Source organism: Enterobacter cloacae complex sp. 2022EL-00981 (genome assembly GCF_028737495.1).
Taxonomy (GTDB): domain Bacteria; phylum Pseudomonadota; class Gammaproteobacteria; order Enterobacterales; family Enterobacteriaceae; genus Enterobacter; species Enterobacter cloacae.
The window spans coordinates 1-56675 of sequence record NZ_JAQZRK010000015.1 but is presented as its reverse complement, the minus strand read 5'-3'; the positions used below and the strand labels follow the sequence as shown (position 1 = coordinate 56675).

At 47.3% G+C, this 56675-nt stretch carries 56 protein-coding genes, 2 tRNA genes and 2 pseudogenes (1 of these 60 running past the window's edge); 28 read left to right on the top strand and 32 right to left on the bottom strand.

The window, feature by feature from the left end; translation table 11 throughout:
* A protein-coding gene (gene nqrF, locus PUZ33_RS14350; protein ID WP_013095735.1) for an NADH:ubiquinone reductase (Na(+)-transporting) subunit F crosses the window boundary here: on the top strand, nt 1–263 show its final stretch. The gene continues 961 nt to the left of window position 1, outside the view; 263 of the gene's 1224 nt are visible here — the last part of the coding sequence; the start codon falls outside the window, past its left edge; the stop codon is at nt 261–263.
* Nucleotides 263–469, top strand: coding sequence for a (Na+)-NQR maturation NqrM (gene nqrM / locus PUZ33_RS14345; RefSeq protein WP_058681076.1), 207 nt, complete (start codon nt 263–265; stop codon nt 467–469). The genes nqrF and nqrM overlap by 1 nt, the downstream gene beginning before the upstream one ends.
* Nucleotides 470–517: 48 nt before the next feature.
* On the opposite strand, the gene PUZ33_RS14340 is transcribed toward nqrM, so the two are convergent.
* A complete protein-coding gene (locus PUZ33_RS14340; protein WP_020686316.1) occupies nt 518–1381 on the bottom strand; it encodes a glycerophosphodiester phosphodiesterase family protein in 864 nt (287 codons plus the stop codon).
* Between the two features lie 157 nt (nt 1382–1538).
* Between PUZ33_RS14340 and dinB the strand changes: the two genes are divergently transcribed.
* Entirely contained in the window at nt 1539–2597 is a 1059-nt protein-coding gene (gene dinB / locus PUZ33_RS14335; protein WP_013095738.1) for a DNA polymerase IV, read from the top strand.
* Between the two features lie 61 nt (nt 2598–2658).
* Here dinB and pepD read toward each other — a convergent pair whose 3' ends face one another.
* On the bottom strand, nt 2659–4116 hold the full coding sequence (gene pepD / locus PUZ33_RS14330) for a cytosol nonspecific dipeptidase (protein WP_058681077.1): 1458 nt from the start codon (nt 4114–4116) through the stop codon (nt 2659–2661).
* A gap of 260 nt (nt 4117–4376) precedes the next feature.
* Between pepD and gpt the strand changes: the two genes are divergently transcribed.
* The 3 genes from gpt to crl all read left to right on the top strand — a co-directional run bounded on the left by gpt (nt 4377) and on the right by crl (nt 6643).
* Nucleotides 4377–4835: a xanthine phosphoribosyltransferase gene (gene gpt, locus PUZ33_RS14325; protein ID WP_003863205.1), complete on the top strand. Its 459-nt coding sequence runs from the start codon at nt 4377–4379 to the stop codon at nt 4833–4835.
* Nucleotides 4836–4939: 104 nt separating this feature from the next.
* Nucleotides 4940–6184 (top strand): esterase FrsA, encoded by a 1245-nt coding sequence (gene frsA, locus PUZ33_RS14320; RefSeq protein WP_023620942.1) that lies wholly within the window; start codon nt 4940–4942, stop codon nt 6182–6184.
* Nucleotides 6185–6241: 57 nt separating this feature from the next.
* Entirely contained in the window at nt 6242–6643 is a 402-nt protein-coding gene (crl, locus tag PUZ33_RS14315; RefSeq protein WP_023620943.1) for a sigma factor-binding protein Crl, read from the top strand.
* A 101-nt stretch (nt 6644–6744) separates the two neighbouring features.
* Here the strand turns inward: crl and phoE are convergent, their stop codons facing one another.
* The gene (gene phoE, locus PUZ33_RS14310) at nt 6745–7797 is read right to left on the bottom strand and encodes a phosphoporin PhoE (protein ID WP_013095744.1); all 1053 of its coding nucleotides are present in this window, start codon (nt 7795–7797) and stop codon (nt 6745–6747) included.
* A 304-nt stretch (nt 7798–8101) separates the two neighbouring features.
* Here phoE and proB point away from each other — a divergent pair, with 304 nt between their 5' ends.
* The 4 genes from proB (at nt 8102) to PUZ33_RS14290 (ending at nt 12685) form a co-directional block, all read left to right on the top strand.
* Complete coding sequence (gene proB / locus PUZ33_RS14305; protein WP_058681078.1) at nt 8102–9205, top strand: glutamate 5-kinase; 1104 nt, start codon at nt 8102–8104, stop codon at nt 9203–9205.
* A gap of 11 nt (nt 9206–9216) precedes the next feature.
* Nucleotides 9217–10470, top strand: a complete 1254-nt coding sequence (gene proA, locus PUZ33_RS14300) for a glutamate-5-semialdehyde dehydrogenase (protein WP_058681079.1) — start codon at nt 9217–9219, stop codon at nt 10468–10470.
* Between the two features lie 111 nt (nt 10471–10581).
* Nucleotides 10582–10657 (top strand) — tRNA-Thr (locus PUZ33_RS14295).
* 87 nt (nt 10658–10744) lie between these two features.
* On the top strand, nt 10745–12685 hold the full coding sequence (locus tag PUZ33_RS14290; RefSeq protein ID WP_274205339.1) for a site-specific integrase: 1941 nt from the start codon (nt 10745–10747) through the stop codon (nt 12683–12685).
* Between the two features lie 123 nt (nt 12686–12808).
* Here the strand turns inward: PUZ33_RS14290 and PUZ33_RS14285 are convergent, their stop codons facing one another.
* The 3 genes from PUZ33_RS14285 to PUZ33_RS14275 form a co-directional block, all read right to left on the bottom strand.
* Nucleotides 12809–13141: an NIPSNAP family protein gene (locus PUZ33_RS14285; protein ID WP_127729694.1), complete on the bottom strand. Its 333-nt coding sequence runs from the start codon at nt 13139–13141 to the stop codon at nt 12809–12811.
* Between the two features lie 163 nt (nt 13142–13304).
* A complete protein-coding gene (locus PUZ33_RS14280; RefSeq protein WP_072657364.1) occupies nt 13305–15143 on the bottom strand; it encodes a UvrD-helicase domain-containing protein in 1839 nt (612 codons plus the stop codon).
* A complete protein-coding gene (locus PUZ33_RS14275; RefSeq protein ID WP_072657363.1) occupies nt 15140–17404 on the bottom strand; it encodes an AAA family ATPase in 2265 nt (754 codons plus the stop codon). Before PUZ33_RS14275 ends, PUZ33_RS14280 begins: the two co-directional genes overlap by 4 nt.
* A gap of 236 nt (nt 17405–17640) precedes the next feature.
* Here PUZ33_RS14275 and PUZ33_RS14270 point away from each other — a divergent pair, with 236 nt between their 5' ends.
* A complete protein-coding gene (locus PUZ33_RS14270; RefSeq protein WP_047718027.1) occupies nt 17641–18198 on the top strand; it encodes a recombinase family protein in 558 nt (185 codons plus the stop codon).
* A gap of 157 nt (nt 18199–18355) precedes the next feature.
* On the opposite strand, the gene PUZ33_RS14265 is transcribed toward PUZ33_RS14270, so the two are convergent.
* Nucleotides 18356–18853 (bottom strand): hypothetical protein, encoded by a 498-nt coding sequence (locus PUZ33_RS14265; protein ID WP_227443239.1) that lies wholly within the window; start codon nt 18851–18853, stop codon nt 18356–18358.
* 239 nt (nt 18854–19092) lie between these two features.
* Between PUZ33_RS14265 and PUZ33_RS14260 the strand changes: the two genes are divergently transcribed.
* Nucleotides 19093–19557 carry a helix-turn-helix domain-containing protein gene (locus tag PUZ33_RS14260; protein WP_047718045.1) on the top strand — a complete coding sequence of 155 codons (465 nt, stop codon included), beginning with the start codon at nt 19093–19095 and terminating at the stop codon, nt 19555–19557.
* 507 nt (nt 19558–20064) lie between these two features.
* On the opposite strand, the gene PUZ33_RS14255 is transcribed toward PUZ33_RS14260, so the two are convergent.
* On the bottom strand, nt 20065–20979 hold the full coding sequence (locus PUZ33_RS14255; protein ID WP_047718025.1) for a hypothetical protein: 915 nt from the start codon (nt 20977–20979) through the stop codon (nt 20065–20067).
* A gap of 239 nt (nt 20980–21218) precedes the next feature.
* Here PUZ33_RS14255 and PUZ33_RS14250 point away from each other — a divergent pair.
* From PUZ33_RS14250 to PUZ33_RS14240, 3 genes are all read left to right on the top strand, one after another.
* Nucleotides 21219–21294: transfer RNA gene (locus PUZ33_RS14250), tRNA-Thr, on the top strand.
* A 163-nt stretch (nt 21295–21457) separates the two neighbouring features.
* The gene (locus PUZ33_RS14245) at nt 21458–22663 is read left to right on the top strand and encodes a tyrosine-type recombinase/integrase (RefSeq protein ID WP_023303126.1); all 1206 of its coding nucleotides are present in this window, start codon (nt 21458–21460) and stop codon (nt 22661–22663) included.
* 225 nt (nt 22664–22888) lie between these two features.
* Nucleotides 22889–23824, top strand: coding sequence for a hypothetical protein (locus tag PUZ33_RS14240; protein WP_023303127.1), 936 nt, complete (start codon nt 22889–22891; stop codon nt 23822–23824).
* Nucleotides 23825–23899: 75 nt separating this feature from the next.
* Here PUZ33_RS14240 and PUZ33_RS14235 read toward each other — a convergent pair whose 3' ends face one another.
* The 3 genes from PUZ33_RS14235 to PUZ33_RS14230 are packed head-to-tail and all read right to left on the bottom strand — an operon-like array spanning nt 23900 to nt 26807.
* Entirely contained in the window at nt 23900–25603 is a 1704-nt protein-coding gene (locus PUZ33_RS14235; RefSeq protein ID WP_023303128.1) for a DUF2326 domain-containing protein, read from the bottom strand.
* Complete coding sequence (locus PUZ33_RS25250) at nt 25604–25876, bottom strand: ABC-three component system middle component 6 (protein WP_350029641.1); 273 nt, start codon at nt 25874–25876, stop codon at nt 25604–25606.
* A complete protein-coding gene (locus PUZ33_RS14230; RefSeq protein ID WP_032649950.1) occupies nt 25860–26807 on the bottom strand; it encodes an ABC-three component system protein in 948 nt (315 codons plus the stop codon). Before PUZ33_RS14230 ends, PUZ33_RS25250 begins: the two co-directional genes overlap by 17 nt.
* 85 nt (nt 26808–26892) lie before the next feature.
* On the opposite strand from PUZ33_RS14230, the pseudogene arsR reads away from it, so the two are divergent.
* Nucleotides 26893–27147 (top strand): annotated as a pseudogene (gene arsR, locus PUZ33_RS14225) (As(III)-sensing metalloregulatory transcriptional repressor ArsR); the annotation flags it as partial.
* 140 nt (nt 27148–27287) lie between these two features.
* On the opposite strand, the gene PUZ33_RS14220 reads toward arsR, so the two are convergent.
* The 13 genes from PUZ33_RS14220 to PUZ33_RS14160 all read right to left on the bottom strand — a co-directional run bounded on the left by PUZ33_RS14220 (nt 27288) and on the right by PUZ33_RS14160 (nt 36980).
* On the bottom strand, nt 27288–27728 hold the full coding sequence (locus PUZ33_RS14220) for a YgiW/YdeI family stress tolerance OB fold protein (RefSeq protein ID WP_135702047.1): 441 nt from the start codon (nt 27726–27728) through the stop codon (nt 27288–27290).
* A gap of 162 nt (nt 27729–27890) precedes the next feature.
* Nucleotides 27891–29027 (bottom strand): nickel/cobalt efflux protein RcnA, encoded by a 1137-nt coding sequence (locus tag PUZ33_RS14215; RefSeq protein ID WP_023303132.1) that lies wholly within the window; start codon nt 29025–29027, stop codon nt 27891–27893.
* A gap of 12 nt (nt 29028–29039) precedes the next feature.
* Complete coding sequence (locus PUZ33_RS14210; protein ID WP_023303133.1) at nt 29040–29309, bottom strand: metal-sensing transcriptional repressor; 270 nt, start codon at nt 29307–29309, stop codon at nt 29040–29042.
* A 104-nt stretch (nt 29310–29413) separates the two neighbouring features.
* A complete protein-coding gene (gene nirA / locus PUZ33_RS14205) occupies nt 29414–30700 on the bottom strand; it encodes an MFS transporter (protein ID WP_023303134.1) in 1287 nt (428 codons plus the stop codon).
* A 235-nt stretch (nt 30701–30935) separates the two neighbouring features.
* Entirely contained in the window at nt 30936–31694 is a 759-nt protein-coding gene (locus tag PUZ33_RS14200; protein WP_023303135.1) for a hypothetical protein, read from the bottom strand.
* 53 nt (nt 31695–31747) lie between these two features.
* Entirely contained in the window at nt 31748–32668 is a 921-nt protein-coding gene (locus PUZ33_RS14195) for a hypothetical protein (protein WP_023303136.1), read from the bottom strand.
* Nucleotides 32669–32731: 63 nt separating this feature from the next.
* Nucleotides 32732–33094: a hypothetical protein gene (locus PUZ33_RS14190; RefSeq protein WP_223826472.1), complete on the bottom strand. Its 363-nt coding sequence runs from the start codon at nt 33092–33094 to the stop codon at nt 32732–32734.
* Between the two features lie 149 nt (nt 33095–33243).
* A complete protein-coding gene (locus tag PUZ33_RS14185; protein WP_023303138.1) occupies nt 33244–33933 on the bottom strand; it encodes a hypothetical protein in 690 nt (229 codons plus the stop codon).
* Between the two features lie 13 nt (nt 33934–33946).
* Nucleotides 33947–34684 carry a HupE/UreJ family protein gene (locus tag PUZ33_RS14180; RefSeq protein WP_023303139.1) on the bottom strand — a complete coding sequence of 246 codons (738 nt, stop codon included), beginning with the start codon at nt 34682–34684 and terminating at the stop codon, nt 33947–33949.
* A gap of 44 nt (nt 34685–34728) precedes the next feature.
* On the bottom strand, nt 34729–35106 hold the full coding sequence (locus PUZ33_RS14175) for a hypothetical protein (protein ID WP_223259293.1): 378 nt from the start codon (nt 35104–35106) through the stop codon (nt 34729–34731).
* Nucleotides 35107–35246: 140 nt separating this feature from the next.
* The gene (locus tag PUZ33_RS14170) at nt 35247–35642 is read right to left on the bottom strand and encodes a putative zinc ribbon protein (RefSeq protein ID WP_080297790.1); all 396 of its coding nucleotides are present in this window, start codon (nt 35640–35642) and stop codon (nt 35247–35249) included.
* 99 nt (nt 35643–35741) lie between these two features.
* A complete protein-coding gene (locus tag PUZ33_RS14165; protein WP_023303141.1) occupies nt 35742–36386 on the bottom strand; it encodes an inovirus Gp2 family protein in 645 nt (214 codons plus the stop codon).
* 357 nt (nt 36387–36743) lie between these two features.
* A complete protein-coding gene (locus PUZ33_RS14160; RefSeq protein WP_023303142.1) occupies nt 36744–36980 on the bottom strand; it encodes a helix-turn-helix transcriptional regulator in 237 nt (78 codons plus the stop codon).
* A gap of 429 nt (nt 36981–37409) precedes the next feature.
* On the opposite strand from PUZ33_RS14160, the gene PUZ33_RS14155 reads away from it, so the two are divergent.
* The 7 genes from PUZ33_RS14155 to PUZ33_RS14125 all read left to right on the top strand — a co-directional run bounded on the left by PUZ33_RS14155 (nt 37410) and on the right by PUZ33_RS14125 (nt 43091).
* On the top strand, nt 37410–38675 hold the full coding sequence (locus PUZ33_RS14155; protein WP_023303143.1) for a hypothetical protein: 1266 nt from the start codon (nt 37410–37412) through the stop codon (nt 38673–38675).
* A gap of 308 nt (nt 38676–38983) precedes the next feature.
* On the top strand, nt 38984–39418 hold the full coding sequence (locus PUZ33_RS14150; RefSeq protein WP_023303144.1) for a hypothetical protein: 435 nt from the start codon (nt 38984–38986) through the stop codon (nt 39416–39418).
* 58 nt (nt 39419–39476) lie between these two features.
* A complete protein-coding gene (locus tag PUZ33_RS14145) occupies nt 39477–40316 on the top strand; it encodes a hypothetical protein (RefSeq protein WP_023303145.1) in 840 nt (279 codons plus the stop codon).
* Nucleotides 40317–41005: 689 nt separating this feature from the next.
* Entirely contained in the window at nt 41006–41827 is an 822-nt protein-coding gene (locus PUZ33_RS14140; RefSeq protein WP_023303146.1) for a DUF932 domain-containing protein, read from the top strand.
* A 65-nt stretch (nt 41828–41892) separates the two neighbouring features.
* Nucleotides 41893–42363, top strand: coding sequence for a RadC family protein (radC, locus tag PUZ33_RS14135; RefSeq protein ID WP_023303147.1), 471 nt, complete (start codon nt 41893–41895; stop codon nt 42361–42363).
* Between the two features lie 12 nt (nt 42364–42375).
* Nucleotides 42376–42702, top strand: a complete 327-nt coding sequence (locus PUZ33_RS14130; RefSeq protein ID WP_023303148.1) for a type IV toxin-antitoxin system YeeU family antitoxin — start codon at nt 42376–42378, stop codon at nt 42700–42702.
* A 20-nt stretch (nt 42703–42722) separates the two neighbouring features.
* Entirely contained in the window at nt 42723–43091 is a 369-nt protein-coding gene (locus PUZ33_RS14125; protein ID WP_023303149.1) for a TA system toxin CbtA family protein, read from the top strand.
* 550 nt (nt 43092–43641) lie between these two features.
* Here the strand turns inward: PUZ33_RS14125 and PUZ33_RS14120 are convergent.
* The 7 genes from PUZ33_RS14120 to PUZ33_RS14090 form a co-directional block, all read right to left on the bottom strand.
* Nucleotides 43642–44025, bottom strand: coding sequence for a TA system toxin CbtA family protein (locus tag PUZ33_RS14120; protein ID WP_252107812.1), 384 nt, complete (start codon nt 44023–44025; stop codon nt 43642–43644).
* A 35-nt stretch (nt 44026–44060) separates the two neighbouring features.
* On the bottom strand, nt 44061–44399 hold the full coding sequence (locus PUZ33_RS14115) for a type IV toxin-antitoxin system YeeU family antitoxin (RefSeq protein WP_252107814.1): 339 nt from the start codon (nt 44397–44399) through the stop codon (nt 44061–44063).
* A gap of 15 nt (nt 44400–44414) precedes the next feature.
* Nucleotides 44415–44636, bottom strand: a complete 222-nt coding sequence (locus PUZ33_RS14110) for a DUF987 family protein (RefSeq protein WP_252107816.1) — start codon at nt 44634–44636, stop codon at nt 44415–44417.
* Nucleotides 44633–45133, bottom strand: a complete 501-nt coding sequence (radC, locus tag PUZ33_RS14105) for a RadC family protein (RefSeq protein ID WP_252107818.1) — start codon at nt 45131–45133, stop codon at nt 44633–44635. Before radC (PUZ33_RS14105) ends, PUZ33_RS14110 begins: the two co-directional genes overlap by 4 nt.
* Nucleotides 45134–45162: 29 nt before the next feature.
* On the bottom strand, nt 45163–45981 hold the full coding sequence (locus PUZ33_RS14100) for a DUF932 domain-containing protein (RefSeq protein WP_252107825.1): 819 nt from the start codon (nt 45979–45981) through the stop codon (nt 45163–45165).
* A 100-nt stretch (nt 45982–46081) separates the two neighbouring features.
* On the bottom strand, nt 46082–46759 hold the full coding sequence (locus PUZ33_RS14095) for a hypothetical protein (RefSeq protein WP_252107819.1): 678 nt from the start codon (nt 46757–46759) through the stop codon (nt 46082–46084).
* A gap of 276 nt (nt 46760–47035) precedes the next feature.
* Nucleotides 47036–47929 carry a GTPase family protein gene (locus PUZ33_RS14090; RefSeq protein WP_252107820.1) on the bottom strand — a complete coding sequence of 298 codons (894 nt, stop codon included), beginning with the start codon at nt 47927–47929 and terminating at the stop codon, nt 47036–47038.
* Between the two features lie 550 nt (nt 47930–48479).
* Here PUZ33_RS14090 and PUZ33_RS14085 point away from each other — a divergent pair.
* The 5 genes from PUZ33_RS14085 (at nt 48480) to PUZ33_RS14065 (ending at nt 56081) form a co-directional block, all read left to right on the top strand.
* Nucleotides 48480–50264: an ATP-dependent nuclease gene (locus tag PUZ33_RS14085; RefSeq protein WP_252107821.1), complete on the top strand. Its 1785-nt coding sequence runs from the start codon at nt 48480–48482 to the stop codon at nt 50262–50264.
* A complete protein-coding gene (locus PUZ33_RS14080; RefSeq protein ID WP_252107822.1) occupies nt 50251–52068 on the top strand; it encodes an ATP-dependent helicase in 1818 nt (605 codons plus the stop codon). Before PUZ33_RS14085 ends, PUZ33_RS14080 begins: the two co-directional genes overlap by 14 nt.
* A 1026-nt stretch (nt 52069–53094) precedes the next feature.
* Complete coding sequence (locus PUZ33_RS14075; RefSeq protein ID WP_252107823.1) at nt 53095–53523, top strand: hypothetical protein; 429 nt, start codon at nt 53095–53097, stop codon at nt 53521–53523.
* A 496-nt stretch (nt 53524–54019) separates the two neighbouring features.
* Nucleotides 54020–55150 carry a DNA cytosine methyltransferase gene (locus PUZ33_RS14070; RefSeq protein ID WP_252107824.1) on the top strand — a complete coding sequence of 377 codons (1131 nt, stop codon included), beginning with the start codon at nt 54020–54022 and terminating at the stop codon, nt 55148–55150.
* A complete protein-coding gene (locus PUZ33_RS14065; RefSeq protein ID WP_096878215.1) occupies nt 55107–56081 on the top strand; it encodes an HNH endonuclease in 975 nt (324 codons plus the stop codon). The genes PUZ33_RS14070 and PUZ33_RS14065 overlap by 44 nt, the downstream gene beginning before the upstream one ends.
* Before the next feature lie 53 nt (nt 56082–56134).
* On the opposite strand, the pseudogene PUZ33_RS14060 reads toward PUZ33_RS14065, so the two are convergent.
* Nucleotides 56135–56551: pseudogene (locus tag PUZ33_RS14060) on the bottom strand (inovirus Gp2 family protein); the annotation flags it as partial.
* Nucleotides 56552–56675 lie beyond the last annotated feature (124 nt).

Genomic DNA, 56675 nt, shown 5'->3' with positions numbered 1-56675 from the left:
AGTTCGAACAGCTGGCGCGTGAAAACCCTAACTTCACCTTCCATGTGGCGCTCTCCGATCCGCAGCCGGAAGATAACTGGACCGGCCATACGGGCTTCATCCACAACGTGCTGTATGAAAACTACCTCAAACAGCATCCTGCGCCGGAAGACTGCGAGTTTTATATGTGTGGTCCGCCAGTGATGAACGCCGCAGTGATCAAAATGCTTAAAGATCTGGGCGTGGAAGATGAGAACATCCTGCTGGATGATTTTGGAGGCTGATGATGCTGACGTTTCTGGCAACCTTCGCGGTCTTTGTACTGGCCATATTCGGCATGTCGTTAGGCTGGATCATCAAGCGCAAAAGCATTCAGGGCAGCTGCGGTGGGATCTCGTCCATTGGCATGGAAAAAGTCTGCGACTGCCCGGAACCGTGCGATGCCCGTAAAAAAAGGATGGCGCGGGAGCAGCAGCGCCGAATTTTGTAAATCGCGACGTAACGATAACAGCAGGCCGCATTATTGCGGCCTGCTGGCTTATTTAGCCCACGCTTTTGCGGCGGCGGGCGAGTCGACCATCACCGCATCCGCCTGCAGCGCCTCTGCCTTTTTATAATCTTCGGCGGTGTTCACGCCCAGCAAGATAACGTGACTGTTGCCCTGCGAGCGGAAACAGTCCATGGATTCTTTATCCCAGGTGAGGGTTGAGCGGGACACCCCTTCACCAAGGGTAAATTTCTCAACCACGTCAACGGTTCTGTTCAGCTCTAGCGCGTACCAGTACTCCTGCATCGTCTGCTCTGGTGGCAGGCACTGATGGCTCAGCGATACCGTTACCAGCCTGGAGCGCGTTTCACTGCGGGTAACAAAGCGTGGGATTGCTGCCGGAAGCGAGGCAAGATAACGGTCCTCAGTAGAATAAACCCTCACCCGCCCCAGACTCTGGGTCTCATTAAGCACCGCAAGAAGCGCTTTTCCCATCGTGGCCGGATCGGCGTCAGGTGATTTGATATCTATATAAAACCGGGTTTGTGGCCAGGTTTCCAGCACGCTTTTCAGGGTGGGGATCGTCACCCCTTTGCCACGCCACGGATGGGTTTCACCGCCCCAGCTCCAGCCAGCGTCAACCGCTGATAACTCCGCAAGCGTGTAGTCCGAGATTTTGCCTGTTTTGTTCGTCAGCGCTTTTAAATCAGAAGGACGATACAGGACCGGAACGCCATCTTTACTGAGCTGCACGGTTATCCAGACTGCCTGAGCCTGATTCTCTAAGGCCAGTTTGATCGCTTGTACTGTGTTTTCTGGTGCGTCGGCTGTTCCGCCCCGGTGGGCAACGATCTGTGGGCCAGCGAAGCTCGTTCCCGTCACGAGCAGCAGAGAAAGCGCGAGTATTTTTCTCATGAATTTATATCCTTATTCACATAAAAATTTAATATATACAACAAGTTACGTGTTGTTTTTTGTATCATATTTTTATGACAAATAAGAGAAGGTAAATCTGCTGTCGCATTTTTTAGACTTTGATATACTGTATATAAATACATGTGTGGTGGTCGTAATGCGCAAAATAATCCATGTCGATATGGACTGTTTTTTTGCCGCAGTGGAGATGCGTGACAACCCGGCGCTGCGGGATATTCCTATTGCCATTGGCGGTAGCCGTGTCCAGCGCGGTGTAATCAGCACCGCCAACTATCCTGCGCGCAAATTTGGCGTGCGCAGCGCCATGCCTACCGCCATGGCGCTTAAGCTTTGTCCTCATCTCACGCTTTTACCCGGTCGCTTTGAGGCGTACAAAGAAGCGTCCCTGCATATCCGCGAAATCTTCTCTCGCTATACCTCACTGATTGAACCTCTGTCGCTGGACGAAGCTTATCTTGATGTCACCGACAGCGTGCACTGTCACGGCTCCGCGACGCTGATGGCGCAGGAGATCCGCCGCACTATCTTCCAGGAACTGAATCTGACCGCGTCGGCAGGTGTCGCACCGGTGAAGTTCCTCGCCAAAATAGCGTCCGATCTCAACAAGCCCGACGGCCAGTACGTTATCACCCCGGAAGAGGTCCCGGCGTTTTTAAAAACGCTGCCGCTCGGCAAAATCCCGGGCGTAGGCAAAGTCTCTGCGGCAAAGCTGGAAAGCATGGGGCTGCGAACCTGCGAAGATGTACAGCGCAGCGATTTAGCCATGCTGCTTAAACGCTTCGGAAAATTTGGCCGCGTGCTGTGGGAGCGCAGTCAGGGGATAGACGAGCGCAGTGTCAGCAGCGAGCGGCTGCGAAAGTCGGTCGGGGTTGAACGCACACTGATTGAAGATATTCATGACTGGTCTGAATGCGAAACCATCATTACGGAGCAGCTCTATCCTGAGCTGGAACGGCGCTTAATCAAGGTTAAACCGGACCTGCTGATTGCCCGTCAGGGCGTGAAGCTTAAGTTCAATGATTTTCAGCAGACGACTCAGGAGCACGTCTGGCCGCGCCTGAATAAAGAGGATCTCATCGCGACGGCGAAAAAGGCCTGGGATGAACGTCGGGGCGGGCGAGGGGTCAGGCTGGTGGGGTTACACGTTACCTTGCTGGATCCGCAGCTGGAACGTCAGCTGGTATTGGGATTGTAAAAAGGCCAGTGGCGCGACGTTGTTCACCCTCTCCCTTTGGGAGAGGGCTGGGGTGAGGGTATTACTTAGCAGGAATCGCTTTCAGCAGTTCAGTCAGCAGGGTCCAGTAATGGCCCACGCTTTCAATGTGAACCTGCTCATCCGGCGAGTGTGGTCCGGTAATGGTTGGCCCAATGGAGACCATATCCATGTTCGGGTACGGCTTCTTGAACAGACCACATTCCAGACCCGCGTGGATCACCTGAATGTTTGGGGTGCTGTTGAACAGACGCTGGTATGTTTCACGCACCAGTGCCATCACCGGAGAGCTTGCGTCCGGCTGCCAGCCTGGGTAGCTGCCTTTGGCAGAGGTTTTCGCACCGGCCAGCGTGCCCAGAGATTCCAGCATGCTCACTACGTACTCTTTACCGGTGTCGATAAGCGATCGGATCAGGCAGATGATCTCTGCGCTGTCGTCGCCCATGGTGACCACGCCCACGTTCAGAGAGGTTTCAACCACGCCTTTCGCGACGTCTGAGTTGCGGATCACGCCGTTTGGCGTCGCGTTTAACAGCTGAATAAAGGTGTCACGAGACTGGGTGGTCAGCGCGGCTTTATCCGTGGACACGGACTCCAGCACCACGGTCAGGTTCTTCTCTTTCGCGGACAGTTCGTTTTTCAGGATATCCAGATAGACGCTGGAGAGCTTTTTCAGCTCGTCCGCTTTGGCAGCTGGAACGGCTACCGTCGCGAACGCTTCACGTGGGATTGCGTTGCGCAGCGTACCGCCGTTGAAATCGACCAGACGCAGGTCCAGCTCAGCCGCGTGGCCCGCCAGGAAGCGTGCCAGCAGTTTGTTGGCGTTGCCCAGGCCTAAGTGAATATCACCGCCGGAGTGGCCGCCTTTCAGCCCTTTCAGCGTCAGCTTGAAGGTCTGGAAGTCAGCTGGCACGGCTTCACGGGAGAGCGGCAGGGTAGAGATAAAATCAATCCCGCCCGCGCAGCCCATGTAGATCTCGCCTTCTTCTTCGGAGTCGGTGTTGATCAGAATATCCGCCTGCAGCCAGTTCGCCTGCAGACCGAACGCACCGTCCATGCCCGCTTCTTCGGTCATGGTCAGCAGCACTTCCAGTGGACCGTGCTGAACGCTGTCGTCCGCCAGTACCGCCAGTGCAGAGGCCATACCGATACCGTTATCTGCACCCAGCGTGGTGCCGCGCGCTTTCACCCAGTCGCCGTCGATGTACGGCTGGATCGGGTCTTTCGTGAAGTCGTGAACGGTGTCGTTGTTTTTCTGTGGCACCATGTCCAGGTGCGCCTGCAGCACAACCGGTTTACGGTTTTCCATGCCTGCGGTCGCCGGTTTGCGGATCAGAATGTTGCCAACCTGGTCGCGTTCAGCGTGCAGACCCTTTTCCTTCGCCCAACCCATAATATGTTCGGCAAGCTGTTCTTCATGGTAAGACGGGTGTGGAATGGAGCAGATTTTGGCAAAAATATCCCACAGCGGCTGGGGAGATAATTGAGACAGTTCAGACACGATAAGTCTCCTTGTCGATGCCCTGCAAAGCGAGTTGCAGGTCACAGGGTTAGCAGGTTAATAGTTACCACAAGTCAGGCTTGCGAGATGCAACTGAGAATACCACTTTCTCCGATGGCTGGTAGCATAAAGCATGTAAAAACTCAGGCAGAGGGCGCTAAACACTGGTTTTTAGTGCGTCAGATCTCTATAATCTCGCGCAACCTATTTCCCCCTCGAACACTTTTTAAGCCGTATAAAAACAGGCTGGGACACTTCACATGAGCGAAAAATACGTCGTCACCTGGGACATGTTGCAGATCCACGCACGCAAACTGGCCGCGCGTCTGATGCCTTCTGAACAGTGGAAAGGCATTATTGCCGTTAGCCGTGGCGGTCTGGTACCGGGGGCGCTGCTGGCGCGTGAGCTGGGTATTCGTCATGTCGATACCGTCTGCATCTCCAGCTATGACCACGACAACCAGCGTGAACTGAAAGTGCTGAAACGCGCGGAAGGCGACGGTGAAGGTTTCATCGTTATTGATGACCTGGTGGATACCGGCGGTACCGCGGTGGCTATCCGCGAAATGTACCCAAAAGCACACTTCGTCACCATCTTCGCGAAACCGGCGGGCCGCCCACTGGTGGATGATTACGTGATTGATATCCCACAGGATACCTGGATTGAACAGCCATGGGACATGGGCGTGGTCTTTGTACCGCCTATTTCCGGCCGTTAATTTCCGTACGTAACTTTACACGCCCGGCTATGCCGGGCGTTGTTCTTTTTATCCTGCCACGCGTTACAATGGACACTATATGACGTATCCATGGAGGCAACGCAATGACGCAGGCGAATCTCACCGAGACACTCTTCAAACCCCGTTTCAAGCACCCTGAAACCTCGACGCTGGTGCGTCGCTTCAATCCGGGGAACCAGCCTGCCGTCCAGTCTGCATTAGACGGTAAAAACGTGCCTCACTGGTATCGCATGATTAACCGCCTGATGTGGATCTGGCGTGGTATTGATCCGCGTGAAATCCTCGATGTGCAGGCGCGTATCGTCATGAGTGAAGCCGAGCGTACCGACAGCGAACTCTACGATACGGTGGTGGGTTACCGCGGCGGCAACTGGATCTACGAATGGTCGAAACAGGCGATGCTCTGGCAGCAAAAAGCCAGCCAGGAAGAGGACGCCACCCTCAGCGGCAAGCACTGGCTGCACGCAGCCAACCTTTACGCCATTGCCGCCTATCCGCACTTAAAAGGGGATGAGCTGGCGGAGCAGGCGCAGGCGCTGGCAAACCGTGCCTATGAAGAGGCTGCCCAACGCTTGCCGGGCCGGATGCGCGAGCTTGAGTTCACCATCCCCGGCGGCGCGCCCGTGACCGGGTTCCTGCATATGCCTGAAGGCGACGGCCCGTTTCCGACCGTGCTGATGTGCGGTGGGCTGGATTCGCTGCAAATCGACTATTACAGCCTGTATGAGCGTTACTTCGCCCCAAAAGGGATCGCGATGCTGACGCTTGATATGCCCTCTATCGGTTTTTCCTCTAAATGGAAACTGACGCAGGATTCCAGTCTTCTGCACCAGCATGCGCTGAAAGCGCTGGAAAACATTCCCTGGGTCGACCACACCCGCGTCGCGGCGTTTGGTTTCCGCTTTGGGGCGAACGTGGCCGTGCGTCTGGCCTATCTTGAGGCGTCACGCCTGAAGGCCGTAGCCTGTCTTGGGCCAGTGGTTCACGCTCTGCTCAGCGATCCTGCCCGTCAGGGCAGCGTGCCGGAAATGTACCTCGACGTACTGGCCAGCCGCCTTGGCATGCATGATGCTTCAGACGAAGCGCTGCGCGTGGAACTCAATCGCTATTCGTTAAAAACGCAGGGCCTGCTGGGACGCCGGTGTCCGACGCCGATGCTGTCCGGCTTCTGGAAAAACGATCCGTTCAGTCCGGAAGAGGAGTCACGCTTAATCACATCGTCATCTGCGGATGGCAAATTGCTGGAAGTTCCCTTCAGCCCGGTGTATCAGAATTTTGACAAAGCATTAAAAGAGATTACGCGTTGGATCGCCCAGAGATTGTGTTAAGAGATTGCTAAATTTTGATGGTTTGGTAAAACAGTGGCTTCACAAAAGGAGATCGTAATGACGTTACCGAGTGGACACCCGAAAAGTAGATTGATTAAGAAGTTCATGGCTCTTGGCCCGTATATTCGAGAAGAGCAGTGTGAAGAGAATCGCTTTTTTTTCGACTGCCTGGCTGTATGCGTCAACGTGAAGCCTGCACCCGAAAAACGTGAATTCTGGGGCTGGTGGATGGAAATGGAAGCAGAAGAGAAACGTTTTACCTATAGCTACCAGTTTGGCCTGTTTAATAAAGACGGCAACTGGCAGGCCACTACCATCAAAGATCAGGAAGTAATTGACCGCCTGGAATATACCCTGAAAGAGTTCCACGACAAGGCGCGCGATTTACTGGCCACGCTGGACCTGAAGCTTGAGCCTGCCGATGATTTTTCCAGTGAAAAGGCGAAATTGACGGCGTAAAGATGAAATAATGCCGGGTGATGATCCCGTAGGCCCGGTAAGCGCAGCGCCACCGGGCACAAAAAAACCGGCTTAATGCCGGTTTTTTTATTACTGCCGACTCAGAACTGGTAGGTCATACCTAGGGCAACGATATCATCGCTGCTCACGCCCAGTTTGTTATCGTCATCAATCTGATTGATTTTATAATCAACAAACGCGGACATATTTTTGTTGAAATAATAGGTCGCGCCGACGTCGATATATTTCACCAGATCTTCATCGCCAATGCCTTCGATATCCTTGCCTTTAGACTGGACATAACCCAGGGATGGACGCAGACCGAAATCGAACTGATATTGTGCGACCACTTCAAAGTTCTGCGCTTTATTGGCAAAGCCGCCAGAAATTGGGGTCATATTGCGGGTTTCGGAGTACATCGCCGCCAGGTAGATATCGTTCGCATCATATTTCAGACCGGTTGCCCAGGCTTCGGCTTTTTTGCCTTCGCCGCGGGTCAGCAGGTTCTGCGCGTTGGTACGGTCAGAGTTGGTGTACGCGCCGCTTACCGCGAAATCGCTGCCGCCAAAGTCATAGGTCAGAGACGTACCAAAACCGTCACCGTTCTGTTTTTTGACGTCGCGGTTTTCGTTTTTACCCTGATATTGCAGGGTCATATCCAGACCATCAACCGCGCCAAAGAAGTCGGTGTTACGGTAAGTGGCAAGACCGCTTGCACGCTTGGTCATGAAGTTATCGGTCTGCGCGGAAGAGTCGCCGCCAAACTCAGGGAACATATCGGTCCACGCTTCCACGTCATACAGCGCGCCCAGGTTACGACCGTAATCCAGAGAACCAAAGTCTTTCAGCTTCAGACCGGCGAATGCCAGACGTGTTTTCTGAGTGGAATCGCTCTCTGCTTTGTTGCCCGCAAATTCCGCTTCCCAACGGCCATAGCCCGTCAGCTGATCGTTAATCTGAGTTTCACCTTTAAAACCGAAACGCACGTATGTCTGGTCACCATCTTTTGAATCGTCATCACTGATGTAGTGCATTGCTTTAACTTTGCCGTACACATCCAGTTTGTTGCCGTTTTTATTATAAACTTCGGCAGCGTGAACAGATGCGGAAGCCACAACGCCCATAACCATTAATGCCAGAGTGCTCTTTTTCATTTTCGATCCTGTCTTATAAACGCGCTTAAAAATTCGCTGGACGATAAGCTCATGCTTAAGTCCCGTGAAAAAACAGAAAGGGTTTTAACGTTACGGAATGAAACTTTTATGACAAATTAAGATTAATTTTAAAAAACTGTGATTTATTATTTCGGTAATAAAATTGTCAAAATCCGCCGCTACGCTTCCTGATCCCGCGCAACAAAGTGTTTCGCGATGTGCTGTGGCAGTTGGCAACGGGCCTGACACCTGTTAAAACGTTCGTTCGACATCACTTTCCCTTATCGTTGAACGGCAGAGAATCATGAGTGACAGCCAGACGCTGGTGGTAAAACTCGGCACCAGTGTTTTAACAGGCGGATCGCGCCGCCTAAATCGCGCCCACATTGTTGAGCTTGTACGTCAGTGCGCTCAGCTGCATGCCGCAGGGCATCGTATTGTTATCGTGACCTCCGGGGCGATTGCCGCCGGGCGTGAACATCTGGGTTACCCCGAACTCCCCGCGACTATCGCCTCTAAACAGCTGCTGGCCGCCGTGGGACAAAGCCGACTCATTCAACTCTGGGAACAGTTGTTCTCAATTTATGGCATTCACGTCGGGCAGATGCTGCTGACGCGCGCGGATATGGAAGACAGAGAACGCTTCCTGAACGCCCGCGATACGCTGCGCGCGCTGCTGGACAACAATATCGTCCCGGTGATTAACGAAAACGACGCCGTGGCTACCGCTGAAATCAAAGTGGGTGACAACGATAACCTCTCTGCGCTGGCGGCGATCCTGGCCGGTGCCGACAAGCTCTTGCTCCTGACCGACCAGCAGGGGCTGTTTACCGCAGACCCGCGCTCCAACCCGGAAGCTGAACTGATTACCGATGTACACGGCATTGACGATGCGCTGCGCGCCATCGCCGGCGACAGCGTCTCTGGCCTGGGAACGGGCGGCATGGGCACTAAACTGCAGGCGGCGGACGTGGCCTGCCGCGCCGGGATCGACACCATCATTGCGGCGGGCAGCCGTCCTGGCGTCATTGGCGACGTGATGGAAGGCATTTCCGTCGGCACGCGCTTCCACGCCCAGGAATCCCCGTTGGAAAACCGCAAACGCTGGATTTTCGGCGCGCCGCCGGCAGGTGAACTGACCGTGGATGAAGGGGCGACCTCCGCGATTCTGGAAAGAGGGAGTTCATTGCTTCCTAAAGGAATTAAAAACGTGACAGGCAACTTCTCCCGTGGTGAAGTGATCCGTATCCGTAACCTTGAAGGTCGCGACATCGCCCATGGCGTCAGCCGCTATAACAGCGATGCCCTGCGCCGTATTGCGGGTCACCACTCGCAGCAGATCGACGCCATTCTGGGCTACGAGTATGGCCCGGTTGCCGTGCATCGTGATGACATGATTATTCGTTAAGGAGCCAGAAAATGCTGGAACAAATGGGTGCTGCCGCCAAGGCCGCCTCTTACAAACTGGCGCTCCTTTCCAGCCGCGAGAAAAACCGCGTGCTGGGAAAAATCGCTGATTATCTGGAATCGCAGTCGCAGGATATCCTCCTCGCCAACGAGCAGGATCTGCTGGAAGCGCGCCGCAACGGTCTGAGCGAAGCGATGCTCGACCGTCTGGCGCTGACCCCGGCACGCCTGAAAGGCATCGCCGACGATGTCCGTCAGGTTTGTAATCTGGCCGATCCGGTCGGGCAGGTGATCGACGGTGGACTGCTCGACAGCGGTTTACGTCTGGAGCGCCGTCGCGTGCCGCTCGGCGTTATCGGCGTGATTTATGAAGCCCGTCCGAACGTGACGGTGGATGTCGCTTCCCTGTGCCTGAAGACCGGTAACGCCGCCATTCTGCGCGGCGGGAAAGAGACCTGGCGCACCAACGCCGCGACGGTGAAAGTCATCCAGCAGGCGCTGCAGGAGTGCGGTTTACCGGCAGGAGCCGTGCAGGCCATCGAAAGTCCGGACCGTGCGCTGGTGAACGAGATGCTGCGTATGGACAAATACATCGACATGCTGATCCCACGCGGTGGCGCGGGCCTGCACAAGCTGTGCCGCGAGCAGTCGACGATCCCGGTGATCACCGGCGGTATCGGCGTGTGCCATATCGTGGTGGACGAGAGCGCCGAAATTACACCGGCGCTGAAGATTATCGTGAATGCCAAGACCCAGCGTCCAAGCACCTGTAATACCGTTGAAACGCTGCTGGTGCATCAGGGTATTGCAAACACCTTCCTGCCAGCCCTGAGCAAGCAGATGGCCGAGAGTGGCGTCACGCTGCACGCGGACGAGAAGGCGCTGGCGCTGCTGAAAGACGGCCCGGCGACGGTGGTGCCGGTAAACGCGGAGCAGTATGACGACGAGTTCCTGTCTTTGGATCTGAACGTGAAGATCGTGGCCGATCTCGACGACGCTATCGCGCACATCCGTGAGCATGGTACTCAGCACTCTGACGCCATCCTGACGCGCACGCTGCGCAATGCCGACCGCTTTGTGAACGAGGTAGATTCTTCTGCCGTGTACGTGAACGCATCAACCCGTTTCACCGACGGTGGACAGTTTGGTCTGGGCGCGGAAGTGGCCGTCAGCACGCAAAAACTGCACGCGCGTGGTCCGATGGGCCTGGAAGCGTTGACCACCTACAAGTGGATTGGCATCGGCGACGATACGATTCGTGCGTAAATAATCACGGGTGATGCAAAAATAGCCGTTTGATTCAAAAGGGCATTGACGCATCACCCGGATAGATCTAACCTTTTGCCCCGTGGTTACGCTCGTAACCGGCCTCTCAGGGCCGATATAGCTCAGTTGGTAGAGCAGCGCATTCGTAATGCGAAGGTCGTAGGTTCGACTCCTATTATCGGCACCAGTCACTTCTATTTCATTGATTTAATTAACTTTAAATTCATTCAGAGTGAAATCGCGTAGCCTCTCCTACATAGAGGTCATACAGCCGATGGCTCAACGTGATAATCTGTATCGCCGTAGCAGCGGTATTTATGTTGTCCGTATTGCAGTTCCCGCCCGATACCGTCTCTACACGGGACAGCGTGAGATTCACGCTTCAACAGAAACAAACGACATCAGAAAAGCGCGAGCGATTGCCGCAGGTCTATTGGTTGTTTGGCAGCGATGTCTGGGTGAGTATCAAGAATTGGATAGAGAAAAGTTGGTAAGCAGTGCGCCTGCTTTGGCTGGCGAAGGAATGATCAGCCTCGCTGAATTTTGCGGTTTAACGAGCGCTTCCCTGCAACAAGTGGCGCAGCGACTACTTGATACAAATATCCCGCTTTTTTGGCTTGCTGATGGGCGTCCTGCCTACTATGTAGAAGATCTTTCACTCGTTGATAAGGATGATCCTGAGGCTTCTGGATTTATCATCGATAGTGCCATTAACATCGGGATCAGAGGTTCTCTGGCAGGTTATGTTCAGCCCCTGGTTTTATCACGTATATTACGTCAGATGATCGCTGGCGAGCTGCTGGATGCAGAAACCGCATTTAAATCCTCAGAGGCTTCATCCAAAGCCGCTTGGTTTGTTGACTTTCCCGGTGTCGAAATCTCGCCTAGTTCATTAATGATTCATCGTGTGCAAGCTGAGCGCTTACGATTATTTTGGCTGTCACATAGCGCAGCGGTTTCTCCAATCATGCCTGAAAAACCAAAAGCAATTCCCCCTGTATTATTGCCCTCATCAATACCGGATAATGAATATGTAAATCGTAAATACTACTCAGTGAAAATGAGCGAGTTATGTGAAAAATATATTCGCTACAAGCGTGGAGGGAAATTCACGGAAAAGGCAGAAAATCGAGTTCGGGAAGGTTTTGGCTTACTCCTTGAAGTCATGGGTGATTCAACGCTTGAAAAAGTTGACCGTGACTTCCTTCGTAAATATGAGAGCTTACTAAGGTCGATACCTGCAAGGCGCGATCTGGCAAAAATAAGATATAAAATCAATGATGTTCATGAATTGATTGTCAAGGCAAAAGAGAATAGTGATCCTCTAATGAGCGATAATGCCGTTCGTAAATATATGCGAATTCTCTTCGAGGCTTTCCAGTGGGCTGATGGAGAAGGCATTTTTATTAAGTCTCCTGCGAATAAATTCTTTGCACCTATTGAAAATGAAAAGATGGATCAGGATTTCAAATCTAATTTCACTGATGAGGATTTGAAAGCTATTTTTGGTATGCCTTGGTATAAACGTGGGACTGTCGATAAAAATAGTCAGGGGCAATTCCATCATTATCGTGCATTTCATTACTGGCTACCGCTAATTGGCTTTTTTACCGGCGCGAGGATAAATGAATTATGTCAGCTTTATCTTGACGATATTAAGCAGGATGCGGTCGGGTTTTATTTCTTCGAAATCAGCAATGAGCGTGCCGATCAGTCGCTAAAAACTATTCATTCGCGGCGGAAAATACCGTTGCATCCGACATTGATCAAACTTGGATTAGTCCGCTATTGCGAAGCATTGAAGAAAGCAGGCCATGAACGTTTATTTCCCGAGCTTCCTTACCACCCTGTAAAAGGATATGGCGATAAAGCTTCGGACTGGTTTAATCGCTCGTTGCTCAAAGAACGGTTAGGCTTTGAAAAAGAGAGCAAAAAATCTTTCCATTCATTCCGTCACACGTTTTCTACTAGACTTAAACAAGCTGGAATCGACAGCGAGACGCGTGCGCAGTTTGTTGGGCATATCCGCGGTTCTGGCGAGACAGAGAACCGGTATAGCAAAGATCATCCACCAGCAGCCCTCTATGCTGTGCTTGAGAGCGTTACGTTAGGGCTACCGGAAGTTGCTCCATTTGTTTGCGAAGATGGTGTGGTTGCTGTAGCTGATGCGCTACGGATTAAACAGAGCAACAAATCGCGAAAAGAACCGCAATAGCCTGAATTTCTCTTTTGCTCTAACGCGCTCAGAACGATTCTGGCGCGTTTTTTATTAAGGGTGGTGATTTTCATAGTGCTGAATTTGGATACGCTCAAAACGCGTTTGGTGAAATTTGATGACCTACGATTGCACCCGCAGCCCTTCCACGTTTTCTGATGGTAGATTCATCACTGTTTTAATGCTGGTCTCTATGCTGCCAACGATGTCTTCGCGTGGGCCGCTGCGCCAGTCATCGCTTGCGTAAAAAGCATTAAGAACCGTAGCCATGCTTTCAGCACTGTCAAAGGCGCGAATCAGATAGTAGCAATCCGGGTCATGTAACGAGTTACCAAACGAAACAACATCGATCCCGTGGCGTTGGTGCAGGGGAACACTGATTTTCTGCATTATGGCGTGAAAAGCGGCGCCGCTGCCTTTTCGTAAGGTGTATTGCAGTATTTCGACGGTTCTCAATTTTATTCTCCATTAATGGTCGACTGTGTGCTTAAAATAACAAGATGTATAAGTGAACATATTATTCAACACCAACTTTTGTTTCTTACCGATGGTTCGTATTAAGTGAACCAACATTTTTATGATGTCAGTTCACTTTAAAATATCCTATTACTGCTTTTAATTAAATTATTTCTATTTCACTCGAATCAAACCATCCTTTATGTAGTAGGTTTTTTCTTAGCATTTCTGTATTATCTGTATAAGCAAGAATGGCGAGGCTTTTTTGTGCTCGACTACATGTGACGTAAAATAGTCTTCTAGTTCTGTCTTCACTAGTATCTTTACCTTCTTTCTCATTATCTAAATCAGTTTTGGTTTTTTCTTTAACACCGAAAAGTTTGTCATAACTAAACATAAAACCTTTAGCCTCAGAATCATCAATTAAAACTAGAACACGAGGAAATTCTAGACCTTTAACTCCCTGATGAGTATCGATGTTTGTCTTCCCTTTGACATAATTATAATATTTATCAAATTGACATAAAGGAGAGCTAAACGCTTTCTGCCAAGCTTCAATGATATCATCTTGTGAGTTATCGTTACTTTCTAGGATTTCTTGTATAGAATCTGGGACGTCAAGTAATTTTATTTCATTTATCTTATGTAGTAAATTAATTGTGATAAGTTCAGGGTTTGTAGAAATAAAACTCTTTAACATATCAAGAGAGTTTCTGATCTGTGTAAGTGGCGAGGTATTATTTGTATTTTTTAAAAGATGTTCTCTTTTTAATAAGGGTGCATTTGTTCGTAAAATGTTAGTGATAGTAAAAGTATCATTTTTAATACAGGCGGATATTAATGGTGAAACAATTCCACAAATGAAATTTATATTACCCAGAGAGCCCTCTAAAAGCCCAGTTTTTAATCGCTCAATTTGATAGAGAGGAGTGAACATGTCTATAAAACCCATACGTGTTGCGGCCATATGATGTTCTAATATTAGGGTGTTTACTAATGAATCATGGTTTTCCCAATCATCATCTAAAGTAATTTCTCTCATTCTTTTTTTTACAAACGATTCATCTCTATCTTTATTATCAGAATGACATTCTTTTATAAAAATTCTTACATATCCTTCCTCGGCATCTTCTCTGGCCTTTTGCTTATGATTATCCACTTGACTTCTAATTAAATTAATTAAAGCAACCACTCTTTTTGGAGAACGATAGTTAATGCTTTTTTCAGGTTTTTTCCAGTGTTCGTCAAGGCATGCCTCTAAATCACTTTTACCATCAGAGTATATCCTTTGCATCATGTCCCCTAACAGACCCACCGAGAATGTATCTCTGTTATTTTTCTCAACTTCGAGTAATGCATTCATTAGCAGTTTGTTAGTATCTTGGCTTTCATCAATTAAAAGAATTGGATGGCGATTAACCAATATTTTCTGCATTGTATATTTTCTGTCTAGAAAATAAGAACCGAGTTTAATGACTTCTGAATGATTTAGAGAGTCTTTAGTTCTATTATCCCCGGTAGGGTTGTATGTGAATTTATATACATCTGATAAGTTTTGCAGACGTTTTTCTTTGGAAACTATTTTTCTTTCTCTTTCTAAAGAAGCTTGTGAAACTCTAGTTGTTCTGCTTTGTTTGTCCCTTAAATCAGCTATCTCCGCAGCAATGTTTTCCATTAACCAAGATTTTATATCACTGGAGTGATGCCTAATTAGCTCCCATAGGAAACTATGAATTGTAGACACATCTATTAATTTGTTGAATTTAACTCTTCTTTTTATTTCATCACAAGCCGCATTGGTGTATGTTATCACGGCTATTTTTTTTCCTCTTAGCCTGAACTCTTCTGAGTGACTCTTCAAAATCATTTCCAGAACATTAACTAAAGTCCTGGTTTTACCAGAGCCAGCTCCAGCATAAAGAAGGAAACTATGCTTTTGAGTGCCCGTTAAGTAATTATGTATATTAGAATCTAATATTTCCTCAGTTTGTTTGATAGTCATTTGTTTTCTCCATCACTGGCTAAATCAGAAACAAGCTCTAATTGTTTTATTTTTATCTTTTCTTCGAGCCACTTTAGACCATTACTTATATAATTAGGTGTGTTTAATTTATCGCTTTCGTCATGGTAAAGTATATCTAATGCAAATTCAGCTTTATTACCTTTAGATAAGTGTAAAAATGATTCCTCTCCAAATTCCTCTGCATTTTTGCAATTAGTAATTGATGCTTTGAATTTCTTCACTAAACCATTACCGGTAAGATTACTGAAAAAATCTAGATTATTGTAGACTAATGAGTCTTCGAACGTGTTTGGTAAAAATTCTTGGTTAACACCTTTGAATGCAGCCAAAACAGGAATCTGAAAAGCTGAGTAAACATAAAAGAAATCATTATATTTCTTTTCTTTCTTATCTTCCGTGAGTTTATACAATTCATCGACACCGGTAACTTCTGGAACCCAACTTGCAAGCGTTGTATTACTTGTAACGAAACCGCTGCCTTTCTTAGAGGGCTTAACCTTGCCATCTTGTGAATCCTTAGGGTCTAAATCCGTAATAATTAGAGTTAAAAGATTCAAACTAACAATCAGATTCTTTAGTCGATGGGCATGGCTACCACCAATCTCTAATAAGGTAATGTAGCTTTGATTTAAGAAAGGGTAGTGTCTTCTAATTAAGTGAGGAACTAAAATCCTCTCGGCTGGGCCTTCAACAAGAATTACTGCATCTGCAAAGAATAAATCACAATGTGTTGCCTTTAGGTATCTTATTACAAATTTTTCCGTATCATCATTTACACCAAAAACATTGGAAAGATTGATTACTGTTGATACAGGGATCTCATGTTCTTTACAAGCAGGAATTCTTCTAAAGTATCGTAAAGAAGAAAATTTACACTCGTGGGCAATATGGCTCGAATGTGTGCTTATAATGAGTTGTGTATGAAGCTCTTCTTTATCGCCTAAATTATTATGATTCCTCAATATATCATATGCTTTCCTAATGAAGATTTGTTGCACTTGTGCATGCAAGTGAGCTTCAGGTTCTTCAATCAAAACCAAATGCAGGGGAGCTGGAAAATCCTCTTGATTGTCGTCTGCTAATTTTTTATTTGTAGCTTTGCCAACTTTCATCCAACTATCTCTGAACCCCATTAGTCTAAATGCAATTGAGATTAAGTTTTGATAACCTAGTCCATTATAACTCTCTGGCAATCTTAAATAGTCTAAAGATACATTGCTTAAAGCATTAGTTAACTCATATTGAACTGCTGAGTCGTGATTTAAGCCATCAATTGGTTCTATTTTTGTAGAGATTTTTAGTTTAGGATCAGTTACTCCTGGATAGTTGAGGCCTTCAACTTCTTTTATGGCTTGGGAGAAACAGTTTTTTAATCTTTCATCAAATGTATCCTGAGCATCACGAATGGCTTGTAGAGCTTCGATATCTGATAGTTCAGGGCTTTCTATTGGGTTAAGATGTTTCGAATAATAATCTCTCAACTGTGTGTTTAATTTGCTATTCTCTTTGTCGGCAGCAGAGGGGCTTCCAAAGCCACGTTGTGCATTGATCTCATCAATTCTTATTAGATCTTTGAGAGGTATGCCATCAAGTAATGTTTGCTGACTGTCTATTCTTTGGGGTTTGGCTATTCCATTATCAGATGATTCTAATTTCGAAGGATCTAAGCTATAACACTTAATTGTAAACATTGAGTTCAACTTTCTTGAAAGATATTCATAAATATCTTTAGGCCACAATGCTATTGTGTAATTTTCTTTATCAATCCGCTCAGAAATTCGGTCGTGTATATCTAATGAATTTTGGCGGGAAGATATGAAGTCCTCAAAGAAAACATCAAATTTCTTGGGTTCATATCTCAGTCTTACTCCAATTAAACCTCCATTCCACTCTAACGTTGGTAGTATATGATTGACATATTGGAGCTCATTTTCTTTCGCTTCGATCCAAATATCCATGCAAGGAAAAAGATCTGAGAAAGCTTCCTGTGATTTAGCAAGGTCTATATTTTCCTCAGTTAACCATTGTTCAGTGATATCTTTTATTTTTGCCCAATTGCAAAGTGTCAAATCATTTACGCTAAACCGCGAGGCATCAACGAGGAAATGTCCTAAGGCCTCCATTGCAGCCGTTTTACCGCTATTGTTAGCACCAACAAAGAGAGTGGTTTTTTCTGCAATATCTATGCGGACAGACTTCAACTTTCTGAAATTCTTAATTTCAATGAAATTTATTTTCATATTAATAATATCCTTATGAAATTATTTTGCTGTGCTAAAGAAATGTTTACGTTTCGATTAGAACATAACCACTTTGATTGTGTAGTCAATAGAAACCATGATGTAAGAAATCGACCGTTTTCTGGCACCTCCCAATCGCACGCTTTCACACTGTTGGAAAAATAGCCTTGGCTTTTCTAACAGGCCATCCTAATGTTGGCCTCGTTTTCTGGCAGGGGTCAGATGGGGAGATAACAATGGCTACTTTTGGCTACGGGCGTGTTTCAACAATGCAGCAGGATACTGAGAACCAGCGACTGGAGCTTGAGCAAGCTGGGTGGCAAATTGACTATTGGTTTGCCGATATTGTCAGTGGGAAGGTTCCGGCTATGCAACGTAAAGCGTTTTCTGAAATGCTTAGCAAAATTCGCGATGGTGAAACGTTGGTAGTTGCAAAACTAGACCGTCTGGGACGCGATGCGATTGATGTTCTCCAGACGGTCAGGGCACTGGCAGAGCGTAATATCAAAGTGATCGTCCACCAGCTTGGAACTACTGACCTCACTTCTGCTGCCGGTAAGCTTCTGTTGTCTATGCTGGCAGCCGTTGCGGAAATGGAGCGTGACCTACTTATTGAACGCACTCAGGCGGGGCTGTCACGAGCAAAAGCTGAAGGAAAGAAGCTGGGCAGACCGTCGAAAATCGCACCAGAAGCCCGTAGGGCGATTATAGAGAAAAAGAATAGCGGGACCAGTATCAGTGCGTTAGCGCGTGAATATGGTGTTTCCAGAGCGACTATATCCGCGTTGCTTTAAACGCTTCTAAACTTTCATTGCAACCCCGAGTTTTGGGCTGGTTAGCGTGGGAGATTCAAAGCGTGAAAAAGATTGTGGCACCGTTTCCGGTTAGATCAGCAGGGAAGATCTACTAGGTGGAATACCCCCACTTATAAATTCGGGGGGCTTATGGTGGTTACTCAAACGAAGCCGCGATGACTTCCCCGGTGTTGGCGTTAAAAACACAAAAATATTGCAGTGGTATCAGCATATTCATGCTGTTAATGGCCTTAGCCTGTTGTCCAAATGCTTGAATCGTTTTCTTTTGCTCGTCGTGCCAGAGGTAGGTGCTGAAAACCTGCGGTGCTTCGCGATCCAGCCACACATGGCGAAACGTCGCTTTTTCATCCATTACCTGTTTGCACTTTTTGATGGGGTTATGATGTGCTTTTGCATAGCATTCTGGCTCGTTAATCGAGCACAAGGCATTTTGTTTTTCTCCCGGGAGTTGAGTGCTAACAGCTGCGAATGCACTTACTCCCAGCACTAGTGAAAGCGTTCCCAGAACACCCCATGAGATTGCTCGTAGAGTGCTGATCTGCCGTTTTGATGTAACGTGCGCGACCATGCTGTAACTGGCCCAGCTGAGCACGGCTCCCGCTACCATAGGTAATATAAAATCTGATCCCGCCATGATTTCCTCATTTTCAAAACCACATCACGCCTAATAGCGAATGTTGGGAACGACCAACCGATGACGATCATAATACGGCTTTGGTTTAATTTGTCACTATTGGTGATCATTTTGAATCTTTTGATTGTAGCGATACAGACTTCTCGTGAGGGTGATTGTGCTCACAATAGGGGGCGTTAGATTCGAAATGTCTCATATGGAGCGTGGCCTTACAGTGGTCAAAATTGCACATTCAGTGCATGAAAAAATCCCTGAGAATACAGTTTGGCGAGCGGGTAAAAGAACTGCGTATAGCCACCGGAATGAGCCAAGAGGCGTTTGCTGATCGGTGTGGGTTCGCACGTAGCTATATGAGCCGCATTGAACGTGGTGGGTCTAATGCGTCTCTGGATGCGATTGAGGTTCTGGCTAACGCTCTGAGCGTTGAGCCGTGGCAGTTGTTGGCGTCTGACTCATCCGAAGAAAACGACCCAGAACTACTGGTTCCCTATGCGGCGGATGGGACGTGCTTTAATCCCGAACTGGCGAGTAGTCGCGATGGTTCATTTGCAGTAGGAGATAAAGCCGCTCAGAAGCGTTTTGGCTCGTTTATCGAAGCCCTTGAGTATCTCCGTAGCATGGAGACGGCAAAGTGGCGTAGGCCGAATTCTGCGGGCAATTGGGGAATTGTGTCTGCTGTTAAATGGGATAAGCTTAGGAAGTAGTGCTAGTATAAGGATATAAATTTGGCAAACAGGATTTATACATTGCATCCCCATAATGGATGCTGTCCACCCTAGGACTTTTGATTCTTTTCGGCTGTATATAGATAATCATGAAACTCGGGTGCGTTACAGAGGCGTTACGTATCGCTTTTAATGATTTTTATTATTAAATTCAAGTTGTTATGATTTTGGTGGTGGATTCGAAAAATAAACACACTCCGTGAGTTTTTGTAAGTTTTATTTTGCTCCGAATCTTCATCTTTCCCGAGAGTTGTTCTTCTATGATAACTCAGGCTGCGTAAGCAGCCCGTCGCGACAAAGTCGCGACCCTGTTATTGGATAATCAGTTACAAAAGTTAGAAAGCTAAGCAATACCCTAGTCATACAAAGAACTATGATCTACGCGGGTTTTATGGCAAAAGAGATAGCTCCCATACTGGGTAAACTAATCGCGCATAAACCCGGTAAATTGTTTTTCAAGGCTATCGTTTCATTCAAATTTTGAGTTCACATCTTTTTCTCATATAAATATAAACGTTGTAAAACAGCTTTTAATGATGATTTAAGCCTCTTCTCATCGTGGCTTTCCCCTGTCATAAATCTCATTATCTGCGCTAAACTCATATATGATTTATCGGATATGCGGGAAGCAAGCCAAACATTAACCCAATGAGGAATATGTTTTGCAAGATTTTTCCGTTTTGTTACTGAACATTCAAGTCTCTCAGTAACTTGTGCAATCCCCAATGAATGCAACTTGCCACCTCGGACATCTCCTTGTTGAAGTTTCCGCCATGAATCACGGTGTTTTTTAGATTGATACTGTGCTAACTCCCATTGAAGGTTTGCATTGATCTGTAATGCCCTGATTTTTACGTCAGTTGTCCAATTTAGACGCGCAAATTTTTCTGCCAAGATCCAGTCAAATTCTTCTCGCTGAAATAGGTGCTCAAACTCTTCTGCACCTACCGCTTTTTTCTGTCCTTGTATCCATGCCCAGTGCATATCGATGACTTGGCGGTCAATGCTTAATTGGTTTGGTTCATCATCAGACGTTCTTTTAGGTGATGGAGGAAGCGCACGAAATCTCGGAGCTATGTATTGTGAAATATTCAGCGCAATTGACAATGACACTGCTTCGTCTCGATGGTTTAGGTAATCATTTTTGTTTTCAAGGATAGAGCGTAGATATTGCGCTATCTCATTACCATTCCTTGCCAAAACGATCTCTGATGCTTTTGAAACGAGATCCTTAAAAGGAGTAATACCGGGGTGTTTCTCAAGAACTTCTTGAGGTTCGATAGACATACTACGGGCTGATGTCGCCTGTTCGTTCTCATTGTCGAGAATCGCAGCAAGGACATCAATTTGCTGATCATTTGTAAGCTCAAGCTGGCTACGTAAACTAGTTTCTGATGACATAATTCCCACTCCTTAGTTGAATAAGCGGGACATTATTTTGTGAACTTAGGCTTTTCAATGCTTCTGGTTGGCTATTTTTAAACAGTAACATAACATATTGTTTTATAATGATTTCCATTTTAGGCTATTTTACGTCATGTGTTTTTTAGTGCTCTGTAGAGGACATTGGCTCTCCTACAAAACTGTCCTACAATGCGATTTCATCATTGATTAATGCTTTATGGTTACGCATCCTGAAAGCCGATATAGCTCAGTTGGTAGAGCAGCGCATTCGTAATGCGAAGGTCGTAGGTTCGACTCCTATTATCGGCACCATTTCAAACTCTTCTCAAGTCTACCGAAATCAACTTAAAGCCCGTATAATGCGGTTTCTAGCCCGTATCTTATCTCCTGTTATCAACTGGACTCAACCGGAATCAAGTTACAGTTGGGGGCATAAGTGGGGGCATTCTGTGTTCGGTCCAGGGAGATGCCCCCAATGAAGCTAAATGCACGGCAGGTAGACGCCGCTAAACCCAGAGAGAAGGCCTACAAGCTGGCAGATGGTGCTGGCTTGTATCTTGAGGTTGTTCCCTCTGGTTCCAGATATTGGCGGATGAAGTATCGCTTCAATGGAAAAGAGAAGCGTATGGCTTTTGGTGTCTATCCAGCAGTGTCCCTTGCACAAGCGAGGGCACTACGAGATGAAGCCAAGAAAAAACTGGCCGAGGGTATCGATCCATCGTTTGCTAAGAAAGAAGAAAAGTTGGTTCGCGATGTCCAGCTCAATAATACGTTTCAGGCAGTGGCGCTTGAATGGCACGGAACGAAGGTGAGCCGATGGTCAGAAGGGTATGCTTCTGACATTATCGAAGCCTTCAATAAAGATATTTTCCCCTATATCGGCCAGCAGCCGGTGAATGATATCAAACCTTTGGTTCTGCTGAATGTGCTACGTCGAATGGAAAACCGTGGCGCGACAGAGAAGGCCAAGAAGGTTCGCCAGCGCTGCAGCGAAGTTTTTCGTTACGCCATCGTCACCGGTCGTGCGGAATACAATCCTGCAGCGGATCTAACCAGCGCGATGTCAGGGCATGAATCGAAGCATTATCCCTTCCTTACTGTTGAGGAGTTACCAGACTTCTTTAAAGCTCTCGCAGGCTATACAGGAAGCCCGTTAGTTGTTCTTGCAGCACGTCTGCTGATTCTTACGGGAGTACGCACCGGTGAGCTCCGAGGTGCTTTCTGGAGTGAGTTTGATCTTGAAAAAGCGGTGTGGGAAATTCCTGCCGAACGAATGAAAATGAAGCGGCCCCATCTTGTGCCTCTCTCTACCCAAGCGCTGGAAATCGTACAGCAACTCAAAGTTATGTCAGGGCAATATCCGCTGGTGTTCCCAGGGCGTAATGATCCCCGCAAGTCGATGAGCGAAGCGAGTATTAATCAGGTATTCAAACGGATTGGGTATACGGGGAAGGTAACGGGGCATGGTTTCCGTCACACGATGAGTACGATTTTGCACGAGGAAGGGTTCAATACGGCATGGATCGAAACCCAGCTTGCGCATGTTGATAAGAACGCGATTCGAGGGACGTATAACCATGCGTTGTATCTAGAAGGGCGAAGGGAGATGATGCAGTGGTATGCAGATTTCATCGGTCAAGTAGGCAAATTCCAGCTAACCCCTAGCTTATGCAGCTATTAGCTTGATTGCTTGATAGAGTGGTAAGGGGCAAGTAGAGCCTCTTCTCATCGAAGAGGCTGAACCAACGTGAGTTTATTTTTTGCCTTCGAAGTTAATGCTTTACGCAAATTTTTTGTTGTACCGTAGGATGTGAAGATCTGCGGAGGTTAGAGATGAAAATCATGCTATGTTAGTCACTGAGGAGTGAGTCAAAATGTTATAACTTTTTCAAAGAGGCGTTGTATCGTGAAAGTTGTCTTTAATGTTAATGGTAAAAAAGTCCCGCTCGAATCTCTGCAATATATAAGTAAAGCAAATCAACTTGAAGTTATGCGGAATTGGTTTTTTGAAAATTTCGAAGATCCCGCAAACTCTTGTCCGTATGAATCCCGTGAAGGCGGATATGCTTACATTTATGGTGGCCCATACGAAGCAAGTGAAGAGTTGCAAGCGATGTTTGAAGGGTACGTGAAATTTGATTATATCCAAGAACTAGTTAATGATTTACAAGAACAGTGCTACGAGTGGTCAGGTAATTCAAATAATATTAATGATTGGTACGACGAAGACTTGTACGATGCTGTTACATCTTCCGAACAACCCTTTTCTAAGTTCGTTGAAAGCATTGATGGAATAAAAATGCTGGCTAAAGGCGAATTTAAAGATAAGCAAAAAGAACATCTGCTTAGCATCTTATACATTAACGTCATTACAGCTTTGGAAACTCTTTATGTTGAGTTGTTTATTAACTCCATAGATAAAAATGACTCATACCTTAAAGATTTCATAGAAAAAGGTAAGACGGAATTTAAGGTAAGTAAAGAAATATTGGCTTTGCCATTCAAAGGAGAATCTATTGAAAACATGAGGGCGGAATTGATTAAAGCAATCAAAGAACATCTGATTAGTGCAAGTTGGCATAGTACAAACAAAGTTGTAGGTCGTTATAAAGCTACATTTGATATTAATGTACATAAAGAGTGGCCAATAGATGCGATAGAAATAGCTACACAAAAGCGTAATCATTTAGTCCATCGTGGCGGAAAAGATAAAGAAGGTAATTCGGTAGTGATCACCGAACAAGATTTAGAAATGTTGCTGGATCACGCACAAGCTCTTGGAGAAAAATTGTTTGATAGCCTTGGTGTGGCATTACAGAAAAAAGATGAGAGTGAATTTTGAGTCTCGAGGTCGGTTAATACTGCTACCGATAACGAGCAAGCAACTGATACTCGGCAGGCAGTGCCTGCCTGAGGATTACTTTTTACTTCCAAATTGAATGCCGAGAAGTTTATTCTCTGCTTTATCACCACGAAGAGTAAGGACAATTTTTGATTTCAGTTCTAACATTTCGATTTCAGATAAAGTTGTTTCCATAGCATTAAAGTTTTCAGTATTTAAAGATGCTATATATTGCTTTCCGCTTCGTTTTAATGACTGATTGACAAAAGAGAACCATCTTGCGCGAACACCTGGATCTATATCGGCAAAAAGACGATTATCATGCCATAGCATATCCATGGCATGGTTTTCGCCACATGTAAATACTAACCAGTCAAAGCATAATATCCTAGCATCATTGATCCCATCCGAATCATCACCCTCGATTTGGATGCTTAGATCATAACGGATTTTGTTGTCACCAGTATTAACATCTAAAACTATTCCTGCTGGTACCCTCGGGTACATTATTTCTGCGAGTTCAGCAAAAAATTTATCATATTCTGAAAGAGGATTTGTAGAAGCATAGTTCACCGCTAATCTGTCTTGTTCAACTTTTCTTTCTCTTAGATTTTGAGCTTTCTTTTGAAGGTTAATAGAGAAATTTAAATAATCATGCAGCCTTTCTTTTTCTTCTTTAAATTCAGCCAGTTGTCTCGCTATGACTGCGTATTCATCAAATGCTTTCTTGCCTTGCAGGGATTCCAAATATGAATCACGTAATGCCGAAATATCATTAATGTCAATTTTAAGAGATTCAATTTCTAACAAAAGTTTTATTTTATCATTTTCAAGTCTTTTCTTTCTGTTAAAAGATAATGATTTGTGAAAATTTTCAACTGACTCAAAATGGGCCAATGTTTCTGGCTTGAAAATCTCTTGTAAGCCATTGTACAGTTCAAGAAGATCTTCTCTTGAAATATCAGGGTGTGATAATAAAGTTTTTTCTATATTACTAACTTTAAATTCAGCTATATTTTTATTTTTTTCAACTTCTCGTAATTTTATAGTTAAACTGTTTGTTTCATTCTCAATAGCTCTGTATTGCTCGTGAACTTGAAATGTATTAAGTTCATCTTGCAGTCTTGGGATCTCTCTTTCTAGCCATTCATAGCGTACTTTAGGTTGAGAGCCTGCTCTAAACATGTCTTTAAGAATATCATCGTCTTGCCAATTTTTTAGGGATTGACTTACTTTATCCAGTTCTTGCTTATTATTTCTTTTGGATAATATTAAATTATGATCTATGCCGAGAAGAAATGCGGTGCGAAGCAATGCTTCAAAGTCTTGCTCCTTTTTTGTCCTAGTTGGACTGATGCAGTCATCTCTGGTATATCGCGAAAAACGCTTAAATAAAGATCTAAATGATAAATACGGAATGTTATTCTCAAGATTAAATATCCCTATTTTGTCTAATAGATCTTTAAATGCTTTTAGAGATATTGTTTTGTCATTTAATAATAATTTTTTCCCATTTCCCGTTCTAGATATTAAGTATTCAACTCCATTATGAGAAAAAAGTAACGAGAACCACCAATCTGGAACTGCTGAAGTTAATTTTTTATCAGCATTAGCGCCTAAGCAATGTTGAACGAGGCCGAGAATAAGTGTCTTGCCGACTCCGTTACTACTGCCTTCTTTTTCTTTAGAGCTATCACCAATAATCAACGTTAGCCCTGTGTCATTGAAATGCACTGGATGAAAGGTTGGCTGATCGCAAGTTAAGCGAATTAACTTCATTTAACTTTCCTTATTTTGTAATTTGTCATCAATGCTGCATATTGGCATTATTCTGTTTTCGTTATCTAGCATTATTTGTTTGATGCAAAAAAGAATGTCTACGGCAAGCATAAATTGTGTAAAAGAGGGCGTGATTATCGTTGATTTATTTTTTCGCTCTACTTTTGTCCATAGTTCTTCTATGGATACCGGTCCATCAATTAACGAACGGGTGTATCCTGCAATCGCAATTAGGGAGTTACTAAACCTAACATGCTTATGTGGCAGAAGCATTGCTTGGATGTTCATAAGCATCACATGTCTCAAAATATTTAGCTAAAATTAACTCTGCTGCAAATCGATAACTCGCGACCGCACTTGTGGTAACTTGAGGGGGAAGGAGTTTATCTATCATCCAAGTGTATCTTAAATCTGCATAATTGTGGTTATCTTCAGTTATCGCCAATTTGCTTTTTGCATAAGTTTCTTTAACTTCTTGAGCTATAGTTTGTTCAAGACCGCTATCAACAGAATCTAAAAATTCATTTATCAAATATAGTTGATAACTAAAAGATTCCAGCCTGCTCTTTATTGGTTTTGTAATACCATTTATTTTTATTTTATCTTCGAAGTCCGGGGCGGTTTCACTTAAAAAATTTATGGGTGAAGAAGATTTTTGTGCTAAAAAAGTCAACACTTCGCCAACAGCTCGACTATCTGTAAAATCCAAATCAACCTCAGGAATGAAACCTACAATATCTTGCTTTTCACCCTCAGATAATGACATAAATTTTTGAAGGAGCTCCATCCCGCCCATTGCACCTGCGTGATTAAGACTTTTACTGATTGCAAGCGAATTTAATGAAAGTCCAACAGGTGCTGGAATACCCTTAAAATAATCATTCATTACAAAAGTATATTTTGATACTTTCCCCCATTTGGCGACTAATTTATCAAAGTCGCCAATCGATTTATTAACAGCTTCTAGCTCTTTGGTTTGATTTGAAGGTTTAGGCCCATAAACTTGGAAGTAATGAGCTTCATGAGCAATCCACCCATCATTCCCGCCATCTCCCCAGTTTCCCCAAGGGGAAACAGCTTGAAAGCCAGGAGTTGCGTATTGCATAACCTTCGAAAAGAGCGCCTGAAAACTGTCTCCCATACATTCGTGTACTTTTAACCGAAAGAACTGTCTGTAGAGGTAATCTTGCTGTGTCGAACTCATTTTCCTCTCATCCATGATGAACACTCTTAGTGATAATATCCTCTCATTCATTGTTGTAAACCTATGATTAGCAAAATTGGAGATGATTTCACTTTGCACGGCGCTGGAACAGTCGCAGCCTAAGATCTCTCGTCATCTGGCGATGCTTCGGGAAAGTGGCCTATTGCTGGATCGCAAGCAGGGCAAGTGGGTTCACTACCGCTTATCTCCGCATATTTCTTCTTGGGCTGCTCAGGTAATTGAGCAGGCTTGGTTAAGCCAACAGGACGACGTACAGGCCATCGCCCGTAAGCTGGCATCAGCAAACTGCTCGGGTAGCAGTAAGGCTGTTTGTATTTAAAAAATTTGCCTGTACATATGTGTTTATTCAAATGTGAGGTATTAGAATGAAAGCGTTAATGGTATTTGAACTGGCATATGCTGCTATAAAGATAGCGTTCCATCGACCCGTTGAACTCACAGTTCTAATGACTCTTCACATTAAGGCTTTTTAATCACTTCAACATTAACGCTCGTGGTGCCATTCTCACGGCTTATCTGCCCGCTCACCCGCACCAGATCCTGCGCATCGAAGTGCTGCCCGTTCCAGACTTTCTGCGGAATACGAACTTTGATGGTTCCGGTTGGATCGCGGAAGGTGTACCACTCTTCCTGCTGCTGGCTGATGACATTGCCTTCCAGCGTGATCCACGCCCCTTCGTGCATTGACGACACGGCCTGAATGCGGCTTTGACTGTTTTCCTGCTGAACCTTATGACCGGCATACATGCGCTCAGTGGCGACTGGATCTTTCTCTGCGGAGAAACCGCCTTGCGCTGCCAGGGCTGGAATGGCGATGGATGAAGCGAGCAATACGCCGGTGACGTTGACGAACTGGCGACGAATATGACTGAAGTATTGTTTTTGCATAGCAGGTTCCATTTATGATTTCACATCCTCCCAGGGGGGATAACTTAATCATAAATGAGCGTCTATAAAAGCTCAATTGCTATCCCCTGCGGGGGGATAAAAATGTGACAGGCTTCAGAGATAAAAAAACCCACCGGTCGGTGGGTTCAGGCATGTGGCTTTTACAAGAGAAAATCAGCGGGTAACGCCGATCCAGCCATGGTAGCCCATGTAAATGCCGACAAGGGCAATCAGTACGCTTGAGAAGTATGGGGCTCGGCGTGCCAGAGTATCCAGACCGCTCCAGCGTTTGGTTGCCTGGCGAACGCTAAACGCCGCCGCTGCACCCACAGAAACCAGCGTAATCGCCAGGCCGATACTGAAACACAGTACCAGTGCAGCGCCGAGCGTAAATTCCTTCACCTGGATGCACAGCAGCAGAACGGTGATGGCCGCCGGGCAAGGAATGAGTCCACCGGTTAGCCCAAACAGGATAATCTGCCCTGTGGTTACGCTGCGATTGGCAAAACGTTTTTTGATGTCGTTAGCATGGGCTTTTTCGTGAGCGTCCTGGTATTCGCGGGAATTAACATCCAGCCCCTCCAGCGCGGAGTGGTCATGGTCGTGACCGTGCTCATGCTCGCGAAACTCCACATCATAATCGTGTACATGCCCACGATGGCCTAAAGACAGGCGCACATCGAAACTGTGTGGCTCAGGGATTGCCAGGACTGATTCCATAAACCCGTCTTTTTCAACGAAGTCGAAAACCTGAGAATACGTTCCAGTCCCCCGCCTTGTGGCCACAGAGATATTGCTGGCTTCCCATTTCCTGCCGCTGAGTGTGCGTAAACGCCAGTGAGGCGGTTGCCCTTCCTCGAAAATAGAGAGTTCAACGCTGCCGTGGCCGGTATCGATTATGCGGGTTTCGTCATGTTCGTGATGGCCGTGGCCATGTTCCTCTTCCTGCTCCATTTTCCACAGTTTTTCACCGCGCCAGGTGCGCCAGAACATCCATGCCGCCGTGACAAGAATGATGATGGCTGAAATCAGCTGGAACCAGGGTTCAGCGGACTCGGCGGTGAATTTCTGACTGATGTACATCCCGCCCATAGCAATGAGCCAGACCACAGACGTATGAGAAATGGTCGCGGCAAGCCCCAGTAATACGGCTTGTTTCACCGTTCCCCTGATAGCCACAATAAACGCGGCCATCATCGTTTTGGAGTGTCCCGGCTCCAGTCCGTGAAGCGCACCCAGCAGGATCGCACTGGGGATGAACAGCCAGGCATTCGCCACGCCTTGCTGTAAAAGAGCAGAAAAATCAGTCATGTTTCGCTTGCCTTAAAGATATTTAGTTATCTCTTTAAATTCGCTAAGCGTGTTATCAGACTCACTGTGGTCGGCATGAAGGGCGTCCTCCAGGCAGTGATCCAGATGGTCATGAATTAAGGTACGCTTCGCATTCGTTATCGCCTTTTCCACTGCGTGCAGTTGCTGGGCGATATCCAGACAGGCTCTTTCATCTTCGAGCATCTGGATGGTACTTTTCAGGTGCCCTGCGGCACGTTTAAGTCTTTTAATAATGTCAGGGTGTGATGCGTGAACGGTCATGATTTATCCTCTCCAGGTGGAGGGGATAAGATAATGTGTATCAACGCCAGGGTCACACTTTTTATCGGCTTATCCTCTCCTGATTCTTTGTCTTTTTGGGTTAATTACTTATCTTTCTTCGGCCATGACGGATGTTCATCGTCGATGACGAAATCATGCTCATGGGTTGTGTCTGAATCGGTATGACGGTGAATCTGAGCGTAAGCTTCATGCTCAGGACGCCAGATCAGTACGGCGGCAAGCAGCGACAGCACGGCCACAATAGTCAGGGCGACAAACGAAGCCTGTGTTCCCCATGTGGCACCTACCCACCCGGCCAGCGGATAAGTGACCAGCCAGCAGGAATGCGACAGTGCAAACTGGGCAGCAAACAGCGCAGGTCTGTCTTCAGCCGTTGATGAGCGGCGCAGCAGGCGACCACTTGGCGTCTGAGAAAGCGAATAGCCCACACCCAGCAGCGCCCACAGCACAACCAGCGTGACGTAATCCTTCAGGAAAATACCCAGCCCAAGTCCAATCACTAAAAGCGCGGTCCCCACAAGCATCGGCATGCGGTCGCTCATTTTGTCGAGGAGTTTTGGGAGAACCAGCGCCGACACCATGGAACCCACACCGAAGAAGGCCAGAGCAATGGCGGTAGATCGCTGTGAGAAACCAAAATCAGCCTGAACCAGAACAACGGTGTTGACGATAACCATCGCGCTCGCCGCTGCTACGGCCATGTTGAGTGCCAGCAGGCCACGCAGTCTTGGTGTTTTCAGGAAGATACGCATGCCTCGCGTCGTTTTGTCATAGATGCTGCGTTTAACCGTTAACGCTTTCATCTTTGGTAATGTGACGGAAACAACCAAAGCCGCAGAGGCGAGGAACCCGACCGCCGTCCCGGCAAACAGATTGTGGAAGCTCATGACCGTCAGCAGCGCCGCCGCCAGCATTGGGCTGATAACGCTTTCCAGATCGTAGGCCAGACGCGACAAAGACAGCGCCCGCGTATATTCGCGTTCGTCAGGAAGAATATCCGGGATAGTTGCCTGGAAGGTTGGCGTGAACGCCGCCGAGGCAGACTGAAGTACGAAGATCAGAATATAGATTTCCCAGATCTGGGTGACGAACGGCAGCGCAATAGCCACCAGAGCGCGAACCAGATCCAACGTCACCAGCATAGTGCGACGCGGGAATTTGTCGGCAAAGGCTGCCGCCACCGGCGCAACCAGAATATAGGCGCTCATCTTGATCGCCAGCGCGGTACCCAGCACAGCACCGGCCCTGTCTCCGGCGAGATCATAAGCTAACAGACCCAGCGCGACGGTCGCCAGACCGGTGCCGATAAGGGCGATAACCTGTGCCATAAACAGGTGGCGATAGGTACGATTAGATAGAATATTGAGCATCAGGAATTCTCTTGGCTTAAATTTATATCCCCCTGGGGGGGATATTGAAAGCATAGAGCGACCTGAAAAAAATGACAAGCATTATCCTGGTGGGGAGGATAGGAAGTTGACCAATCATCTGATATTTAGAATAAAAAAAGCTTCAGGTATCCCAGCGTTATACCTGAAGCAGCATAAAGAGTGTCGAAGGTGTTATCACCGCTTCCTTGCGAAGCCCCTTCTGACGAGAAAGGTGTTAACTCAGAAGTCCCAGGCAGGTTTTCAGACTCAGCCGCGTGGCTTCAACATCGCTATGGACGATGGTGCACCAGTCATCACGGTTAGCCCGAACGTCGTCCAGCCAGCTATTCAGCGCCTGATTGAAGGCCATGGTTTTCTCGCGCTGAGGCCAGCTCATCTGGTTAGCGCTGTAAATATCCTGACCGGGCTGTGGCATCTGTACGGTTTGCTGCGTCGACATCCGGGAGGTCACCGACCAGGTATCAGAGTTGCCATCCCAGGAAGGCATCACCGGGAAGCCCGCGCCGCGCAGGGCGATATCCCAGGTGGCATCAAACAGGCAGGTTTTCCCGTTTAACTCAAAAGTTACTGTGTCATGAAATCCCTGGGTTTGCGGCAAAATAGCCAGTATTTCCGGAGGAACGGGTAAATCAGCCCAGTCAAACTGCACCAGTTTTCTCTTCGCCGTAATCCCACCGGCAACCAGCAATCGTTCGGCCGCGGCGGCTTTATGACGACAGTCGCCAAAACCCTGCTCAAACAGGCTCATGCTTTGGTTATTCCATGACCCAAGCTGATAGGGCACGCGCCTGACCAGTTCAAAAATGGCTCTCCGCAGTTCCGTTGAGCCCGGCTGAAGCCCGAGCGACTGCAAAATCCAGCCCGGCGTTATCGTCTCCTTAGCAGTGCGGCGAGCAATAATTCTTTGCCATGTATCACTGACTTTTTCGGCCAGAGAGGCTGCCAGGGTTTCCCCCGGCAGTAATGTTGTCATCAGCAACGCTCCTGTGGTGGTGAGAAAATGTCTGCGCGTCAACATATCGGGCGTTACACCTCCACGCTGCGACGAAGTGCCGACATAACCAGTGATTCACAGACCACTTCATCGTCCTGTTCCCGGTTTACGCCGGGGAAAACCATTTGACTCACTGGGGATGAACGAAGCCGGTGATAACGGGCAATCGCGCCATTCATTCCGCCCATTTGCTTACGTCTGACCAGCCGCAGTCCGTGCTCCCACGCGACTTCATCCATCGCGCTCGCCAGAACAGGATCATGGTTGAAGATTAAGACGCCATCCCCTTTCAGCAGACGGGCTGCGCTGCGAAGGAACGTTGTGTAGTCCTGCTCGAAATAGGCTGCGGCCTGGGAATAAATAATATCGACCCCACCGGCCTGAACGCCGCGATTTTCCAGTGCGCAGAGACCGGCTGCCGTCACGTAGGGATGCTCAGTCACCCCCTTTGGCAGCGATTCGTGCCATGGCGTGAGATTGGTGAAATGCAGGAATGCACTCTCCCCAAGCTGCTCCCTGAAACTCTGGGCAAGCCCGGAAATCGTCGCCTGATGGCTGGTCGCTTCTTCAGCACGAAAACCTGCCCAGGCAGCACCAATTTCAAGGAAGGTGACGGTACCGTTTTTGTGGTGAATATTTTTCGCATGGTGGGCAATGTCGAACCCAATTTCTCGCGCCAGACGAAAAGAACCACCGCTGGAGGTCCAGGGACCATCGAAACCAAAAGCAAGAATAGCTTTCAGCATCGAACCCGTTTCTTTGTGCATCATTTTCAGGAACGGAATGACCTTACGCCGCGAAGGAACAGGGACGTTCGGACGCAGTTTTTTGGCCTGGAGATCGCGATTCACGCCCATGCACAGTGTCTGCCAGTGCAGAGGGTTAATGCGATAATTAAGTTCAGTAAAATTACGCGCAATCTCACGACGCGCCTGTATGGAGTCTGTGTACATAGCTTCTCCGCTAAATCTGAAGTTGGTAAACGCCAGGCAGCAAACTGCTACCGGCAACAGCGATCAGATCTTGCGGGTGCTTGGAGGGCGGTAAATTATGTCCGTAGCCTTAACCGGGCTGCGAAGATCGGCGAGCGGCAACCATCTGTCTGCTATAGGAGAGAGGGTGATCTCCACAGAGGGCGGCTGCTGAGGGGTTTCATGGAAATGGTCTGTCTGATGATGGCCTGCGTGACCAGACTGAGGGATATCCGAGTCGTGGGAGTGATCCTGCACTGTCATGGTGACTTCTGCATCATGCAGATTCATCTCGTAACCTGTCAGGCCGTTGGTACCGTGTGACGCAAACGTGCCCATCGACGACATCATCATGCCAACGGCCATGATGACAATCATCAGAATATAACGGGGTGAACGTTTAAACATCAGGTACATCGCTGAGTGCTTCTCTCAATGGACAGTGACAACGGTTTAAAAATATTAGCATCCCCCTGGGGGGGATGTAAGAGGCTGGAGTGTAAAGTCTTGTATTGCCGAAGTGTGTAAAAAGGCCCGCATAATGCGGGCCTGATTAATCAGATTACGCGCTTAATGCTCTGGTATTCGCCATTGGTATCAAGCTGGATAGTAATCGTTTGTGAACCACGATTTCGCCAGAACCAGCCGTGCTTACCGTCAAAGGCGGCCTGCAACACACCATCCCTTGAGGTTATCTGCCGGTCCTTACCATAGCCGTGGTAAAACCCTTTCGGTGCGTTAACCGGATCGCCGTGTGCATCCACGTTGACAGGTCCAGAGCTTGTCCACTGGTAAGTCACCCGGGCATCCTTACGCATTTCCATCTTAACTTCAGCCGCCTCATTCGGTTTCAGAGTAATTAACAGCTGATTGCGCTGAGAACCGGCAGTTGGGGCTTCTGGCGCACGAGTTGTCGCCGGAACGCTCAGCTCCGGATAGTTGTTTTGCGTGATTGTCGGCGGGTTATCCGGCACCGGACGTTCATTCACCGGAGTGGTTGACTGTCCCCACTGGCTCGTACTCGCCTGTTTGTCCGTGGCGGCTTCCTCCGCCAGCTGCGTTTTGATTTCGCCCATCTGTTTAAGGCCCAGCAGACGGCCAACGCCCGTTGGATCGATACCGTATTCTGAAGGCATCACGATGGTTATCAGCAGCGTCAAAGCGACGATAGCCGCCAGAATAGTGGACTGCATCAGCTTCATCGCAGACGGCAGCTCTGCGCGGGTCGGTAAATCGGTGTTATACATTCTCTTTTCTCCCTCAGGCTAAAATGTAGCCACAAATCTGGTAACTCATTAACAGGAAACCGGCGCTCATCATCACTACGTTGGCGGTGTAGGCATGGCGGAAAAAGCTCGCCGTCTGCCGCCAGTAACTCATGATGATAAGGATGGCGCTCAGCGCCAGAAGCTGACCTATCTCGACCCCGACATTGAAGGCAATCAGGTTGACGAAAAGGCCATCGGGGGAAATTTCGAACTCCTTGATTTTGGTCGCCAGGCCAAAGCCATGGAAGAAACCAAAGATAAGCGTAGCCATCTTCGTATTAGGCTGAAAGCCAAACCAGCGCTGGAATGCGCCAAGGTTATCAAGGGCTTTGTAGACCACGGACAGTCCGATAATGGCATCAATGAGATAGGCGCTGACGCTGATATCAAAGAACGTACCAATAAGCAGCGTCGTGGAGTGCCCGATAGCAAACAGGCTGACGTACAGCCCGATATCACGCATTTTGTAGAGAAAGAAAATCACGCCGAACAGAAATAGCAGATGATCGTAGCCGGTGACCATGTGCTTCGCGCCAAGGTAGATAAACGGGATGATGTTAATCCCGGTGATTTCCTGAATGTACCCTTTGTCGCCTTCGGCTACGCCATGTGCGGCCGCACCCTGGCTGTAGAAAAGCAATAACAATAAGAAAAACAGACAAGCCGAACGCGCCTGAGTCGAAAACAGGCCACCGCTCAACCGGCCTTGTAAATTAAGGCAGGTGTTCATACAAAATCCTTACAGTTTGAATAATAACGAATTAACAGCAGTTATTACGCAGACAGGGATCTCGGAGGGCGTTCGGGGGTGGCCTGTGGCATTCGCAGAATTTGTTCTGAACTCAGTGCAAACGTCGCGCGCATACCTGCGTTCCAGGCCTGCAAGGCAGTCAGAGTGAAGAGCTTGTTCAGATCGTGGGAATGATCGGCATTGAGGTGATGCACATTACCGTGCGAGTGGAACAGTAGCGGATCGTGTTCATTCAGCGGCTCATCGCTGTCGTGCTGATGCTCACTGACAGACGTTGTATCCTGAACGTTATACATAGCCTGTGGTTTTGCCATAAGCGAACTGCTCAGCACGGCAACAGCCATGATGATAAGCACGATTCTGGAAATGACTTCACGGCTAAAAAACACAGTCAACGACATCCTGGTGATACAAGGTAACAACGTGCGTAATGTATCTGTTTTGCTGACCGCATTTCAATAGGTCTTTTGGAGCCGGATGTTGTTTTAATAATTACTTGGCATAACTTCCGCTTTTTGGCGTCAAGCAATCGATACAGCTCTTACACATCAGTTGCATAGATCCAGTCAGCACATTGAGGACATATCTTCTCTCCATGCCAACAAACATGGCACCAGCAGCATCGCCATTGCCTTATCTTCGTGTTGGTAGGTCGAATGGGCTTTTCCGAAGTTGGGATGATTTTTAGCGAGGTTTGCTCTGGTGCTGTTTGTAGCTTGTTAAATCGACATGTTTTGAGCCGAGCAACATTGTTGATATGTCCCGGTAGGTGCACAAACGTTTTTGTAGATGTCAGTGGATCAACTTGAACGCCGATCTGCAGTTTGCAGTAAATACAATACATTGAATCAAAATCAACCTGTTGAACAGATTCTGGTGTAACCCATTCGCCCTTTGCGGTGACGGCATGAGTGGCTAAAACGAAGTAATTCATCATGAACTCCGGAGAAAAATAAAAAAGCCAGCATGGTTAGCTGGCTTTGTGTTTGGTTGAGAGATGTGGCTGGCGGTAACACCCTGACCAGCCCCTGTTCGATCAAGACTGGCTACAGCCAAATGACCGTTCCTCATTGCTGTATACTTTCGTACGTTCCTTTGCCAGATAGCTAAGGCGGTACATTAAACCGTTATATGACTCAGAGTAGGCTGGAGGATTATTGATATTCAGGTGATAACAGGGATTATCAGGGAAGTGAATCAGCGTTAAATATTCAGTAGCTAAAGGTAGCTTTAAAGCGCTCAACCATGCAGCCTGAATCATAGAGGCCACGTTATAATCATTCCCCGTATAATCACCGAGACCGAGAAAGGCATCCTTATTGAGGAATAACACCACATGCCAGTGTGGTTTATCACTTTTATCTTTATCAATTTCTTTAACCCAGGCGTAGCGTAAATGGCACGGATAGACTCTCATGCCATTTTTACTTTTGTTCTTCAGGAATATCTGTATACGGGCATCAAGTGCTTCAATAAAACGGGACATGAGTCCTTTATTCATATCGATGATGCAAGAAATGCTATCACCGGTATCTTTATAATTGGGTACATGAAGGTCAACACGAATGGCTGTTGTTCTTGGATGTTCACGCACAGCGTTATGAATGACATTCGACAATCGATGTAAGTAATGAGTGTTGAATGGTGCATGGTTCATATTGAGTGTATAGATATTATTCATTGTTTCTTTTCTCAGAATGAAGAGCATCATTGCTGATGCCATAATGTTTTAAAGGATGGGAGTGATATCACTTCAGATTGTTAGAGTGTAGATGCCATGTTTAACTGATAAACGTATCGGACATATATCACTGATGTGATATTAATGAAGTTTATGTGGTAATTATTGTTGCTTATTTTAGTGTGATACTTGGTGTTGATGTTTATATTACGCATGTATAGCAGGTATGTACTGATGAGTATATATTACCATACCAACACAACTGGTGTATTAAACGACCGCTGAATTCCAGGAGATATTCACATTCTATATTTAGAATTCACTCCGAAGTTAGCTGGTTTTTCATAAGGAAAGGGCTTACTTGTTTTCCTCATTAAAGATTACAATAGAACCAGAACGCGATAATTTAATCCTCTCCTCGATCCACTCTTTTACTTCACTTTCAATCCAGCGGGAGCTGCGACCAAACTTCACCGGCTTTGGAAACTTACCTTCATGCACCAGCTTATAAAACCATTTATCAGATAACCCTGTCAGTTCAGTAATGAACTGCATGCTAACGAATTTATCTTCGTGAATATTAATAGTGCTCATGACATGTTTCCGTAATTTATCAGGAGGACACCGGTCGGCATCCTTTCATGTCATTGGTCGCGTATGTACGATTTTACATTCCCAGTGATCTGGGCAGCATTTGAAAAGCTGCAACCTTTTACTGCAGATGCTCAGAAGTCACCCTGTCGTCACACTTTGATAAACTGGAAGCAGAAATCCATGCTGAAATCACATCCATAAATATGGTAAAAGCCCTGACGTTACGAGACTTACAGGCCAGTCATGTACTACATTTTTTACTACATAAAAAACTACGTTTATAGCTATGAAAATAACTAGTTTTCACTCTTCTTTTTTGACTATTTTTATACCTGACCTTATGATGATTGAAATTTAATCGAAACGTATTACAGGACGTAACTTGTGGAAAATTCACTGCACAGTGCAATAATAAATAACAGGAGGGCCATGAGATTATTCTTGTGGTATCTATCTGATCAGGATCTGGCCATACTGACCAATAAACTGGCATCAACTAAAAACATTTACAATGCAGATGACATATTTGGCAGTAATATTGAAATCGCTGAAGAGGCAATTAATCAGGCTGTGCGACTGATAAAAGATAATGAGGTTAAGAGGATCTACACAATAGATTTTAATGAGTTTAAATCACTCCAGATACCCGCATCTGAATTTTCTTGGGTAAAAAAATCACCTGATGCTTGCTACTTCACATGGCTGTTTATCAAAAGCCAGATACACGATTCATTCAAATTGCTTGAGTTGGACGTTTTTATAGTTGGTAGAATAAGGAACCAACGCTATCCCAATATACATGATTCCCTTTACAATAAACTGGAACTGGATGCTTACCCTGTCGATAATAAAGAGCGTCTATCAGTTATAGAGGATTTTTTTGACCGTGCACCTGCGACCCTTAAAGCCAGGCTCGATCTGATGCGCCAGATTCGTAACAAGTGGGAGGAAATTTATCCTTCGAGTATAAATTTCCCTCTTTCACCAAAAAGCAAGAAAAAATGCGACTGGGCATGGAAATACATTCAGAAAGATAGAAGTCGAATGAATACCCGGAGAAAAGACCGTGAGGGGCATTATACAGGAGAAACCAATCCGGCACCTTTTACTAACAGCAGTATGCTGTCCATGCTGAGGCCGTCAGGCTCCTTTGAAAAATACATGGCTGTTAAGTTTTATTTTTTGTTCATTTATTTGTTTTTAAAAGATGAACTATTTATGCAACGTTTTAAAAAGGCATGGCAGGTACATCAGTACAGAGCAACTTCTGATACCAGAGAAAGAAAAGCATCTTTGCGTGCCCGGATAAAGAATAAAACATCCGCGCCCAATCCCGTTTCTGAACCATTTACAGTCACAACACTTACCGAGCTTGCTACTATCAGTAACATGTCCTTCATACCGGAAATACAGTCCTATAGCCAATATGCTCCGGTCAATGAAATAACGGAAAAGGAAGAAAAGGACTGTCAAACTCATAATGCAACGGTACTGCACGCCTCTCCTACTGATAATTCCAGCGATGGCCAGGTTACGCATATTTCCATTGGGGAAGCTCTGAAACGTATGGGGAAATTACCTCGCAGTGATGAACACTCAGCACCGATGCCAGATAAAAATCCGGGCTCAACCTCAAAAAAAATCTGGACGAGGTTGCAAAAAGCGATGATGGAAGGTGACAAGGACGAAGACTGAGCATCCCCGCGTTCTGACGCATCCCATTTTTTTTCAGACCTGTATTACCACGGTGAGATCATTCCGGACAGATTCTGGAGTGTCTCACCGCATTGATCTGCAACACCGATCGATACTTCAAATAATGATAGTCACTACCTATCGATAGTGAATTATTGATCGTTATTTGCATAGATAATAACGATCAATTCCTGGTAACTGATCAGTAATAACGATTATCCCGCCCCGGACAAAATGCATACGATCGAATGGCCCTTTGTACTACAAAAGGCCATTTTTCGTTTGTAAAACAATAGTAAGGAATTTCTATGTTGAAGATCACATCTGTACTTCTTTTCGGTGCAACATTGTTTAGCTGTGTTGTGCACGCCATGGGCCAGGAGCAGCAATGGGGCAACTGGTTTGGCACTGTCAATGCGATGGAGTTTGAACTTAACGCCGACAATAGCGCCGGAGAACGTATGACGATCACCTGCCGGGACAGCAATTTGATAGTGAGCTACAGCGGGTCTGATAAGGAGCCAATGGATATACCAGATAATGGACAAGAATCCATGGGAATCAATATCAACGCTGTTCATTACCCGCTAGATGAGGCGGCTTTTATAGCGCTCAAAAACACAGGCAACCATGGGCAAATTGAAATCACCCGGATGAATAAACCCGTATCTCACCCGTTCAAAACCGCAGGGCTCAGGGACGCTCTGTCGGACCTCAACTGGGAAGACTGCATCAGCCATTAATCACCCCTTCCAGTAACTCATGCTCCCACATTGTTAATCATCAGTAAGGATATCTTTTATGGCGACATTCATTTCACGCCTGGTTTTAGTCTGCACCCTTTCGCTCCCGGCATTCAGCTCTGCTATCACTATTCAGGGGAACATTCATCCTGAGCGCTATACCTTCTTTCTGACAGAAAAAGGCGGCGAAATGCTGCGGGACATGAACAACGAGGCCGTGAACGTAAAACATAGCGGAAAGGCCAGTGCTTCGGTTGATGCGCAAAATAAGGCTGCGGCTGCAAACATATCGCCCCTGCTGTACCCGGGTGCACCGCTGGAGCAAAACTTTATCCGCTACGACGGTAAGCCAGTGAAAGCTCTGACCTGCCTTATTACCACCCGCACCATGCCGGGCCAAAATAAAGACTATGCATGGGAGGAAACTTACTGCCTGGATGAAACTGGTGCAGCCTACATTGGCACTAAAGGCTGGCCGTCTCGTACTATTTTCAGTAAGAGCTGTGCAGTGGGCGCTGCTGACTGCCCTGTTTACCTGAGCATGAACAACGACCCGCCAACCATGCGTAACGACGCTGTTCAATATGTTCCTTACAGCCGCGAGCGCGTAAGTGGGCAGACAGGACGTAGCCCTGAGCCAAAACTAACGACGACTGAAACCGTCGCTGAGCAGGACGGTTATGTAGTGAGTTTTGTTAAAGCCAGCAACTGTGCAGACAATAAACTGATTGTGAAAAATAAAAACTCAGGGAAAACTGCTGCAATTGCAGGATTAAATGGTTGCACTTTTGATCCGAAGAATAATGCAGTAATTATCTTCCCTCTAAATGAATACGTCGGCGTTTACAGTGGTCCCACAAACGCTTCTGAGGAAATAGCTTCCGTCGATCTCCCCTAATTATTTACCCGGTCCGGTATACGCTACCCGCGATACCGGACGTATTATGGACAGTCCTATGAAATACCCGAAATTCCCTGACGATATAGATACACAATCACTGGATCTGACCTGGCCCGTTGTTTTTAGCGTTGCAGGACTCACTCTGCTAAGGAGTAAGTCGGTCGTATGCCAAACATTGGGAGCCAGCCTGATGACCCTTAGCCTGATAAGGCTCATAAAAAAACTCGCCACTCTTGCCTGAAAAAGCCCCTATCTGGCAACACGGTTTGTGTGCAAGCTCCTGGATCACACGTACTATCGCCTTCCGACGTTCACCTGAAAGCTAATTCTCGACAAAAGCTGAAGCGCTCCTTTATCAAAGGGCTGGCTGCAATAGCAGAGGACAGAATTAATGATGATGCCTTTGTTTTATCGGTGTGCAGCAAAGCGTATGAACGCTTGCCTCTGATCATAAGGCGAGTCGTGAAGTACGAATGGTGTCTTCGATACTTCCAGTACAGTAAACCCTTTATTCTGCAGCGATTACAACATTACCAGATCGACAAGCTAACTCCGCCGACATTACCTGACAGTGAACTGTCGCCACAGCAAGACCAGCCACCAGCTTCTCCCTGAATAATTTATCTTCCATCCGAAGCCACTCCAGTGGAGTGGCTTTTTTATGCCCATTTTTAAAGGAATTAACTATGACACGTTTAGCCAGCCGCTTTGGTGCAGTCAACCTTGTACGTCGTGACCGCCCATTAACCCGCGACGAACTGGCCCATTATGTGCCAAGCGTCTTCAGCGAAGAAAAGCATGAATCCCGGAGCGAACGCTACACCTACATTCCCACTATTACTTTGCTGAATAACCTTCAACGTGAAGGGTTTCGTCCGTTCTTTGCCTGCCAGACCCGCGTCCGGGATGAAAGTAAACGAGAGCACACGAAACACATGCTTCGTCTGCGCCGGGAAGGACAAATTACCGGCAAACAGGTGCCAGAAATTATCCTGTTGAACAGCCATGATGGTTCCAGCTCTTACCAGATGCTGCCGGGGTTATTTCGTGCCGTATGCCAGAACGGGCTGGTATGCGGGGAGAGTTTCGGTGAGGTGCGGGTGCCGCACAAAGGCAACGTAGTCGAGAAAGTCATTGAAGGAGCCTACGAAGTACTGGGGATATTTGACCGCGTAGAAGAGAAACGCGATGCCATGCAGTCGCTTTTGTTGCCGCCACCCGCACAGCAGGCAATGGCGAAAGCAGCATTAACCTATCGCTTTGGTGAAGAGCATCAACCGGTGACGGAATCGCAGATACTTTCGCCACGTCGCTGGCAGGACGAGAGCAACGACCTGTGGACCACTTACCAGCGTATTCAGGAAAACCTGATTAAAGGTGGTCTTTCGGGGCGCACGATCAGCGGTAAGCGTGCTCATACCCGTTCGGTAAACGGTATCGACGGAGATGTGAAGCTCAATCGTGCTCTGTGGGTGATGGCCGAGAATATGTTGCATCTCGCGTCATGAAACTTTTTATCATTCTTCAGGCCCCGCTAAAAAACCAGCGGGGCCTTTTGTTTTAAGGAACCATTATGTCTGTATCCAATTTATCGCCGGTGTTTCCGGTAAACGAGCAGCGCGTAATGCGAAGGGCATTACGACTGGTTGAGAAATACCTGCGTCAACCGAGTGAGTCATTTACCTCCACCAGCCTCACAAAAACCTGGCTGCAACTGCAGATGGCGCACCTGGAGAGGGAAGTCTTCATCGTGATGTATCTCGATAATCAACACTGCCTGCTGGGACGAGAAACACTGTTTACCGGCACGCTCAGCCATACCGAAGTGCATCCCCGCGAAGTGGTTAAATCAGCCCTGAGACATAACGCTGCTGCGGTCATTCTGGCTCACAACCACCCGTCTGGTACGACAGAAATCAGCCAGCAGGATAAACATATTACTCAGAGGATTATGAAAGCGCTGGCACTGGTGGAAGTGCGCGTGCTGGATCATCTTGTAATCGGAAACGAGGTGGTGTCTTTTGCTGAACTTAGTTTGCTTTAAAGGAAGGTTTTCATGTCATTAATACCAGCCCATGAATGGGGGATAAAAAGCGATATTGTTCCACGGCTTGGAGTCAGATTAGTTCAGGAAGGCAACCGGCTGCACTATCTGGCTGACCGGGCTAGTATCACCGGTAAGTTCAGTGACGCCGAATGCCTGAAGTTGGATATCGTATTTCCGCATTTTATCCGTCAGATGGAATCGATGCTGACCACTGGTGAAATGAATTCTCGCCATGCCCACTGTGTCACTCTGTACCACAACGGTTTCACCTGCGAAGCCGATACCCTTGGTAGTTGCGGCTACGTATACATCGCCATTTATCCCACTCAACGCTAACAAATTTCACGAGAGCAAACATGAAAAATCTACCTGCTACAATTTCGCGGGCGGCGAAGCCCTGCCTGTCGCCCGTTGCAGTCTGGCAAATGTTACTTACTCGTCTGCTTGAACAGCACTATGGTCTGACACTGAACGACACGCCGTTCAGTGATGAAACTGTAATTAAGGAACATATTGATGCTGGGATTATCCTGGCCGATGCAGTCAACTTCCTGGTAGATAAGTACGAACTGGTTCGCATTGATCGCAGAGGATTTAGCTCACAGGGACAAGTACCATATTTGACCGTGACAGATATCCTTCATGCCAGAAGAGCATGTGGATTAATGAAAAGTTGCTCTTATCGGGAAGTAAGTAATATTGTTCTTAGTCATTCGCGGCAGTGAGGGGGTCTTCAAGAGCCGAGAAGATTTGCACGGTTTGTGAAGAAACTGGTGAGATTGGCGACTCAATGAAAACCTCATCGAGTCGCATGAAAAACAAGGTGGGGGCACAAAAGGGGGCATTTATAAAGATGAAACAAGAAAATATGTATATTTATCAATGGTTGGATGGGTTGTGTTATGTTCCTATTATCGCACCATCTAAATCAAACAGTTAGCTAAATATCTTTCTTCTTTTTACAAGCCAACTTTAATCTATGTAACGGCTGGTGTAAGTGAATTTAATCTACATTGATCAACGTAAAATCCTTCTTAGCTATTGAGTTTTCCTCAGGCAGCTAGCCAAACGCTGGGTTAATTTCTCCCTGATTTTTACGAATAAAATTCATGCTATAGCTATTCCCGCTATTTGTAGCGGGAATAGCTATAGCCGTGTTTATGTGCAAACAAAAAAACGCCAGCATTAGAAGGGCTGGCGCAGGTGGTGGGATTAGGAGAATGAAGTGTTATGCATAGGCTACAGAACCATATTTCTCGGGTGGGGCTGGGATCATCATCGTAAATGTTGCTCTTGGAGAAGGTGACCAGTAGTTATATTGCTGATGGATTTATAACCCTGACGTTTCATCAATCCAGTGGCCCGGCGGGCACGAAGAATGTCGATACTGGTGATGAAGGGAGACTGCTCCATAATCGTAAATCCACTACGGTCAGTACGTACTAGCTCATATTTTCCGACGATAAAATTCACTGCGTTGCTGAGTGAGATACCAGCATTGATATGTTCACGGATAGTGCTTTCATCGCTGAACGGAGTGTCATTAAGGGTCAGACCATAGTGTTGTGCCAGAAGATGTTTGAGTAGTATCTGCCAGACCTCGACAGGCGACAGGCGTGACGAAACAGGCACCGTGGTCGGTGCAGTTGAAATTTGCATGCGTTGAGTCCTGATAAATGAGTATTGAGGAAGTTCTAGCTGGTTTCTGATTGAGGATAAATTACGATGTAAACATAACCGCAACTCCCCAACGTATTTGACTCGCAGGCGAAACCGTTGTGGATATAGATGTATTGTTTAGCCTCATGTGGGTCGAGTTTGCTGCTAAGCAGAGCGGTTTCCATATCCCGGATTAATGCTGGGAAGATCGCATCCAGCGCTGCGGATTGTTCCGGGCTGAAAGTACCGAGAAGCGTGGCGCGGTCGGCCAGAAAATGCAGCCGTCGCCCTTCCTGAACTAACCGGGCGCTGAATGATGGAACGGTTTGACTGTGTAAGCCCCAAACCTGCTCCTGAACAGGTACTTTATTCATCGTGATATTCCAGAGTTATCGTAGTGTCACGCTGCGCAGGATGGCATACGGGCCGTCGCGGTCCTGACGACGTTCAGCAAAAACGGCCAGTACGCCGCTGATATCCTGGACGTTGCGACCGGTGTAATGGCAGATGCTACCGGTCCAGCGGTAACGACCTTTACAGTACGTCGCCAGACGTGAACCGGGCGTTTGGCGGTAAAGCGTCATCGCCTGGCGCTTGCTGATGATTTTCATAGCCATCCCCGCTCGGCAAACGAGACGATCTCCCGGTGGCCGATGATGAGGTGGTCGAGAACCCGCACATCAACCAGTAACAGCGTGTTTTGCAGGTTGCTGGTGATCAGTCGGTCTGCCCTGCTGGGTTCTGCCATGCCGGAGGGATGGTTATGCGCGAGGATCACCGCTGCGGCGTTATGCCGTAGAGCTGCCTTTACGATTTCGCGGGGATGGACCTCAGTATGGTTGATGGTGCCGGTGAACAGAGTTTCGCAGGCCAGCAACTGGTGCTGGTTATCCAGAAACAGAGCGATAAACTCTTCCCGCTCCAGCACTGCCATTTTTAACCGCAACCAGTCACGGGTTTCGGTTGTAGAGAGGAATGACACGCCGGGTTGTCGCAGGTGTTTATCCAGCAGGTTCAAGGCCCTTTGAATTGTTCGCTGTGCATATGGCGTTAAGGCTAGTGGTACGGCGGGAGCGGATGCGGGTATCAGTGATATTACAGTGTTCATTTATCCTCCTTTTTCAGTCCGCAGTCTCATCAGCCCAGCGCCTGTTGCATTTGCTCAGCCATCACCCACAAAGCACGGTTAAGCTTCAGATCGCCATCGATCCCTTTCACTGCGCGGGTATGGCTACGCTTGCCTTGGGCTGTACGAGCGCTCAAACCACCTTTTATCAGGTTTTCCTGTAGCCGATTGAACACGGACCACAGATCGCTGGATTCGTCCTGCCAGCGACGTGGCGCAAGGATTTGTTCTTCGGTTACTGGCTGATACTCCTCTCCAAAGCGATATGTCAATGCCGCTTTCGCAAACGCTTGTTGAGCCGGAGGGGGAATCAAGAGGCTTTGCATTGAGTCACGTTTTTCTTCAATTCGGTCAAAAACCCCAAGCACTTCATAAGCTCCTTCAATCACTTTCTCTACCACGTTTCCTTTATGTGGTACTCGTACCTCGCCAAAACTCTCACCGCATATCAGCCCATTCTGGCAAACCGCACGAAATAATCCCGGTAGCATCTGGTATGAACTTGAACCATCGTGGCTGTTTAGCAGAATGATCTCAGGCACCTGCTTGCCTGTGATTTGGCCTTCGCGACGCAGACGAAGCATGTGTTTAGTGTGCTCACGTTTACCGGGATCGCGAACACGTGCCTGACAGGCAAAGAATGGCTGGAAACCTTCCCGTTGCAGGCTTTCAAGTAGAGTAATAGTTGGAATACAGGTATATCGTTCACTACGGGATTCATGCTTTTCAGCGCTGAATACGCTGGGAACGTGGTACATCATTTCATCGTGCGTTAATGGTCGGTCGCGACGGATAAGATTGACCCTGCCAAAGCGGGAAGCTAAGCGCATAGATAACTCCTTTTCTGAATTCATCGGCATAAAAAGAAAAAGGCCATGCTCTCGAAAGAACATGGCCTCTGATACTTTGAACTGTGTTATTCGAAAGCTCTTAACGACCCATATATTCCACTTTTGCACCGGTGGCCTTACCATCTGTGCCAACAGTGACCACGACCTTGTCGTAGGTTCTATATCCAGCATTGTAGACTTCAAATACCACGGTATTTCCCTTCACTTCATAGCTGCCAAAATCAGCGGCCTCAGCGGTTTCGCTGTCATACTCTTTTGTATACGCCTGTTTGGCTGCTTTCATGACTGAACCTTTATTTATCTCTGGTGAGCTGCTCCCGGCGCTGGTGGGAAGAGCAGAGACATATTTCGGGCAGACGCTCATCATGTCTCCACGGGTGAAAGTCATCTGTCCGCCAAAAACTTGCAGGGTTGAAACCTCTTGGCTGGCAATGGAGACAATTGCTTTTTTCGCGGCAGCAGTGGCCTGGCCGCCTTCAACTTCTATGGCTTTAAATCCTGTTTGCTGACTACAGACCTGCGATGTAGGAACGAGGTTGCCATTCACGGCAATACGACTTCCCATAAGCTCCTGCGGGCCATTGGGGCATCCCTGAAGCTGACCAAATATGCTAATGGTGTCATTTTTCAACATCACCAGTGCCTGACCGTTTTCGGTCATGGTCTGACACCAGCCGTTTTTCACAGCCCAATTACCAGCCTGAGCCGATACCGAAGCGGCAGATAACACAATTGCAATTACTGTTTGAATTTTCATATATCACCTTGTGGATTAATCAGGGGCAGTCACGAGGGGATAACAAACGGATAAAACGCTGGTGTGTGGTTAGCGTCCATGTCGTTATGCCTGTCCCCCTGCCAGTCAGACTCCTGTGAGGAAAATGCCCTTGTTTTTGATAGGTAAAAGCGATCAATAGAGGGATGATTTATCGATATTTTAATAGATAAAAACGATCGATATTTCATTATTGATCGTTTTTATAGATCAATATACTGCTTTTTGAGCAGTGGTTTTTGGCTCTGAATTACCGGTTTAACCGAACAACTTGTCCCAGAGGCCAGTTGCTAGCTGCACCAGTTTTTCACGTAACCGGCATAGCAAAACCCGCAATCCGGAAGGTAGAGAGTTTGAATCAATGACGGAATCAAATGCGCTGCCAGCTATTTCACCAAATTGCTGCCGCACAGCGGAGTCGCTTTCAGCGTTTTTATGTTCAGACTTCAGTTGCCGATAGACTGTACTACTGGCTTGTGGAGGCAAAGCATGCACCATCAGTTCTACCAGGGCTGACAGGTTGTAGCTAGTGTGCGCAGACACCGCCATCACGGGGAAAGAGGATGAAAGCTGTCCGGCAACCATCGAGCTAATAACGGCAAGAGAAAGGCATTGCTCTGCATCCGGAAGTGCCTGCCATTCATCGCCATCAGGTACTGGCCGTACCCGGTCCGCCTGGGACAGCACAAACAGAAATCTCGATGGGTTGGCACCGGCGTTCAGCAGAGCCCGATGTGTGGCAATATCCGTTGCCCGTGCACGGTCGTCGGCCCTGAGGACCCATATAATCAAATCCAGTTCAGCAAGCAGTTGCTGGTACAGTGAGAGATAGGTTTCATCCTTTTCCGGAGTCTCTCCCACCCCCGGCAAATCAACCAGCGTCATGCTACGTTCACCAACGGTCAGCACCAGTCGTTGCGGCTCGCGGGTGCAGGCCATTAGATCACTGGTCAGACATACCGGCTGCTGGAACAGCGCATTGCAGAGAGAAGATTTACCGGCACCGGTTTTGCCCATGATGCCGATTACTGGTTCGTAATGAATGGCGTGCTGAAGTCTGGAAAGAATTCGGTCGCAAGCGTGTTGGGGTAAGAATGAAAGTTGTGAGCGTAAAGTCTCAGTACTAGCTAGTGTATCGGGGGCATCGGACATGGTTACTCCTGTGAAATGATAGGGACGGAATGAAGTATTCCGATTGTTCACAGAGGTAATGAAGGCGTGAGATTTTCTGGAATCGGTTAATAAAGCAACGAGTGTTTAGATTACGGACTGACCATGATAGTGCTTGTTCATACTCCTCCTCATGAGACCTGGGTCAGAGACGGTGTTAAGTCTGTACTGTATTACTTTTAGGAGGCCGGTCAGTGTCTGTTGAAATCGTGCCGTATTGCTAGAGCGTGGGAATCTTCTAGCAATGCCGCGTCGATTAACTGCAACTTCAGTTCGCGCAGCCACTTAGCAAGAAAGTGACGACAAACAGCCACCTTGTGAGATGGATCATAGGCATGGTTTAGCTCTCTGTTACGATGAACTGTTACCTTCGTTGGACACATAGATTTGAACAGCAAAAAATGTGCAATGGCCAAGAACCGTTTAGATCGCAACCGTATCCCTCAGCAGATTAGATCGTGCCAGGCAGTCTCTTACGGTTTGAGTGCTACTCTTATTTTTGGAAGATAATTAAAAAGATAGGGAGGCAGTAATGCGGATTTCCCGAATCCGGTTAATTAATTTCGCCAACTTCTCCGATGTTGATGTTGAAACGGGTGAGAGTATTGTTATTGTTGGTGAAAACAAGGTTGGCAAGAGCAATTTTATTCGCGGCTTGCAGCTGATTCTTGACCCTGGGTTGTCTGAGCGTGACCGTCAACTGGGTTTTGAACATTTTTGGGATGGATTGGGCGACGACAAATTGGGGGAGACCATCGAAATTTCAGTGGATCTTACTGATTTCACTGACGATCCCCGATTGATGGCACATCTGAATGACTGTGTCCTAAATCCAGGGCCCCCGATGGTGGCCCGTCTTACCTACCGTTTTCAGCCCAAAACCGAGTTAAATCGCGCTCCTGAATCGTTAAAAGATTATGAGTATGTGATCTTCGGTGGCGCTGATCCTGACATGCATATTGGTGGTGCGTTTCGCCGTATGTTGCCCATCGATGTTCAAGGCGCGTTGCGTGATGCCGAGAAGGATCTTTCAAGCTGGCGTAATTCACCCTTAAGACCACTTATTGAAGAACTGTCTGCATCTCTGGACGACGAGACTCGTGAGGAGATTCAAACCCAGGTTGATGAGGCTCAGCGGGAACTGGCTGATCATGATGAGGTGGCAGCGACAGCCGAACGAATTAGCGAAAGGTTGATTGCTATCGCAGGCGAGCAACATGCCGTTCCGGTATCGCTCGGACTTGCACCGACTCGCGTTGATGCGCTGCTACGTAGCCTGCGTTTGCTGCTTGACAGTGGCATTCGTGGCATTGGCGATGCCAGTCTGGGGACGGCTAATCTGATTTTTCTGGCCCTGAAAAGTCTCGAACTTGATCGTCTTGTTAATGACGGAGAACGAGACCATACGTTTTTCGTAGTCGAGGAGCCGGAAGCGCACCTGCATCCGCACGTACAGCGCCTGGTCTACCGCTATTTCTTGGGTACTGACCGGGAGGATGGTGATGAAGGAACACCTTTGACAACGATCCTGACCACCCATTCCCCGCATATAGCCAGTGTCACACCAATCAGATCCATCGTTTTGCTGCGCCATGATCCGGAGGAAGGGAAGACGATTGCGGTTTCAACGGCAAACGCACCTTTTACGCCGCGGGACGAAGATGATCTGCAGCGCTATATTGATGTCACCCGCGGCGAAATATTCTTTTCACGTGGTGTGATCCTGGTGGAAGGAGATGCTGAACGCTTTCTTGTCCCGGCATTCGCAGATGCTCTTAATATTCCCCTCGATATGCTTGGGATCACGGTGTGCTCGATCGGTGGAACAAATTTCACTCCGTATGTGAAGCTCCTGGGGCCACGGGGGCTTAATATACCGCACGTGATTCTGACAGACCGTGACCCTATGGAGAACGGCCCTCCACTAGTTCGTAGGCGGTTGATCAATATTCTCGAGGTGTTTGAGGAGGATGTTGACCATGAAGGTATGGATGCTGATGAGGTGATTGAGCTTGCCAGGGAGTATGGATGCTTCGTCAATGAGACCACTCTGGAGCCAGAGCTGTTCACCGGTGGACTGGGCGAAGCCATGAAGTTGGTTATCGAACAAGAATTGTCTCCTAGACAAGCTACTCTGAACAGGATACAGGCGTGGGTGGATGACACGGACCAGCTTGATAATGTCCGGTTGTTGAAACTGATTGAGCGAATTGGCAAAGGGCGGTTCGCCCAGGCGCTGGCACCTTCGGTGTCGGAGGATGTATGCCCAGATTACATTCGTGAAGCACTGGAGTATATTTGCGATGCCGTCACGTAGTGTCAGTGCAGCCTACTTAGCTCAAGCTGCCGAGCTGGCCGGGAATCCGGGCCAGTTAGCCGCGTATCACTCCCAGGGACACTGCGTGGTGCTTGCTGGACCGGGTAGTGGTAAGACAAAGACACTCGTGCTGAAGCTGGCCCGAATCCTGGCTGAGGATGTTCAGGCTCCACGTGGTGCGGCATGTATTACATATAGCCAAGAATGCGCACGCGAGCTAACCCGTCGTCTCGAAGCGCTGGGGCTCAGAGAGGCACCGAATCTCTTTATTGGAACCGTTCATGGGTTCTGCTTACGCCATCTGTTGATGCCCTATGGACGACTGGCCGATCTGCCAATCCCATTTCCGCTGTCAGTAGCGTCTCAACGCGAGAGCGAACGGTTACTTCGACAATCTGGTGACCGTCTCTTTGGCGCAAACCATCCCTATAAGGCTATTGATCTCGGACGGCATCGCCGTTCGGTGTTGAATCGCAACAGCGTTGCCTGGCGTGCAGAGGAGGAGCTCGCTGCATGGGCTGAGGCCTATGAAGCAGAATTGCGGCAGCAAGGGCTAATAGACTACGACGATATGGTGATATTTGGCCAGCGTCTTATCATTGAGCATGATTGGGTTCTGCCTCTAGTACAGGCGAAATTTCCGATCCTTGCGGTAGATGAATATCAAGATTTGGGCGTGGCGCTCCATCGTATGGTCAAACGCCTGGCTTTCGAGGGAGGGGTACGCTTATTTGCAGTGGGTGATGCAGACCAATCTATTTACGGTTTCACTGGTGCCGATGGTGCGTTACTACTAGAACTGGCAGGCAGGAGAGACGTTGAAACAGTCCGGCTCCAGTTGAACTATAGATCAGGAGCGGACATCGTGAATGCATCGGAGATGGTGTTGGGTGAGGTTCGTGGTTATCGCGCAAACGACCCAAACCGCCAGACAACCATTGCGTTCCAGCTGTGTCCGGATGGCTTGGGGGATCAGGCTGTCTATGCTGTCGAGCAGATTATTCCTGCTGCGTTGGCTGCTAAGCCGGGCCGAACACTGGGTGATATCGCCATTCTGTACAAGGACTACCGTGCCGGCGATATTGTGGCCGATGCGGTGACAGCTAGCGGTTTTGATTACATTCGTGTGGATACCGCAGCACCTTATCGCAAAGTTGCCTTGACGAGCTGGGTGGAGGATTGCGCGGCATGGTGTGCTGGCGGTTGGCGTATCGGGCGCCCTCAACTGCGCGGACTGATAGACCGTTATCTGGCATTTCATCGGGCAAGGCTGGATGATGCATGCGCCCGGCGTAAGGGGCAGGAGTTAACCAGGCTACTTTGGGCACTTCGTGCCGACCAACATTCTGCGTCCGATTTTGTCGCGTCGTTGCGCAACGGTCTCGTTGATTCCCTGCTGGCAACTGAACCGACGCTTTCTGATCAGGCTGAGCAACTAGATCGCATGACTGCAGCACTTGCCGAAGGCGGTGCGTTAGCGATGTTGGATATCACGAGCCTAGGTGGTCGTGACGGTTCACCTGAGCACCTCAATTTGCTGACACTTCACTCAGCCAAAGGTTGCGAATATGACGTGGTTATCATGGTCGGCTTAGATCTGGGGAATTTGCCGTGGCGTAATGAGACGCCAGAGAAGCTGCGTGAAAGCCGACGTCTTTTCTATGTGGGGCTGACCCGCGCACGGGACGAGGTGCATATGCTGTATTCCGGTTTTGTTGATGGTCGCTACGGGCCTATGCGTCTGGGGCGTTCCCCATTTCTGGATGAACTAGAGGAGCGAATGCGGCGGGCTGGTTTACGATAGTCGAGAATAAGAGCGGGATCGAATCTGTGGACAGTCATAAAAGAAAACGCTGATAATCGCCCTACTTTCCAATGCTCAAGCTAAGGAAAAAAGCATCAAAATTAACTCTGGTGCGAGCTGAGGACCTCTGTTGCGTGAAGAGATGTTCGTACACAGACTTAGATGGCCTCCGCAAGGTTAGTAAGACCCGTTATTTTTTCTTTCATTGTCCACTACTTGTACAGAACGGACGAGCTAACTGGGATGACGGTTCGCTATGTGCCAGAAGCGGACTTTAGCGGTTCAGAAGGCACCTTCAAGTTGCGGTCGGTTTATGTCGCCCATTGCACTTTAGGCTGGGGGATTGATTAAATTTATGTTGCTTTAGCTATTGATCGCGCCTTTCAGACCGCAAATGGTTTTCAAATAACTCTCAGGTGGGCTGGTTTCTGTCGTGATTGACATGTGTAAATTGTATTTAACTTGTTGATATGTATTGTTTATTTTTTTTCACGTGTGGGCAGTCTTAAGTTGCATCCAACCATTACCTGATATTATAAAGCCATTAGAATTAAGACATTTAATCTATTGAAAGCAAAGGGTATAATCATTCAAATTATTAGTTACGGTTTGATGATATTCAGATGAGCACTCCAATCAAAGGGCTTAACGAGGCATGGTCTAACTATATATTTTGCCTTGCGTTACACATGGTTCTCCCTCTATCTCCATTGATTATCGAAGCTGTAATTCGAGCAAACCATGTCCCATCGATACAGACTATGAGCGTGACAACTTCACTTTATGCTATCGCAATCGGCCTCTCCTCAAGGAACATAGCCTTGTTTGGGATTTGCTTGCTTATAGGCATACTTTTTTCCATATTTTTTGGTATTACAGTGGCTACAACCAATTACGATGCAAACAGCAACTACTGGCCATTTGTAGTATGCTTAAGCTGTGTGTTCATAACACACGCTTGTGAGCGGTACAATAGACATGTGGCGGACTGTACTCCGTTCTTAGAATTCAAGTAGGAGGTTTAAAATGGAAAAAATAATTTCACTAATCTCTGAAAAAGAAAATCTAATTCTATTACTGTCATGTGTTGCAAGCCTTGCCGCTGCTCTTTTATCTTTAATTTCAGTAAGAAACACGATTAAAGAAAGGCGAGTGCTAAAAAGAAAAATACGGCGTCAATATATAATTCAGTACAAAAATAAATTTTCAAGGGTCACAGAAACTGAGCTTGATCGTAAACTCATGTCTATCTTGATTGAAATAGACACAAACATAGAGAAAGCAAAGAAAAATCAAAGTGTTACTTACTCTAAAGATCAAATTAATCATTTGAGAAACGTAAGACAAGCAGTAGAAAAAATAAAGATGCCTGTGGAACCTTTAGAACAGCGCTCTGAAGTTGGTAAACTCCGGTATTTAGAGAAGATAACCAAAGATATTGTTGATGCGCACTAAAAAACTGATTTTTCTGAATAAAAGGCCCGCATATGCGCAATGCCGATCAGTTAAGGATCGGCCAACCGATCCTTAATCTGCGGCACTCGGCACTATAACGGCTTCCTTAACAGGGAGCCGTTTTCTTATGCCACTTCTCAATGACCAACTCGATTTCAGCGACTATCCTCTGATGCTCCCCTTCTGCACAGCATCTTCCCGTGGAGTGGATACAGTGTAAGTATTCCCGTCAAACGACCATTCACTTTAGATAACCTCCTACAGATAGATTTTTGCAACGCCCGCTTTTTGCACTGAGCGGACAGCCCGAAGCGTCGAGAAGTCCACGATGAGCAATAATTGAACTGCTTTTCTTCGATATTAAGGGATTTGATATTAGCTATATACTTCCAAGCATTGTTTACAATGTATTACCGCATTACTGTAAATACATACAGGTTTGCTTTATGGTATACTTAATCGCTGATACTTATGTAGGAACTGGGATTGTATTTTAATGAGTAAAATCAATAAATTAAAAGTCATTGATCTATTTTGTGGTGCTGGCGGTTTATCCTGCGGCTTCATGAAGGGGAAAAATGGCGCTCATTTTGAAAGTGTCCTGGCTCTGGACAACGATAAGGCGGCTATCAGCACATACAATGCCAACTTTGGTGAGCATGGCATTGTAGCGAACATCGAAGAGTGGATTGCTGAAAACAACATACCTGAGGCTGATATCGTTATCGGCGGCCCGCCATGCCAGGGATTCAGCCTGCTCAACAAGAACCGAGAAGGGGACCATCGACGGGCGCTCTGGGAGCCGTATATGGATATCATTGAGAGGTCTTCTGCTTCTGTATTTGTGATGGAAAATGTTCCGGGCCTCTTATCCAGTGATGAGTTTCAGGACATCTGTGCTCGTGCTGAAAACATGGGGTTTCTGCTTCTGAATCCTTCTGTCCTTAATACGGCCGACTACGGTGCTCCGCAGACGCGCAAACGTGCTATTGCAATTGGAATTAAAAAAGAGCGATTCCTACTGAATAGCATCCCAGCATTCCCGCCTGTGCAGTCGCACCAGAATCCTGATAAAGGGGCGGATCTGCCAGCTTGGCTGACAGTAAGAGATTTTATAGGTGATTTGCCTGAGCCGGTTGGGACTGAGGTGCGTGATCTCCCACCCCCATTAGATCTCCACTTTGGGCGGAATCCAACCGCCCTTTCGCAGGAACGCTACCGTGCTGTCCCGGTAGGGGGAAACCGGTTCGATTTGCAAAAAAATAGACCTGACATTACCCCTGCCTGCTGGATTAAAAAAACCTCGGGTGGCACGGATTTGTTTGGCCGTTTGTGGTGGGAGCGGCCTTCTGTAACGATCCGCACTGAGTTCTTTAAGCCTGAGAAGGGGCGTTATCTACATCCAGAGCAACATCGTCCAATTACGCATCGTGAAGCCGCGCGCCTGATGAGTTTCCCGGATGAATTTGTTTTTGTGGGCTCAAAAACCGAAATCGCAAGGCAAATTGGCAATGCTGTACCGCCGGTTTTTGCGCAGAAAATTGCGACCTACGTGCTCAATTTAATGGAATACCTAATTCAAAATGGCGAGAAGATCGAAGAAGAGCGTACCGGAAACGCTGCGTAAACAGCTTCTGGCATTGATTACCGACTTTGAGTTTAAGCTTAAGGACGACTCCCTACGGGAACAGGTTTTGGCACTAATCCCCGCCAACCATTTGTTGCGGGATTTAGGCAGTTCTTTGATGAATGATGAGAATTGCAATTCAGCCCGTGACCGAATTCTGGCTTATTTACTCAAATATCCCGGCGTCATCATCCATGGTGACGAACTGATGGTTGTTGCGGGTATCAGTGAATATGCCAGAAGGATCAGAGAGCTGCGTGTGCAGTTTGGTTGGTCCGTATTAAGCGGCACTACGTTGAAGGAAATGATCGAACAAGGAGAGGTGACACCGGAAGAGCTCCATGCCAGTACGATTAACGTTCTTAAAACCGACGTTTATGCACTGATGGCAGCAGAACAGGACAGGGAAGCAGCCCTGCGTTGGAATGAAGCGAATGTTCTCAGACGAAGCAAGATCTCCACGAAAGATAAAATTCTGTCTTATCTGCGCAAGAATGTTGGCCGTCCCGTGACTGGCGAAGAACTACGATACCTTGCAAACGATAGCAAGGAATGGGCGCGACGAACACGTGAGCTACGAACAGAAGATGGCTGGCCAATCGCCACCAAAAATTCAGGTAGACCGGAGCTAGAAGTCGGAGCTTATTTACTCGAGGAAGATCGACAGGCTGAAGTGCATGACCGAAAGATTCCAGATCCTGTACGTGTCGCTGTACTTGAACGCGACCATCATGCATGCAGGCACTGCCATTGGTCTCATGCCCGTAAAATCGCTAATGACCCCAGAACCTTCCTCGAGTTACATCACATTGAACATCATGCTGATGGCGGAGAAAATACACTGGATAACTTAATTACTCTCTGTAATGTTTGCCATGATGAGGTACATCGTCGCAGGATTTCGCGGGAAGAGTTAATTCGTCTTCTGTAGGTTAGTTGAGCCTAAGGCCTTGTTATACATATTAACAAGGCCTGGTTAAATGATTAACCCCGACTGCACCCAAAATTCCTGTCACCTTCCCCAAAAACCTTCGAGTCAACCTTGGTAAGATATTCGAGTCGCTTTAGTAAGTCATGATAATCAAAAATAAAACTTGTTTTATTTTTGTCCAGAATATATTTCCCGTTTTCAGGAAAATGAACCAGCCCAGGGCAATCTTCAAGCTGCAACCCTAATGCGCTGTACCATGCATTTATAATCATGCCCCTCAAGCAATCATCATCATAGCTACCAAGATGGTAATATGCATCTTTATTGAATACAAGACAGGCGTGATAATGGCATTTTCCTGATTGAGAGTACTCCTTTCCCCACATATCTCGTAAAGTGTTTGGGTAGATTCGGGTTCCATTCTGTGCTCGTCGGTATTCATGAGCAGCAAGCATCGCTTTTAGGGAGTGAATCGCCACGGGTTTAACAGACACCTCAGAGTCATTTAAGATGGCTTAAAGAGAGGTGCCCATGAGCGGTAAGCGTTATCCCGAAGAGTTTAAAACTGAAGCAGTCAAACAGGTTGTTGATCGC

What these genes read in the sequence shown, in the direction of transcription:
- nqrM (WP_058681076.1), top strand. Translation starts at nt 263, where the DNA reads ATGATGCTGACGTTTCTGGCAACCTTCGCGGTCTTTGTACTGGCCATA.
- PUZ33_RS14340 (WP_020686316.1), bottom strand. Translation starts at nt 1,381, where the DNA reads ATGAGAAAAATACTCGCGCTTTCTCTGCTGCTCGTGACGGGAACGAGC.
- dinB (WP_013095738.1), top strand. Translation starts at nt 1,539, where the DNA reads ATGCGCAAAATAATCCATGTCGATATGGACTGTTTTTTTGCCGCAGTG.
- gpt (WP_003863205.1), top strand. Translation starts at nt 4,377, where the DNA reads ATGAGCGAAAAATACGTCGTCACCTGGGACATGTTGCAGATCCACGCA.
- frsA (WP_023620942.1), top strand. Translation starts at nt 4,940, where the DNA reads ATGACGCAGGCGAATCTCACCGAGACACTCTTCAAACCCCGTTTCAAG.
- crl (WP_023620943.1), top strand. Translation starts at nt 6,242, where the DNA reads ATGACGTTACCGAGTGGACACCCGAAAAGTAGATTGATTAAGAAGTTC.
- phoE (WP_013095744.1), bottom strand. Translation starts at nt 7,797, where the DNA reads ATGAAAAAGAGCACTCTGGCATTAATGGTTATGGGCGTTGTGGCTTCC.
- proB (WP_058681078.1), top strand. Translation starts at nt 8,102, where the DNA reads ATGAGTGACAGCCAGACGCTGGTGGTAAAACTCGGCACCAGTGTTTTA.
- proA (WP_058681079.1), top strand. Translation starts at nt 9,217, where the DNA reads ATGCTGGAACAAATGGGTGCTGCCGCCAAGGCCGCCTCTTACAAACTG.
- PUZ33_RS14290 (WP_274205339.1), top strand. Translation starts at nt 10,745, where the DNA reads ATGGCTCAACGTGATAATCTGTATCGCCGTAGCAGCGGTATTTATGTT.
- PUZ33_RS14280 (WP_072657364.1), bottom strand. Translation starts at nt 15,143, where the DNA reads ATGACTATCAAACAAACTGAGGAAATATTAGATTCTAATATACATAAT.
- PUZ33_RS14275 (WP_072657363.1), bottom strand. Translation starts at nt 17,404, where the DNA reads ATGAAAATAAATTTCATTGAAATTAAGAATTTCAGAAAGTTGAAGTCT.
- PUZ33_RS14270 (WP_047718027.1), top strand. Translation starts at nt 17,641, where the DNA reads ATGGCTACTTTTGGCTACGGGCGTGTTTCAACAATGCAGCAGGATACT.
- PUZ33_RS14265 (WP_227443239.1), bottom strand. Translation starts at nt 18,853, where the DNA reads ATGGCGGGATCAGATTTTATATTACCTATGGTAGCGGGAGCCGTGCTC.
- PUZ33_RS14260 (WP_047718045.1), top strand. Translation starts at nt 19,093, where the DNA reads ATGAAAAAATCCCTGAGAATACAGTTTGGCGAGCGGGTAAAAGAACTG.
- PUZ33_RS14255 (WP_047718025.1), bottom strand. Translation starts at nt 20,979, where the DNA reads ATGTCATCAGAAACTAGTTTACGTAGCCAGCTTGAGCTTACAAATGAT.
- PUZ33_RS14245 (WP_023303126.1), top strand. Translation starts at nt 21,458, where the DNA reads ATGAAGCTAAATGCACGGCAGGTAGACGCCGCTAAACCCAGAGAGAAG.
- PUZ33_RS14235 (WP_023303128.1), bottom strand. Translation starts at nt 25,603, where the DNA reads ATGAAGTTAATTCGCTTAACTTGCGATCAGCCAACCTTTCATCCAGTG.
- PUZ33_RS25250 (WP_350029641.1), bottom strand. Translation starts at nt 25,876, where the DNA reads ATGCTTCTGCCACATAAGCATGTTAGGTTTAGTAACTCCCTAATTGCG.
- PUZ33_RS14230 (WP_032649950.1), bottom strand. Translation starts at nt 26,807, where the DNA reads ATGAGTTCGACACAGCAAGATTACCTCTACAGACAGTTCTTTCGGTTA.
- PUZ33_RS14220 (WP_135702047.1), bottom strand. Translation starts at nt 27,728, where the DNA reads ATGGAACCTGCTATGCAAAAACAATACTTCAGTCATATTCGTCGCCAG.
- PUZ33_RS14215 (WP_023303132.1), bottom strand. Translation starts at nt 29,027, where the DNA reads ATGACTGATTTTTCTGCTCTTTTACAGCAAGGCGTGGCGAATGCCTGG.
- PUZ33_RS14210 (WP_023303133.1), bottom strand. Translation starts at nt 29,309, where the DNA reads ATGACCGTTCACGCATCACACCCTGACATTATTAAAAGACTTAAACGT.
- nirA (WP_023303134.1), bottom strand. Translation starts at nt 30,700, where the DNA reads ATGCTCAATATTCTATCTAATCGTACCTATCGCCACCTGTTTATGGCA.
- PUZ33_RS14200 (WP_023303135.1), bottom strand. Translation starts at nt 31,694, where the DNA reads ATGACAACATTACTGCCGGGGGAAACCCTGGCAGCCTCTCTGGCCGAA.
- PUZ33_RS14195 (WP_023303136.1), bottom strand. Translation starts at nt 32,668, where the DNA reads ATGTACACAGACTCCATACAGGCGCGTCGTGAGATTGCGCGTAATTTT.
- PUZ33_RS14190 (WP_223826472.1), bottom strand. Translation starts at nt 33,094, where the DNA reads ATGTTTAAACGTTCACCCCGTTATATTCTGATGATTGTCATCATGGCC.
- PUZ33_RS14185 (WP_023303138.1), bottom strand. Translation starts at nt 33,933, where the DNA reads ATGTATAACACCGATTTACCGACCCGCGCAGAGCTGCCGTCTGCGATG.
- PUZ33_RS14180 (WP_023303139.1), bottom strand. Translation starts at nt 34,684, where the DNA reads ATGAACACCTGCCTTAATTTACAAGGCCGGTTGAGCGGTGGCCTGTTT.
- PUZ33_RS14175 (WP_223259293.1), bottom strand. Translation starts at nt 35,106, where the DNA reads ATGTCGTTGACTGTGTTTTTTAGCCGTGAAGTCATTTCCAGAATCGTG.
- PUZ33_RS14170 (WP_080297790.1), bottom strand. Translation starts at nt 35,642, where the DNA reads ATGATGAATTACTTCGTTTTAGCCACTCATGCCGTCACCGCAAAGGGC.
- PUZ33_RS14165 (WP_023303141.1), bottom strand. Translation starts at nt 36,386, where the DNA reads ATGAATAATATCTATACACTCAATATGAACCATGCACCATTCAACACT.
- PUZ33_RS14160 (WP_023303142.1), bottom strand. Translation starts at nt 36,980, where the DNA reads ATGAGCACTATTAATATTCACGAAGATAAATTCGTTAGCATGCAGTTC.
- PUZ33_RS14155 (WP_023303143.1), top strand. Translation starts at nt 37,410, where the DNA reads ATGAGATTATTCTTGTGGTATCTATCTGATCAGGATCTGGCCATACTG.
- PUZ33_RS14150 (WP_023303144.1), top strand. Translation starts at nt 38,984, where the DNA reads ATGTTGAAGATCACATCTGTACTTCTTTTCGGTGCAACATTGTTTAGC.
- PUZ33_RS14145 (WP_023303145.1), top strand. Translation starts at nt 39,477, where the DNA reads ATGGCGACATTCATTTCACGCCTGGTTTTAGTCTGCACCCTTTCGCTC.
- PUZ33_RS14140 (WP_023303146.1), top strand. Translation starts at nt 41,006, where the DNA reads ATGACACGTTTAGCCAGCCGCTTTGGTGCAGTCAACCTTGTACGTCGT.
- radC (WP_023303147.1), top strand. Translation starts at nt 41,893, where the DNA reads ATGTCTGTATCCAATTTATCGCCGGTGTTTCCGGTAAACGAGCAGCGC.
- PUZ33_RS14130 (WP_023303148.1), top strand. Translation starts at nt 42,376, where the DNA reads ATGTCATTAATACCAGCCCATGAATGGGGGATAAAAAGCGATATTGTT.
- PUZ33_RS14125 (WP_023303149.1), top strand. Translation starts at nt 42,723, where the DNA reads ATGAAAAATCTACCTGCTACAATTTCGCGGGCGGCGAAGCCCTGCCTG.
- PUZ33_RS14120 (WP_252107812.1), bottom strand. Translation starts at nt 44,025, where the DNA reads ATGCAAATTTCAACTGCACCGACCACGGTGCCTGTTTCGTCACGCCTG.
- PUZ33_RS14115 (WP_252107814.1), bottom strand. Translation starts at nt 44,399, where the DNA reads ATGAATAAAGTACCTGTTCAGGAGCAGGTTTGGGGCTTACACAGTCAA.
- PUZ33_RS14110 (WP_252107816.1), bottom strand. Translation starts at nt 44,636, where the DNA reads ATGAAAATCATCAGCAAGCGCCAGGCGATGACGCTTTACCGCCAAACG.
- radC (WP_252107818.1), bottom strand. Translation starts at nt 45,133, where the DNA reads ATGAACACTGTAATATCACTGATACCCGCATCCGCTCCCGCCGTACCA.
- PUZ33_RS14100 (WP_252107825.1), bottom strand. Translation starts at nt 45,981, where the DNA reads ATGCGCTTAGCTTCCCGCTTTGGCAGGGTCAATCTTATCCGTCGCGAC.
- PUZ33_RS14095 (WP_252107819.1), bottom strand. Translation starts at nt 46,759, where the DNA reads ATGAAAATTCAAACAGTAATTGCAATTGTGTTATCTGCCGCTTCGGTA.
- PUZ33_RS14090 (WP_252107820.1), bottom strand. Translation starts at nt 47,929, where the DNA reads ATGTCCGATGCCCCCGATACACTAGCTAGTACTGAGACTTTACGCTCA.
- PUZ33_RS14085 (WP_252107821.1), top strand. Translation starts at nt 48,480, where the DNA reads ATGCGGATTTCCCGAATCCGGTTAATTAATTTCGCCAACTTCTCCGAT.
- PUZ33_RS14080 (WP_252107822.1), top strand. Translation starts at nt 50,251, where the DNA reads ATGCCGTCACGTAGTGTCAGTGCAGCCTACTTAGCTCAAGCTGCCGAG.
- PUZ33_RS14075 (WP_252107823.1), top strand. Translation starts at nt 53,095, where the DNA reads ATGGAAAAAATAATTTCACTAATCTCTGAAAAAGAAAATCTAATTCTA.
- PUZ33_RS14070 (WP_252107824.1), top strand. Translation starts at nt 54,020, where the DNA reads ATGAGTAAAATCAATAAATTAAAAGTCATTGATCTATTTTGTGGTGCT.
- PUZ33_RS14065 (WP_096878215.1), top strand. Translation starts at nt 55,107, where the DNA reads ATGGCGAGAAGATCGAAGAAGAGCGTACCGGAAACGCTGCGTAAACAG.